General features: G+C 72.9%; 43 protein-coding genes and 3 pseudogenes (1 of these 46 running past the window's edge). 35 read left to right on the top strand and 11 right to left on the bottom strand.

Going from position 1 to position 57,671, the window contains the following annotated elements:
* The 8 genes and pseudogenes from IE245_RS12785 to gatB all read left to right on the top strand — a co-directional run.
* Positions 1–422, top strand: the 3' portion of a protein-coding gene (locus tag IE245_RS12785) for an SDR family oxidoreductase (RefSeq protein ID WP_189946943.1). The gene continues 268 nt to the left of window position 1, outside the view; only the last 422 of its 690 coding nucleotides appear in the window; its start codon lies beyond the left edge, outside the window; the stop codon is at positions 420–422.
* A gap of 7 nt (positions 423–429) precedes the next feature.
* Complete coding sequence (locus IE245_RS12780; RefSeq protein WP_189946942.1) at positions 430–1,428, top strand: methionine synthase; 999 nt, start codon at positions 430–432, stop codon at positions 1,426–1,428.
* A gap of 33 nt (positions 1,429–1,461) precedes the next feature.
* On the top strand, positions 1,462–3,663 hold the full coding sequence (gene ligA / locus IE245_RS12775; protein WP_189946941.1) for an NAD-dependent DNA ligase LigA: 2,202 nt from the start codon (positions 1,462–1,464) through the stop codon (positions 3,661–3,663).
* A 322-nt stretch (positions 3,664–3,985) separates the two neighbouring features.
* Positions 3,986–6,097 carry a putative bifunctional diguanylate cyclase/phosphodiesterase gene (locus tag IE245_RS12770; protein ID WP_189946940.1) on the top strand — a complete coding sequence of 704 codons (2,112 nt, stop codon included), beginning with the start codon at positions 3,986–3,988 and terminating at the stop codon, positions 6,095–6,097.
* Positions 6,098–6,207: 110 nt separating this feature from the next.
* Positions 6,208–6,504 carry an Asp-tRNA(Asn)/Glu-tRNA(Gln) amidotransferase subunit GatC gene (gene gatC, locus IE245_RS12765; RefSeq protein WP_030750846.1) on the top strand — a complete coding sequence of 99 codons (297 nt, stop codon included), beginning with the start codon at positions 6,208–6,210 and terminating at the stop codon, positions 6,502–6,504.
* Between the two features lie 2 nt (positions 6,505–6,506).
* Positions 6,507–8,000 carry an Asp-tRNA(Asn)/Glu-tRNA(Gln) amidotransferase subunit GatA gene (gene gatA / locus IE245_RS12760; protein ID WP_189946939.1) on the top strand — a complete coding sequence of 498 codons (1,494 nt, stop codon included), beginning with the start codon at positions 6,507–6,509 and terminating at the stop codon, positions 7,998–8,000.
* A 5-nt stretch (positions 8,001–8,005) separates the two neighbouring features.
* Entirely contained in the window at positions 8,006–8,239 is a 234-nt protein-coding gene (locus IE245_RS12755; RefSeq protein WP_189800629.1) for a hypothetical protein, read from the top strand.
* 73 nt (positions 8,240–8,312) lie between these two features.
* A pseudogene (gene gatB, locus IE245_RS12750) lies at positions 8,313–9,742 on the top strand (Asp-tRNA(Asn)/Glu-tRNA(Gln) amidotransferase subunit GatB).
* Between the two features lie 78 nt (positions 9,743–9,820).
* Here gatB and IE245_RS12745 read toward each other — a convergent pair.
* A complete protein-coding gene (locus IE245_RS12745; protein WP_189946938.1) occupies positions 9,821–11,872 on the bottom strand; it encodes a protein kinase domain-containing protein in 2,052 nt (683 codons plus the stop codon).
* Between the two features lie 258 nt (positions 11,873–12,130).
* Between IE245_RS12745 and IE245_RS12740 the strand changes: the two genes are divergently transcribed.
* From IE245_RS12740 to IE245_RS12710, 7 genes are all read left to right on the top strand, one after another.
* Complete coding sequence (locus IE245_RS12740; RefSeq protein ID WP_189946937.1) at positions 12,131–12,562, top strand: hypothetical protein; 432 nt, start codon at positions 12,131–12,133, stop codon at positions 12,560–12,562.
* Positions 12,563–12,581: 19 nt separating this feature from the next.
* Complete coding sequence (locus IE245_RS12735; RefSeq protein WP_189946936.1) at positions 12,582–14,858, top strand: hypothetical protein; 2,277 nt, start codon at positions 12,582–12,584, stop codon at positions 14,856–14,858.
* A 2-nt stretch (positions 14,859–14,860) separates the two neighbouring features.
* Complete coding sequence (locus tag IE245_RS12730; protein ID WP_189946935.1) at positions 14,861–15,442, top strand: hypothetical protein; 582 nt, start codon at positions 14,861–14,863, stop codon at positions 15,440–15,442.
* Positions 15,439–15,999, top strand: coding sequence for a hypothetical protein (locus IE245_RS12725; protein WP_189946934.1), 561 nt, complete (start codon positions 15,439–15,441; stop codon positions 15,997–15,999). Before IE245_RS12730 ends, IE245_RS12725 begins: the two co-directional genes overlap by 4 nt.
* Positions 16,000–16,108: 109 nt before the next feature.
* The gene (locus tag IE245_RS12720; RefSeq protein WP_189946933.1) at positions 16,109–18,349 is read left to right on the top strand and encodes an MMPL family transporter; all 2,241 of its coding nucleotides are present in this window, start codon (positions 16,109–16,111) and stop codon (positions 18,347–18,349) included.
* 146 nt (positions 18,350–18,495) lie between these two features.
* Complete coding sequence (locus IE245_RS12715) at positions 18,496–18,675, top strand: hypothetical protein (protein WP_189946932.1); 180 nt, start codon at positions 18,496–18,498, stop codon at positions 18,673–18,675.
* A gap of 34 nt (positions 18,676–18,709) precedes the next feature.
* Positions 18,710–21,742 carry a helix-turn-helix transcriptional regulator gene (locus IE245_RS12710; protein WP_189947100.1) on the top strand — a complete coding sequence of 1,011 codons (3,033 nt, stop codon included), beginning with the start codon at positions 18,710–18,712 and terminating at the stop codon, positions 21,740–21,742.
* On the opposite strand, the gene IE245_RS36890 is transcribed toward IE245_RS12710, so the two are convergent.
* From IE245_RS36890 to IE245_RS12700, 3 genes are all read right to left on the bottom strand, one after another.
* Positions 21,626–21,994, bottom strand: a complete 369-nt coding sequence (locus IE245_RS36890) for a DUF6191 domain-containing protein (protein ID WP_229851251.1) — start codon at positions 21,992–21,994, stop codon at positions 21,626–21,628. The two genes, IE245_RS12710 and IE245_RS36890, sit on opposite strands and share 117 nt — an antisense overlap.
* Before the next feature lie 3 nt (positions 21,995–21,997).
* The gene (locus IE245_RS12705; protein ID WP_189946931.1) at positions 21,998–23,134 is read right to left on the bottom strand and encodes a PQQ-dependent sugar dehydrogenase; all 1,137 of its coding nucleotides are present in this window, start codon (positions 23,132–23,134) and stop codon (positions 21,998–22,000) included.
* A gap of 97 nt (positions 23,135–23,231) precedes the next feature.
* The gene (locus IE245_RS12700) at positions 23,232–24,233 is read right to left on the bottom strand and encodes an aldo/keto reductase (RefSeq protein WP_189946930.1); all 1,002 of its coding nucleotides are present in this window, start codon (positions 24,231–24,233) and stop codon (positions 23,232–23,234) included.
* A 75-nt stretch (positions 24,234–24,308) separates the two neighbouring features.
* Between IE245_RS12700 and IE245_RS12695 the strand changes: the two genes are divergently transcribed.
* The 6 genes and pseudogenes from IE245_RS12695 to serA all read left to right on the top strand — a co-directional run bounded on the left by IE245_RS12695 (position 24,309) and on the right by serA (position 34,303).
* Complete coding sequence (locus IE245_RS12695) at positions 24,309–25,271, top strand: 2-hydroxyacid dehydrogenase (RefSeq protein ID WP_189946929.1); 963 nt, start codon at positions 24,309–24,311, stop codon at positions 25,269–25,271.
* A 609-nt stretch (positions 25,272–25,880) separates the two neighbouring features.
* Positions 25,881–28,761, top strand: a pseudogene (locus IE245_RS12690) (putative bifunctional diguanylate cyclase/phosphodiesterase).
* Between the two features lie 226 nt (positions 28,762–28,987).
* A complete protein-coding gene (locus IE245_RS12685) occupies positions 28,988–30,841 on the top strand; it encodes an acetolactate synthase large subunit (RefSeq protein WP_189946928.1) in 1,854 nt (617 codons plus the stop codon).
* A 32-nt stretch (positions 30,842–30,873) separates the two neighbouring features.
* The gene (gene ilvN, locus IE245_RS12680; RefSeq protein WP_189946927.1) at positions 30,874–31,401 is read left to right on the top strand and encodes an acetolactate synthase small subunit; all 528 of its coding nucleotides are present in this window, start codon (positions 30,874–30,876) and stop codon (positions 31,399–31,401) included.
* Positions 31,402–31,475: 74 nt separating this feature from the next.
* On the top strand, positions 31,476–32,477 hold the full coding sequence (ilvC, locus tag IE245_RS12675; protein WP_043219930.1) for a ketol-acid reductoisomerase: 1,002 nt from the start codon (positions 31,476–31,478) through the stop codon (positions 32,475–32,477).
* Between the two features lie 236 nt (positions 32,478–32,713).
* The gene (gene serA, locus IE245_RS12670; RefSeq protein WP_189946926.1) at positions 32,714–34,303 is read left to right on the top strand and encodes a phosphoglycerate dehydrogenase; all 1,590 of its coding nucleotides are present in this window, start codon (positions 32,714–32,716) and stop codon (positions 34,301–34,303) included.
* A 57-nt stretch (positions 34,304–34,360) separates the two neighbouring features.
* On the opposite strand, the gene IE245_RS12665 is transcribed toward serA, so the two are convergent.
* The 3 genes from IE245_RS12665 to IE245_RS12655 all read right to left on the bottom strand — a co-directional run bounded on the left by IE245_RS12665 (position 34,361) and on the right by IE245_RS12655 (position 37,622).
* A complete protein-coding gene (locus tag IE245_RS12665; RefSeq protein WP_189946925.1) occupies positions 34,361–35,731 on the bottom strand; it encodes a carotenoid oxygenase family protein in 1,371 nt (456 codons plus the stop codon).
* Positions 35,728–36,357, bottom strand: a complete 630-nt coding sequence (locus IE245_RS12660; protein WP_189946924.1) for a TetR/AcrR family transcriptional regulator — start codon at positions 36,355–36,357, stop codon at positions 35,728–35,730. Before IE245_RS12660 ends, IE245_RS12665 begins: the two co-directional genes overlap by 4 nt.
* A gap of 71 nt (positions 36,358–36,428) precedes the next feature.
* Positions 36,429–37,622, bottom strand: coding sequence for a PucR family transcriptional regulator (locus IE245_RS12655; protein WP_189946923.1), 1,194 nt, complete (start codon positions 37,620–37,622; stop codon positions 36,429–36,431).
* A 194-nt stretch (positions 37,623–37,816) separates the two neighbouring features.
* Here IE245_RS12655 and IE245_RS12650 point away from each other — a divergent pair, with 194 nt between their 5' ends.
* Together IE245_RS12650 and pruA are read left to right on the top strand one after the other, a co-directional pair.
* On the top strand, positions 37,817–38,743 hold the full coding sequence (locus tag IE245_RS12650) for a proline dehydrogenase family protein (RefSeq protein ID WP_189946922.1): 927 nt from the start codon (positions 37,817–37,819) through the stop codon (positions 38,741–38,743).
* Between the two features lie 36 nt (positions 38,744–38,779).
* Complete coding sequence (pruA, locus tag IE245_RS12645; RefSeq protein ID WP_189946921.1) at positions 38,780–40,411, top strand: L-glutamate gamma-semialdehyde dehydrogenase; 1,632 nt, start codon at positions 38,780–38,782, stop codon at positions 40,409–40,411.
* A gap of 89 nt (positions 40,412–40,500) precedes the next feature.
* On the opposite strand, the gene IE245_RS12640 is transcribed toward pruA, so the two are convergent.
* On the bottom strand, positions 40,501–41,394 hold the full coding sequence (locus tag IE245_RS12640; protein WP_189946920.1) for an alpha/beta fold hydrolase: 894 nt from the start codon (positions 41,392–41,394) through the stop codon (positions 40,501–40,503).
* A 106-nt stretch (positions 41,395–41,500) separates the two neighbouring features.
* On the opposite strand from IE245_RS12640, the gene IE245_RS12635 reads away from it, so the two are divergent.
* The 4 genes from IE245_RS12635 (at position 41,501) to IE245_RS12625 (ending at position 44,958) form a co-directional block, all read left to right on the top strand.
* Positions 41,501–42,037, top strand: coding sequence for a GNAT family N-acetyltransferase (locus tag IE245_RS12635; RefSeq protein WP_189946919.1), 537 nt, complete (start codon positions 41,501–41,503; stop codon positions 42,035–42,037).
* A 335-nt stretch (positions 42,038–42,372) separates the two neighbouring features.
* Entirely contained in the window at positions 42,373–42,504 is a 132-nt protein-coding gene (locus IE245_RS37695; RefSeq protein ID WP_268256548.1) for a hypothetical protein, read from the top strand.
* Positions 42,505–42,593: 89 nt separating this feature from the next.
* Complete coding sequence (locus tag IE245_RS12630) at positions 42,594–43,634, top strand: 3-isopropylmalate dehydrogenase (protein ID WP_189946918.1); 1,041 nt, start codon at positions 42,594–42,596, stop codon at positions 43,632–43,634.
* A 238-nt stretch (positions 43,635–43,872) separates the two neighbouring features.
* The gene (locus tag IE245_RS12625) at positions 43,873–44,958 is read left to right on the top strand and encodes a branched-chain amino acid aminotransferase (protein WP_189946917.1); all 1,086 of its coding nucleotides are present in this window, start codon (positions 43,873–43,875) and stop codon (positions 44,956–44,958) included.
* Here the strand turns inward: IE245_RS12625 and IE245_RS12620 are convergent, their stop codons facing one another.
* A complete protein-coding gene (locus IE245_RS12620) occupies positions 44,959–46,386 on the bottom strand; it encodes a cytosine permease (RefSeq protein WP_189946916.1) in 1,428 nt (475 codons plus the stop codon). It abuts the gene before it with no gap.
* Positions 46,387–46,516: 130 nt separating this feature from the next.
* On the opposite strand from IE245_RS12620, the gene ureA reads away from it, so the two are divergent.
* From ureA to IE245_RS12585, 7 genes are all read left to right on the top strand, one after another.
* On the top strand, positions 46,517–47,215 hold the full coding sequence (gene ureA, locus IE245_RS12615; protein ID WP_189946915.1) for an urease subunit gamma: 699 nt from the start codon (positions 46,517–46,519) through the stop codon (positions 47,213–47,215).
* Positions 47,215–48,897: an urease subunit alpha gene (locus IE245_RS12610; protein WP_189946914.1), complete on the top strand. Its 1,683-nt coding sequence runs from the start codon at positions 47,215–47,217 to the stop codon at positions 48,895–48,897. The genes ureA and IE245_RS12610 overlap by 1 nt, the downstream gene beginning before the upstream one ends.
* Positions 48,898–48,907: 10 nt before the next feature.
* The gene (locus IE245_RS12605) at positions 48,908–49,927 is read left to right on the top strand and encodes an agmatine deiminase family protein (RefSeq protein WP_189946913.1); all 1,020 of its coding nucleotides are present in this window, start codon (positions 48,908–48,910) and stop codon (positions 49,925–49,927) included.
* Positions 49,928–50,020: 93 nt separating this feature from the next.
* Positions 50,021–50,566 carry a TetR/AcrR family transcriptional regulator gene (locus tag IE245_RS12600; protein WP_189947098.1) on the top strand — a complete coding sequence of 182 codons (546 nt, stop codon included), beginning with the start codon at positions 50,021–50,023 and terminating at the stop codon, positions 50,564–50,566.
* Positions 50,567–50,641: 75 nt separating this feature from the next.
* Positions 50,642–51,961 carry an MFS transporter gene (locus tag IE245_RS12595; protein ID WP_189946912.1) on the top strand — a complete coding sequence of 440 codons (1,320 nt, stop codon included), beginning with the start codon at positions 50,642–50,644 and terminating at the stop codon, positions 51,959–51,961.
* A gap of 283 nt (positions 51,962–52,244) precedes the next feature.
* The gene (gene cimA / locus IE245_RS12590; protein WP_189946911.1) at positions 52,245–53,861 is read left to right on the top strand and encodes a citramalate synthase; all 1,617 of its coding nucleotides are present in this window, start codon (positions 52,245–52,247) and stop codon (positions 53,859–53,861) included.
* Positions 53,862–53,912: 51 nt separating this feature from the next.
* On the top strand, positions 53,913–55,259 hold the full coding sequence (locus IE245_RS12585; RefSeq protein ID WP_189946910.1) for a hypothetical protein: 1,347 nt from the start codon (positions 53,913–53,915) through the stop codon (positions 55,257–55,259).
* A gap of 56 nt (positions 55,260–55,315) precedes the next feature.
* On the opposite strand, the gene dnaN is transcribed toward IE245_RS12585, so the two are convergent.
* Both dnaN and IE245_RS12575 read right to left on the bottom strand, forming a co-directional pair.
* Positions 55,316–56,419 (bottom strand): DNA polymerase III subunit beta, encoded by a 1,104-nt coding sequence (dnaN, locus tag IE245_RS12580; protein ID WP_189946909.1) that lies wholly within the window; start codon positions 56,417–56,419, stop codon positions 55,316–55,318.
* Between the two features lie 131 nt (positions 56,420–56,550).
* Entirely contained in the window at positions 56,551–57,162 is a 612-nt protein-coding gene (locus IE245_RS12575) for a YceI family protein (protein WP_189946908.1), read from the bottom strand.
* A gap of 225 nt (positions 57,163–57,387) precedes the next feature.
* Here IE245_RS12575 and IE245_RS12570 point away from each other — a divergent pair.
* A pseudogene (locus tag IE245_RS12570) lies at positions 57,388–57,671 on the top strand (hypothetical protein); the annotation flags it as partial.

Raw genomic sequence — 57,671 nt, 5'->3', positions numbered from 1 at the left:
GGGAGCTGACCCCCAAGGCCTGGCACCACCAGCTGAACGTCAACCTGGTCGCCCCCGCCGAGCTGACCCGGCACTTCCTGCCCCAGCTCCGCCTCTCCCAGGGGCACGTCCTCTTCGTGAACTCCGGCGCCGGGCTGAACGCGCACGCCGAGTGGAGCGCGTACGCCGCCTCCAAGCACGGCCTGAAGGCGCTCGCCGACTCGCTGCGCCACGAGGAGCACGGCAACGGCGTCCGCGTCACCTCCGTCTACCCCGGCCGCACCGCCAGCCCCATGCAGGCCAAGGTGCACCAGCAGGAGGGCAAGGAGTACGACCCGGGGAAGTGGATCGACCCCGAGTCCGTGGCGACCACCATCGTGATGGCCCTCGACCTCCCGCGGGACGCCGAGGTCAACGACCTGACGGTCCGTCCGGGACGGTAGCGACACCATGAACGACATCGCACAGTGGGGCCCCGCCACCGGCGTCGGGTCCCTGCCCGGTGGTGACGCCCGCGAGGCCGCCAAGACCGTCACCGGCACCTTCGAGGACTTCCCCTTCCTCGCCGAACTGCCCGCCCGCGGCCCCGGCGCCGACATGATCGGCCGCACCCTCGGCATGCTCGTCGACCTGTACGCGCACGTGGAGCCCAGCGGCTGGCGGATCAGCGACCGGCCGGGCCGCGACACCCGCCGCGCCCGCTCCTGGCTCGGCGAGGACCTCGACGCCCTGGAGGAGTTCACCCAGGGGTACGAGGGCCCCCTCAAGGTCCAGGCCGTCGGGCCGTGGACGCTCGCCGCCGCCCTGGAGCTCCGCGGCGGAGAGGCGGCCCTGGGCGACGCCGGCGCCTGCCGCGACCTCGCCGCCTCCCTCGCCGAGGGCCTGCGCGAGCACCTCGCCGACGTCGCCAAGCGGATCCCCGGCGCCAGGATCGTGCTCCAGCTCGACGAGCCCTCGCTGACCGCCGTCCTCCTCGGGCAGGTCCGCACGGCCAGCGGCTACCGCACCCACCGGGCCGTCGACCGGCAGGTCGTCGAGTCCGCCCTGCGGGACGTCATCGCCGCCCACGACGGGCCCGTCACCGTCCACTCCTGCGCCCCCGGAGTGCCCTTCGGGCTGCTCCGCCGGGCCGGGGCCGCCGGCGTCTCGTTCGACTTCGGCCTGCTCACCGAACGTGACGAGGAGCCGATCGGCGAGGCCGTGGAGGCGGGCACGACGCTCTTCGCCGGTGTGGTGCCGTCCACCGACACGGCATTGTCCGACCCGGGAGGTAGCGTCATGGGTGTCAGGACGCTGTGGCGCAGGCTGGGGCTGAACCCGGGGACTCTCGCCGAGTCCGTGGTCGTCACCCCCGCCTGCGGGCTCGCGGGCGCCTCGCCCGCGTACGCCCGGGCGGCGCTCGCCCACTGCGCCCGGGCGGCGAGATCGCTCGCGGACAACCCAGAGTGACCGGGTGCTGAAGGCACGGGAGGACGGACGAAGGTGGCAGTCGAACAGGGGGCCCTGCCCGACGGAGGGTCGGTCGTGCCCGCCGAGGCGCGCGAGAAGCACGCCGAGCTGGCCGAGCAGGTCGAGGAGCACCGCTTCCGGTACTACGTGAAGGACCAGCCGGTCGTCAGCGACGCGGAGTTCGACCGGCTCCTGCGCACCCTGGAGGCGCTGGAGGAGGAGTATCCGGAGCTGCGCACGCCCGACTCGCCGACCCAGAAGGTGGCGGGGCAGTACGAGACCGACTTCGCCTCCGTCGAGCACCGCGAGCGCATGCTCTCGCTGGACAACGCCTTCGACGACGAGGAGCTGGCGACCTGGGCCGAGCGCGTCGCCCGGGACGTCGGCACCCCCGACTTCCACTTCCTGTGCGAGCTCAAGGTCGACGGACTCGCCGTCAACCTCACCTACGAGCACGGTCGGCTCACCCGTGCCGCCACCCGCGGCGACGGCCGCGCCGGCGAGGACATCACGCCCAACGTCCGGACGATCGCCGACATCCCCGAGCGGCTCAAGGGCGACCGGATCCCGGAGCTGGTCGAGATCCGGGGCGAGGTCTACTTCCCGATGGAGGCCTTCCAGGCGCTCAACGCCCGCCTGGTGGAGGCCGGCGACAAGCCCTTCGCCAACCCGCGCAACGCGGCCGCGGGATCGCTGCGCCAGAAGGACCCCAAGGTCACCGCCACCCGCCCGCTCCACATGGTCGTGCACGGCATCGGCGCCCGCGAGGGCTTCGAGATCACCCGGCTCTCGGAGACGTACGAGCTGCTGCGCGAGTGGGGCCTGCCCACCTCCGCGCACAACAAGGTCGTCGCCGGCCTCCCCGAGGTGCGCGAGTTCATCGCGTACTACGGGGAGAACCGCCACTCCGTCGCCCACGAGATCGACGGCGTCGTCGTCAAGCTCGACGAGATCGCCCTCCAGGGCCGGCTCGGCTCCACCGCGCGCGCCCCGCGCTGGGCCATCGCCTGGAAGTACGCCCCGGAGGAGGTCAACACCAAGCTCGTCGACATCAAGGTCGGCGTCGGCCGCACCGGCCGCGTCACCCCCTACGCCCAGGTCGAGCCGGTCACCGTGGCCGGCTCCGAGGTCGAGTTCGCCACCCTCCACAACCAGGAGGTGGTGAAGGCCAAGGGCGTCCTCATCGGCGACACCGTGGTGCTCCGCAAGGCCGGCGACGTCATCCCGGAGATCCTCGGCCCGGTCGTCGACCTGCGGGACGGCACCGAGCGGGAGTTCGTGATGCCGGCCGACTGCCCCGAGTGCGGCACCGCGCTGAAGCCGATGAAGGAGGGCGACATCGACCTCCGCTGTCCGAACGCCCGGACCTGCCCGGCCCAGCTGCGCGAGCGGGTCGAGTTCCTCGCCGGCCGCCAGTGCCTGGACATCGAGAACTTCGGCGCGGTGGCCGCCGCCGCCCTCACCCGGCCCCTGGAGCCCGCCGAGCCGCCGCTCACCGACGAGGGCGACCTCTTCGACCTCACCATCGAGCAGCTCCTGCCGGTCAAGGCGTACGTCCTCGACGCCGACTCCGGACTGCCCAAGCGGGACCCGAAGACCGGCGAGGAGAAGATCGTCACCGTCTTCGCCAACCAGAAGGGCGAGCCGAAGAAGAACGCCCTCGCCATGCTGGCGAACATCGAGGCCGCCAAGACCCGCCCGCTCGCCCGCTTCATCAACGGCCTCTCCATCCGCCACGTCGGCCCCGTCGCCGCCGAGGCGCTCGCCCGCGAGTTCCGCTCCCTGGAGCGGATCGAGCAGGCCACCGAGGAGGAGCTGGCCGCCGTCGACGGCGTCGGCGGCATCATCGCCGCCGCCGTGAAGCAGTGGTTCTCCGAGGAGTGGCACCGCGAGATCGTGCGGAAGTGGCGCGCCGCGGGCGTCACCCTGGAGGACGAGGGCGCCGGGGAGGACGAGGGGCCCCGTCCGCTGGAGGGCCTGACGGTCGTCGTGACCGGCACCCTGGAGCAGTTCACCCGGGATGGCGCAAAAGAATCGCTCCAGAGCCGCGGAGCCAAGGTCACCGGTTCCGTTTCCAAGAAGACGAGCTTCGTCGTGGTGGGGGAGAACCCGGGCTCCAAGTACGACAAGGCGATGCAGCTGAAGGTTCCGGTTCTGGACGAGGAAGGCTTCAAGATCCTGCTCGAACAGGGTCCCGAGGCCGCTCGCGAGGTCGCACAGAAGGTCGAGGAGTAACCCCCGGAGGCCCCCTCCCGCCCCCTGCGGCTCACCCGTTCGGCGCATACCAGATCGTTACGGGTGGCCAGGCCGCATTCGGGCAAGAGAGGGAGAGCGCTGCCCCTCGGCGCCCTCGGCGGCCTAGTGTGGTGACCGTGCGTCTCGTCCCGCACGGCCGCGCGAGGGCTCTGCGCGGCCGTGCGCCAGGACGAACGGCCCCGCGCCACGCGCCCCGCCCCGAAGCCGGCGGGGCGTACGAGCGGCGGTCGGACGCCACCACGGCCGCCTCGCCGCGGCCCATCGGACAGCGACGGCACCGCCGCCTGTGAGAGGGACGGGAATGGAACCGACCGAGAGTGCCGCACCGGTGTCACGACCGCGTGGCCGGGTGCTCCCCGCGGGCTTCACCGGCCTGCCCGCCGCCGTGCTGAGCACGGCGGCCGCCGTGCTCGTCACCGGCCTCCAGCAAGCCCTGACCTCCGGCCACCCGCTCTTCCCGGGCGGCGTCGCCGGCTGGTCCCTCGCCCTCCTCACCGGGCTCATCGTCGGCCACCTCGTCGCCCTCGGCCGCGAGCGCTGGTGGGGCGGCACCGGCTCCGGCGCCGCCCTCACCCTCGCCGTCCTCCTCCTGTACGGCTGGGTCCCCGCCGGACTCGTCTCGCTCACCGTCGTCGTCCTCGTCAGCGCCGCCCGCCGGCACCGCTGGCGACAGGGCCTGCTGCACGGCGCCGCCGACATCCTCGGCGTCGGCGCCGCCGCCCTCGTCCTCGCCCTCTTCGGCGACGTCCCCAGCGTCGACCGCCCCTGGCAGCCGCTCGACTGGGGGATCGCCGACGCCCCGGAGATCGTCCTCGCGGCCGGCGCCTACCTCCTCGCGACCCGCCTGCTCCTGTGGTACACCCTCGCCCCGCCCGGCCGGGGGCTGCCCACCGTCGCCCGCACCGCGCTCCTGCGGCAGGGACTCGTCGCCGTCGCCCTGCTCGGCATCGCCCCGCTGATCTGCGTCGTCGCCGCCGCCTACCCGGTCCTCCTGCCGCTCTTCGCGATCCCGCTGATCGCCCTCGACTCCACCCTCTGGATCGCCCGGGCCCGCGCCGAGGAGCAGCTCAAGGACCCGCTCACCGGCCTCCCCAACCGCCAGTGGCTCCTGGAGCGCACCTGGACCGCCCTGGAGGACGCGGAGGAGGAGCAGGCCCGCGCCGCCCTCGTCCTCATCGACCTGGACCGCTTCCGCTCGGTCAACGACACCCTCGGCCACCTCGCCGGCGACCGGCTCCTCCTCCAGATCGCCGACCGGCTCCGCCTCGCCCTGCCCCGCGGCGCCGAGGCCGCCCGGCTCGGCGGCGACGAGTTCGCCGTCCTGCTGCCCGTCGCCGACTCCACCACCACCGCCCAGCGGGTCGCCCGCCACCTCGTCGCCGAGCTCTCCTCCCCGCTCGACCTCGACGGCCTCGTCCTCGTCCTGGAGGCCAGCGCCGGCGTCGCCGTCTACCCCGACCACGCCCGCGACGCCGAGGGCCTGCTGCGCCGCGCCGACGTCGCCATGTACCAGGCCAAGCGCGACCGCACCGGCGTCGAGGTGTACGAGTCCAAGCGCGACTCCAACACCCCCGACCGCCTCGGCCTCCTCGGCGACCTGCGCCGCGCCCTGGACGCCGGCGAGGTCGAGCTCCACTACCAGCCGAAGGTCCGCTTCGACGGCCAGGTCGCCGGTCTGGAGGCCCTCGTCCGCTGGGTCCACCCGGAGCGAGGAAAGGTTCCACCGGACGAGTTCATCGCCATCGCCGAGTCCTCCGGCCTGATGCCGCACCTCACCGAGTACGTCCTGGAGACCGCCCTCGCCCAGGTCGCCCGCTGGCGCGCCCAGGGCCTGGAGGTCCCCGTCGCCGTCAACGTCTCCCCCCGCGACGTCCACACCCCCGGCTTCGCCGGCGCCGTCGCCGCCCGCCTCGCCCGCCACGGCGTCCCGGCCGGCTCCCTCCAGCTGGAGATAACGGAACACGTCCTCCTGGAGGACCCCCAGCGCGCCGCCGACACCCTCAACGGCCTCACCGGCCACGGCGTCAAGATGTCCCTGGACGACTTCGGCACCGGCTATTCCTCCCTCGTCCACCTGCGCCGGCTCCCGGTCAGCGAGCTGAAGATCGACCGCTCCTTCGTCGCCCGGCTCGCCGTCGACACCGAGGACGCCGAGATCGTCCGCTGCACCGTCGACCTCGCGCACTCCCTCGGCCTGCTCGTCGTCGCCGAGGGCGTCGAGGACGACGAGACCTGGGAGCGGCTGCGCGACCTGGGCTGCGACGCCGTCCAGGGCTGGCTGGTCTCCGCCGCCATGCCGCCCGCCGAGACCACCGCCTGGCTGCGCGCCCGCGGCGAGCACGGCTGGCGCCGGGCGGTGGACACCGCCCCCGTGACCGAGCCGTCCCCGGTCCCCGGGCACGTCGTGCAGTGACCCGTAGGGGACGGGTCGGGGGACCGTCCGGGCCGACCGTTTCACGGGGAGGGGCGCGCGCCCCCTAGGATTGGCCCCACACCATCAGACTCACCCCAGAGGATCGCTGCATGCCTGGCATCACGCGCGAGGAGGTCGCCCACCTCGCTCGGCTGGCGCGTCTGGAACTCGCCGAAGAGGAACTCGACCACTTCGCCGGTCAGCTCGACGACATCATCGGCGCGGTCGCCCGCGTCTCCGAGGTCGCCGAGCAGGACGTACCGCCGACCTCCCATCCGCTGCCGCTGACGAACGTCATGCGCGCGGACGAGGTTCGCCCTTCGCTCACCCCCGCGCAGGCGCTCTCCGGCGCCCCCGCCCAGGAACAGCAGCGTTTCAAGGTGCCGCAGATCCTGGGGGAGGACTGATCATGACGGACATCATCAAGCTCACCGCCGCCGAGACCGCCGCGAAGATCGCTTCCGGCGAGCTGACCGCGGTCGAGGTCACCGAGGCCCACCTGGCCCGCATCGACGCCGTCGACGAGAAGGTCCACGCCTTCCTGCACGTCGACCGCGAGGGCGCCCTCGCGCAGGCCCGCGCCGTCGACGAGAAGCGCGCCCGCGGCGAGAAGCTCGGCCCGCTGGCCGGCGTCCCGCTCGCCCTCAAGGACATCTTCACGACCCGGGGCGTGCCCACCACGGTCGGCTCGAAGATGCTGGAGGGCTGGATCCCGCCGTACGACGCCACGCTGGTCAAGCGCCTCAAGGCCGCCGACGTCGTCATCCTCGGCAAGACCAACATGGACGAGTTCGCGATGGGCTCCTCCACCGAGAACAGCGCCTACGGCCCGACCGGCAACCCCTGGGACCTCACCCGGATCCCCGGCGGCTCCGGCGGCGGCTCCTCGGCCGCGCTCGCCGCCTTCCAGGCCCCGCTGGCCATCGGCACGGACACCGGCGGCTCGATCCGCCAGCCCGCCGCCGTCACCGGCACCGTCGGCGTCAAGCCGACCTACGGCTCGGTCTCCCGCTACGGCATGGTGGCCTTCTCCTCCTCCCTCGACCAGGGCGGCCCCTGCGCCCGCACGGTCCTGGACGCGGCCCTGCTGCACGAGGCGATCGCCGGCCACGACCCGCTGGACTCCACCTCCATCGACCTGCCGGTCCCGCCGGTGGTCGAGGCCGCCCGCAACGGCTCGGTGGCCGGGATGCGCGTCGGCGTCGTCAAGCAGTTCCGCGGCGAGGGCTACCAGGCCGGCGTCATGCAGCGCTTCGACGAGTCCGTCGAGCTGCTGAAGGAGCTGGGCGCCGAGGTCGTCGAGCTGGACTGCCCGAGCTTCGACCTGGCCCTCTCGGCGTACTACCTGATCGCGCCGTCCGAGTGCTCGTCCAACCTGGCCCGCTTCGACGGCCTGCGCTACGGCCTGCGCACCGGCGACGACGGCACCCGCTCCGCCGAGGACGTCACCGCCCTGACCCGCGAGGCCGGCTTCGGCCCCGAGGTGAAGCGCCGCATCATCCTCGGCACGTACGCGCTCAGCTCCGGCTACTACGACGCGTGGTTCGGCTCGGCCCAGAAGGTCCGCACCCTCATCACCCGCGAGTTCGAGAAGGCCTTCGAGCAGGTCGACGTGATCGTCTCCCCGACGACCCCGACCACCGCCTTCCCGATCGGCGAGCGCGCCGACGACCCGATGGCGATGTACCTCGCGGACCTGTGCACCATCCCGACCAACCTGGCCGGCAACGCCGCCATGTCGCTGCCCTGCGGCCTGGCACCGGAGGACGGCCTCCCGGTCGGGCTGCAGATCATCGCCCCCGCCCTGCAGGACGACCGGCTCTACAAGGTCGGTGCCGCCGTCGAGGCCGCCTTCGTGGAAAAGTGGGGACACCCGCTGATCGAGGAGGCTCCGTCGCTGTGAGTGCCATGGCAAAGAAGGCCAAGAACTTCAAGAAGTCGAAGACCGGCATCTACGTCTCGCTCGCGACCACCGCTTTCGGTGCCGTCAGCGTCGCCAAGCAGGCCAAGCTGGCCCGCAACGACCACGACGTGCTGCGCCTGATCGACTCCGCCGTGTCCGCCGCCGCCATCGTCACCGGCCTCGCGATCCTGTACCGCGAGCTGAAGCGCCTCGGCGACGACGACGTCCTGCTGGGCTGAGAGGGAAAGTTCCACCGTGACTGTCACTGAACTGCTGTCGTACGAGGCGGCACTGGCCTCGTTCGACCCCGTCATGGGCCTGGAGGTCCATGTCGAGCTCGGCACGAAGACCAAGATGTTCTGCGGTTGCTCGACCGAGCTGGGCGCCGAGCCCAACGCGCAGACCTGCCCGACCTGCCTCGGTCTGCCCGGTGCGCTGCCGGTCGTGAACGAGATCGGCGTCGAGTCCGCCATCAAGATCGGCCTCGCGCTGCACTGCGAGATCGCCGAGTGGTGCCGCTTCGCCCGGAAGAACTACTTCTATCCGGACATGCCGAAGAACTTCCAGACCTCCCAGTACGACGAGCCGATCGCCTTCAACGGCTACCTGGACGTCCAGCTGGAGGACGGCGAGGTCTTCCGCGTGGAGATCGAGCGTGCCCACATGGAGGAGGACACCGGCAAGTCCACCCACATCGGTGGCGCGACCGGCCGCATCCACGGCGCCTCGCACTCGCTGCTCGACTACAACCGGGCCGGCATCCCGCTGATCGAGATCGTCACCAAGCCGATCGTCGGCGCCGGCGACCGCGCCCCCGAGGTCGCCAAGGCGTACGTGGCCGAGCTGCGCGAGGTCATCCGCTCCCTGGGCGTCTCCGAGGCGCGCATGGACAAGGGCCAGATGCGCTGCGACGTCAACCTGTCGCTGATGCCGAAGGGTTCCGAGACCTTCGGCACCCGCTCGGAGACGAAGAACGTGAACTCGCTCCGCTCCGTCGAGCGGGCGGCGCGCTTCGAGATCCAGCGCCACGCGGCGGTCCTGGAGTCCGGCGGCACGATCGTGCAGGAGACCCGTCACTTCCACGAGGACGACGGCTCCACCACCTCCGGCCGCATCAAGGACAACGCCGAGGACTACCGCTACTTCCCCGAGCCGGACCTGGTCCCGGTCGCCCCGGCCCGCGAGTGGGTCGAGGAGCTGCGCAAGGGCCTGCCGGAGCTGCCGCGCGTGCGCCGCAACCGGCTGCGCGAGGAGTGGGGCGTCTCCGAGCAGGAGATGCAGTCCATCCTCAACGCGGGCGCGGTCGACCCGATCGTCGCCACGATCGAGGCGGGCGCGGACGCGGCCTCGGCCCGCAAGTGGTGGATGGGCGAGCTGGCCCGCAACGCCAACGAGAAGGCCGTCTCCCTGGAGGAGCTGCCCATCACGCCGGCGGACGTGGCCCGGGTCTCAACGACAAGCTGGCCCGCCAGGTCATCGAGGGCGTCCTCGCCGGCGAGGGCACCCCGGACGAGGTCGTCGAGAAGCGCGGTCTGAAGGTCGTCTCCGACGACGGCGCGCTCGGCGCGGCCGTCGACGAGGCCATCGCGGGCAACGCGGCCATCGCCGACAAGATCCGCGGCGGCAAGGTCGCGGCGGTCGGCGCGCTGGTCGGCGCGGTCATGAAGGCCACCCGCGGCCAGGCCGACGCGGCGAAGGTCAAGGACCTGATCCTGGAGAAGCTGGGCGTCAGCGAGGGCTGAGCCCTCCTGCCCGTACGCGTACGAGAGCGGCCCCGCACCGGATTCCCGGTGCGGGGCCGCTCCCTTGCCGCGCGGGGGCTACCGCTTGAGCACCGGGGCGGCGATGACCACGAGCGCCTCCTGCGAGAAGGAGCAGGTGTCCTCGACGCGGATCCGCAGGCGCAGGGCGCCCTTGACCGAGATGCTCTTGGCGACCGGCTTGCCGAGCGACACCGCCTGGGCGAAGGGGGCGGGCTGGTCGTCCACGGAGATGGAGATCCGCGCCTCCTCGGTCGGCGAGTCGTCGTCGATGCCGGCGGTGAACTCCAGCGTCTCCCAGGCCCGGCCGAGGTTGAACTCCATGTACGACTCGTCGGAGCAGCCGGCGACGAAGGCGGAGCCGTAGTCCTTCGCGTTGAGCGTGGCGGAGGAGGTCACGGTGAACCCGTCGAGGCCGTCGACCGGCGTCAGGCTGGTCAGGTCGGCCTGCTTGCTGTCCGGCACGGAGCCGGGGTCGACCGACGGGCTCGCGCTGTCGGCGGGCTCGTCCGTGCCCGGCTCCGCGGTCGGTTCCCCGCTGGTCGGCTCCTCCGTCGGCGTCTCGGCGGTGGGCTCGTCGGTGGGCTCGTCGGTGGGCGTCCCGCCCGTCGCCTCCGCCTGCGCCGGGGCCGAGGTGGTGGCCCCTTCGGCCCGGTCGTTCTTGGCGTCCTCCGCGTCCTTGTCGGCGAGCAGCCGGACCCCGGCCACCGCGAGGACGGCGACCAGGAGGACACCGGCGACGGCGCCGATCAGCGGCCCCTTGCGCCGCTTGCGCGGCTCGGGCTGCCGGGTCTGCTGGGGTCCGGCCGGTCCGCCGGGCCCGCCGACGGTGGGCATCCCGGCGGTCGGAGGCCCGAACCCCTGCCCGCCGTAGCCCGGCCCGCCGTACGCGGGGACGCCGGCGGTCGGCGGACCGTACGCGCCCTGCCCGGCGTCGTAGCCGACAGGAGCGGCGGGAGCGGGAGCGGCGGGCACGGGGGCCGCGGCAGCGGGGGCGGAGACCGGCGGCTGGGCGGGCGGGGGAGCGGGCGCGGCGTCCTGGACCGGCGGGGCCGACGCGGCGGGCCGGGCCGGCGGCTCGGCCGGCGGGGGGCCCACGGGCGGGGCGGCCGGGAGCGGGGGCACGGCGGGCGCGCCGGCCGGGCGCGGCGGGACGGCGTCCTGCGGCGCCGCGTCCCTCGGGGGCGCGTCCTGCGGGGTCGCCGGGCGGGAGGTCGTCGTGGTGGAGACGACCCCGTGCCGGACCTCCTTGACCCACGCCGACAGCGACAGCGGGCGCTTGTCCGCGTCGGCCGCCGCGATGGCCAGCACCTTCCGGCGCTGCTCCTCGGGCAGCCCGGCGATCTGCGGCACCGCGGCGAAGGCGGCCGCCAGCTGCTCGGGAGCGGCCGGCGGGGACTGGCCGCTCAGCAGGAAGTAGGCGATGGCCCCGAAGGCGTACCGGTCGGTGGCCGGGGTCCGCTTGCCCTCGAAGATCTCCGGCGCCGCGTAGCCGGGGGTGAACCACACCTCGGCGGTCTGGTGGTCGGCGGTCAGCTTGCTGAGGCCGAAGTCGACGAGGGTGGCCTGGCCGTGCTCGTCGACCATCACGTTGCCCGGCGAGAGGTCGCCGTGGACGACGGTCCGGCCGGACGGCGTGGCCTTCCCGGAGTGCAGCCAGTCGAGGACGTCGGCGAGCTGTTCGAGCGTCCGCATGACCTCGCGCCGCTCGGCCGGGGTGGCCAGGGTCCGCTCGGCGCGCCAGTCGCGCAGGTCGAGGCCGTCGACGTGGTTCATGACGAGGACGAGGGCCCGGCCGGTGAGGGTGCCGGACTCGCCGGGCGCGTGGATGGGCGCCCCCTGGAAGTGCTCGCGCACACCGACGACCCCGGGCCGGCTGACGAACCGCAGCAGCTCCGCCTGCTCGTTCCACTTGCGGCTGACCCGCTCGAAGATCTCGGGCGTGATCGTCGTCTTCGAGTCGAGGACCTTGACGACGACCGGCTCGGTGCCGCCCGCGAGCTCGATCTCCGCGAGATAGAGCACGGCCTCGCCGCCGCGCCCGATGGAGCGGAGCAACCGGTAGCGGTCCGGCGCGGAATCAGGTCCGATGTGGTGTGCCGACTTGCTCAACGTTCCCCCAGGGCACAGTGAATGACAGGAGGTCAGCTTGCCGTTCGGGGGAGTCGGGGGTCAACCGAGCTGCGCGACGGCGTCCGGGCCGGCGGAGGCGGTGCGCGGGCCGGCGCGACCATGATCCCTTCGCACGCGCGCACGCGTCCGGCCGGTTCCCCGGGCGGGTGTGGCATGCCCATGTTGCTACTGTGAAGCGAGCGACGCGCGCGCGTCGGGTCCGCGGGCCGGTCACAGGGGCGAGCGAGGGGGAGCAGGATGTCCTGGGACGAGTGGGAACAGCTCAAGACCGACTCCGCGCAGCGGCGGTCGACAGGGATGGCGCTGAACGGACTTGACGGAAACGCGGCCGCGACGGCGGGGTCCGGAGACCTTGTGGTGAACCGCGACGACCTCGGGGCGATCGGCCACGAGGCCTACCTGCTCCACGGCAGACTCTCCCGGGACGGCGACCACGCGAGGCCCGCGACCTTCGACGCGTCGATCGCCCTCACGAACGGCAACTTCACCGGCGGATCGGAGCTGCTGAAGGTGCACGACCGGTGGAACAGCCAGCTGCGGACGCTCCTGGACGCCTGCGCCCGGATCTCCAACCACCTCGACTACACCAAGTCCACGCACGCCAAGGACGACGTGGACATCGCGGGCGACCTGCTCTCCACGTCCAAGATCGACGAGCACTTCAAGTAGAGGACCCGGGGGAACCGCCGTGCTGACATTCGATGACGTCGTCAACGCGCCCGTCGCCAAGCTGAAGGAGGCCGCGGACGACTGGTCGGAGATGGCGGCCAAGCTGAAGACGCTCGCCACCGACGCCCGCGACGGCATGAAGGCCAAGACCGACAAGGCCCAGTGGCAGGGCGTCAACTCCGACGTCACCCGGCCCTTCGTCGACAAGACGGTCAAGGAGTTCGCGGACGCCGAGGCGCAGGCCAAGGGCATCCAACTGCTGCTCGCCGACGCCCACACCTCCTTCCTGACGGCCCGGGACGCCCTCGTCAGGATCAGGGACGAGGAGGGCCCGGCGGCCGGCGTCCACGTCGACGCGAAGGGCAAGGTCACGCCGCGGCACGACCTGGAGAAGGACGTGGGGGCGCGCCACGACCCGGACCGGGCGGGCTATGCCGAGGCCGTGCGGAAGCAGAAGGCGGCCGTGGCCTCCTGGCAGGCGAAGATCGACCGCATCGTCGAGGACTGCGCCGACGCCGACGACTCGCTCAGGCGCGCGCTCGCGGCGAACGTGAAGGACGACCACGACTTCACCGCCCCCACCTACAAGAGCCTCGACGAGGAGCAGGTCGCCCGGGCCGCGGAGCTGCTGAAGAAGGTCACCGGCGACGGCGGCACGGCGCGGAACGTCGCCGAGCTGAAGGAGCTGGAAGACCTCCTCGACGACAACCGGAACGACCCCGAGTTCGCGACCGGCTTCTACCGCTGGGTGGGCCCCGAGGGCACGCTCGACGCGTACGCGAAGATGTCGCTGAACGCGACGTCCCTCGGCCCGGCCGGCCAGGACCGCGTCGACATGGTCCGCAACATCCAGGCCGACATGGGCGCCATGCTCGGCCTCGCCACCCAGCGGACGACCCCGAACCACCTCGACGTGGCGTGGACCGAAGGACTCCTGAAGTCCGGCCGCAAGGAGCTCGACGTCCCCGGCGTCGGCTTCTCGAAGATCTACGGCTACCAGGCCCTGAGCGGCCTCCTCCGGGAGGGCACGTACGACAAGGACTTCCTGGTGTCGGTCGGCCGGGACATGGTCGCCATGGACCGGGAGGACCCGGGCCGCTGGTCCCATTCCCTGCCCACGAACATGGACGTGCGCATCAACCTCGACGAGAACGGCGGCAAGGGCTTCAACCCCCTCACCGGCCTCATGGAGGCCATGGCCAACAACCCGGCGGCCTCGGCGGCCTTCTTCGACGAGCAGCTGCGCGGCGACACGAACAAGGACGGCATCGTCACCCTCGCCGACGAGGAGCTCACGGGCAAGGACGCGAAGAGCGTCGTCGACCACATGCTCGACAAGAAGCCCACGGACGACTACTACGACACGGTCTCCGGCGGCGAGCCGAACCCCGGCCAGGCGGCCACCGGCAACGCCCTGGAGGCCGCCGTCACCGGCCGCGTCCCCGGCGACGAGAACGCGAAGCCCGTGGAGCACACCAAGACCATGGCGAGCGTCATGGAGAAGGTGGTCGAGAAGATCGGCACGTCACCGGGGCTCGCCGTGGACGACGGCCCGCTCGCCGGCATCGCCCCGAACCTCGGCAACATGGCCGCCGAGTACATGCCGGACCTCCAGGCCACCGCCGAGAACGGCGCGGACCGGATCAAGCCCTTCGGGGAGAGGGCGGAGTTCGAGAAGGCGAAGATGGCCCAGTTCCTCGGCGCGGTCGGCCAGGACCCCGACGCGTACGGTGCGATCACCAACGCCCAGCAGGCGTTCACCACGGCCCTCGTGTCCGACGTCTTCCAGAACCCGGAGAAGTACGCCGACACGGGCGAGGCCGTGCGGAACGCCGTCCACCCGGGCGGTGAGATCGCGGGCATGATGAGCGAGGCGAGGGCCCAGGCCGTCGTCGACGCCGCGGCGCGCGAGGACAAGGAGTACAACGAGGGCGTCGCGGAGAACGCCAAGTGGGCGAACCGCTGGATCGACCTCGTGGGAGCCAAGTACGTCGAGATGCTGCCCGTGGGCGGCGACATCATCGGCTGGATCAAGGAAGACATCACCGAGTCCATCGTGAAGGATGCGGAGGAGGACAAGTCGACCGAGGCCCGCCATGAAGCCGCGTCGGGCTATGGGAAAGCCGAGGGTTTTGCCAAAGCATCCGCCGAGGCTGCTGTGGAGCGGGCTGGGAAGGCAGCCGGGCTCACGCAAGCCCAGATTCAGGACTATGCGGGTTCCGCCTCGACCGAGACGGCATCGGCGCATGCCATCGGTCGCGATTTCGCCGTCGTCCGGATTTCCGGGGAGAAATGATCATGAGTCGATTCACCCGCACTGCCGCAGCGGTGTCGACAGCCGTGGTCACGGCAGGCCTTCTGGCGGGTTGCGCAGCCGGCGAGGAGAAAGCCGTCCCCGAACTGCCCAAGCGCATCTGCTGGGGCGGAGCGTTCGCCGGGAGTGACGTGACCCCCCTCCTGCCGCCCGGGGACAAGGCGGAATTCTCCCCTTTGGCCGGTCGATCCTTCGTGCTGAACGGGGACGTCGACTCGGCGATCTGCACCCTCTACGTCGACGGCAACACCAAGTTCCAGGCCAGCGCCGACCTTGAGAAGTTCGAGGAATCCATCGAATGGTCGTCGTGGGATTCGGCCGATCCCAAGCCGCTTGACGTGGGGGAGAAGGGCATCATCTTCGACAGGGGTGCTCTCGCCTACTTCACCTGCGAACCCGCCAAGAATCCCAACTCGCCGGGGAAGTACATCGAGCTGGAAATCACCGCGGACGACGCCCCCGACAAGTCCAAGCTCCAGGCCGCCCTGCCGGCGCTGATGAAGGAGTTCATGGCCTTCGCCCAGCGCGAGCTGAAGTGCCCCGGAAGTGCGGCGGGTGGTGCGTGAGCGGCGGGCGCGTGGCGCGGGCGTGCGCGGCGGTCCTGGGGATCGGCACCCTGCTGGCGGGGTGTGGCGAGGCGCCGCCGGACATCCCGGAGGCCGCTTGCTGGGGCGTGTTCAACCAGGGCGACCTGAGGGTTCTGCTCGGCTCGGGCCCGGAGGTACAGTACGGCGGCCTCCGGACGATCCGGCGGGTGTACCCGGAGGGCATCGGAAGCGACTCCGGCTGTTTTCTCCGTACCCGTGACGGATCCAACGTCTACGTGATGGTCGAGCGAAAGCACGACCGCTGGTCCCTGGACGGCAGGACGTGGGAGGGCCCTGGTCCCGACGCGGCGAAGGTGACCGGCGTGCCCGTGTTCTCGAAGGGGAGGATCGAGAAGTACGTCTCCTGCGACCGGTCCGCGTTCCACACGGATCGCGAGCGGGATCCGAACAAGGAGAAGACGGTCCTCCTCGGAATCAGTTCCCACACTCCCGAGACGGACGAGAGCCGGGCGGCCCTCACCTCGATGATGCGCGATCTGGAGGCGTACTTCCGCAGCGAGCTCTCCTGCGCGTGACGCTTCCGGCGTCCCGCACCCCCTGTGAGGATCGACACGAAACGGGCAAACGATCACGTTTGGCTGCGACAGTGGGCGCGAGCACCGATCCAGGCAGGGAGCACGTCCTTTGGCAGCCATCGCACGGTGGTTCATCCGGCACCGCCTCGTCGCCGTCCTCCTGTGGGTCCTCGCCCTCGTCGGGATCGGCGGCGCCGCCGCCTTCGCCGGCAGCGCGTACTCCAACGACTACGAGGTGCCCGGCACCGAGTCCGGGCGGGCGACCGCCCTCCTCGACCGGGGCTTCCAGGGGCTCGGCGGCGACGTCGACACCATCGTCTGGCACACCGGGCACGGCAGCGTCCGCGCCGACGCCGTGCAGGAGCGGGTCCGGCCGATGCTGGCGGAGGTCGCCGCCCTGCCCGGCGTCGCCGCCGTCACCTCCCCGTACGGGACCGGGGCCGCGCCCGGGCAGGTCAGCGAGGACGGGCGCACCGCCTACGCCACCGTGACCTTCCGCGAGCAGGCCGACGACATCCCCGTCGAGCAGGCGCGGGCGCTCGTCGACACCGCGAAGGCCGCCGGCACCGAAGGGCTCCGGGTGGAGCTCGGCGGCAGCGCCGTCGCCCTCACCGAGGCGCCCGGCGGGCACATCGCCGAGGCCGTCGGCGTGGCCGTCGCCGCCGTCGTCCTCTTCCTCGCCTTCGGCTCCCTCGCCGCCTCCCTGCTGCCCATCGCCACCGCCCTCGTCAGCGTCGGCATCGCCTACTCGGGGATCGTGCTCCTCGGGCACGTGATGACGGTCGCCGACTTCGCCCCGATGCTCGGCATGCTCATCGGCCTCGGCGTCGGCATCGACTACGCCCTCTTCATCGTCACCCGGCACCGCAAGGGCCTGAAACGCGGCCTGGGCGTCGCCGAGGCCGCCGAGACCGCCGTCGCCACCACCGGCAGGGCCGTCGTCTTCGCCGGCGCCACCGTCTGCATCGCCCTCCTCGGCATGCTCATCCTCCGGCTGAGCTTCCTCAACGGCGTCGCGATCGCCGCCTCTCTCACCGTCGTCCTCACCGTCGCCGCCTCCGTCACCCTGCTGCCCGCGCTGCTCTCCCTCATCGGCATGCGCGCCCTCTCCCGGCGCGAACGGCGCGCGCTCGCCGAGCACGGGCCGCGGCCCGAGCTGCCCACCGGCTTCGCCGCCCGCTGGTCCGCCTTCGTCGAGCGCCACCCGAAGCTCCTCGGGGCCGTCGCCGTCGTCGTCATGGCCGTCCTCGCGCTGCCGACGCTCTCGCTCCACCTCGGCACCTCCGACCAGGGCAACAATCCGGCCACCGCCACCACCCGGCAGGCGTACGACCTCCTCGCCGAGGGCTTCGGGCCGGGCGTCAACGGCCCGCTCACCCTCGTCGCGAGCCTCGACGGCGCCGACGACCGTGTCGCCCTCGACCGGCTCCCGGAGGCGCTCGCCGCCACCAAGGGCGTCGCCTCGGTCTCCCCGGTCACCTACAACGGCTCCGGCGACACCGCCGTCCTCACCGTCGTCCCGGACTCCTCGCCGCAGTCCAAGGCCACCAGCGAGCTCGTCGACCGGCTCCGCCAGGACGTCGTCCCGGCCGCCAAGACCGGCACCTCCCTCGACGTCCACGTCGGCGGCGTCACCGCCTCGTACGACGACTTCGCCGAGATCATCGTCGGGAAGCTGCCGCTCTTCGTCGGCGCCGTCGTGGCCCTCGGCTGCCTGCTCCTGCTGCTCGCCTTCCGGTCCATCGGCATCCCGCTGAAGGCCGCCGCCATGAACGTCGCCGCCGTCGCCGCCGCCTTCGGCATCGTCGTCGCGATCTTCCAGTGGGGCTGGGGCGGCGAACTCCTCGGCCTCGGCAGCTCCGGCCCGATCGAACCCTTCCTCCCCGTGATCATGGTCTCGGTCCTCTTCGGCCTGTCCATGGACTACCAGGTCTTCCTGGTCAGCCGGATGTACGAGGAGTGGCTGGAAACCGGCGACAACCGGCGGGCGGTCCGGGTCGGCCTCGCCGAGACCAGCCGGGTGATCAACTCCGCCGCGGTCATCATGATCTCGGTCTTCCTCGCCTTCGTCCTCTCCGGCGACCGGGTCATCGCGATGTTCGGCATCGCCCTCGCCGCCGCCGTCGCCCTCGACGCCTTCGTGCTGCGCACCCTCCTCGTCCCCGCCCTCATGCACCTGCTCGGCGGCGCCAACTGGTGGCTGCCCCGGAGCCTCGACCGGATCCTGCCCCGGATCAGCATCGAGCCCCCGGAATCCCGGGCCGCCGCGGAGACCCGCGCCGCCGTACCCGCCCAGCGCGGGACCGGCAGCGACAGCGGGACCGTACGGATCACCGAGGACACCGTCTGAGGCCGTCTAAGGCATCCCCGGGACCTCCCTAAGGACCCCCGCACCGCGAACATGCGGCACTCGCCCGATGCCCCGCCACCGGCCGGGCGAGGAAGGTGGAGGCATCGCGAGGAGCGATACCGACACCACGGCCCAGGGAGCACCCCATGTTCGCGTACGAACTCCACCGCACCGCCCACGCCGAGCTGGTCCGCGAGGCCGCCGCCCAGCGCCTCGGCCGCGAGGCCGCCCGCGCCGCCAAGGCCGCCCGCGCCGCGAAGGCCGGCCACCGGGAACCCGAAGGGCGGGTGAGTACGGACCGCGACCGCTACGCCCGGATCGCGTGACCCCCGTATGAGCGACCGGCGGGGCGCCTGTGCGATGCTCGGCGCCGTGGAGACCAGGTCCGTCAGCCCCGTCTTCGTCGGCCGCGCCGGCGAACTCACCGCCCTCACCGAGGCGCTCTCCCGCGCGACCGCGGGAGAGCCCCAGGCGCTGCTCGTCGCCGGCGAGGCCGGCGTCGGCAAGACCCGGCTCGTCGAGGAGTTCCGCGACGCGGCCCGCGACGCCGGCGCCGTCGTCGCCCTCGGCGGCTGCGTGGAGCTCGGCGCCGACGGACTGCCCTTCGCCCCCTTCTCCACCGCCCTGCGCACCCTGCGCCGCCTCCTTCCCGAGGAGCTCACCGCCGCCGCCGACGGCCACGAGGGCGAACTGGCCCGCCTGCTGCCCGAGCTCGGCGACCCCGGCGGCGCCGACGCCGGCGACGAGGACGCCACCGCCCGCCTCTTCGAGCTCACCGTCCGCCTGCTGGAGCGGCTCGCCGCCGACCGCACCCTCGTCCTCGTCCTCGAAGACCTCCACTGGGCCGACACCTCCACCCGCCACCTCCTCACCTATCTGCTGCGCACCCTGCGCCGCGGCCGGATCGTGGTCGTCGCCACCTACCGCGCCGACGACATCCACCGCCGCCACCCGCTGCGCCCGCTGCTCGCCGAACTCGACCGGATGCGCACCATCCGCCGCATCGAGCTCTCCCGCTTCACCCGTGCCGAGGTGCACCGCCAGCTCACCGGCATCCTCGCCGCCGAACCCGCCCCCGGCCTCGTCGACGAGATCTTCGACCGCTCCGACGGCAACGCCTTCTTCGTCGAGGAACTCGTCGCCTCCCGCTCCTGCGGCGACGGCGCCCACCCGCTCAGCGACTCCCTCCGCGACCTCCTCCTGGTCCGCGTCGAGGCCCTTCCCGAGCCCGCCCAGCGGGTCGCCCGGATCATCGCCGAGGGCGGCTCCACCGTGGAGCACGGCCTCCTCGCCGCCGTCTCCCGCCTCACCGAGGACGAACTCATCGAGGCCCTGCGCGCCGCCGTCGGCGCCAACCTCCTCCTCGCCGTCCCCGACGGCGACGGCTACCGCTTCCGCCACTCCCTGGTCCGCGAGGCCGTCAGCGACGACCTGCTCCCCGGCGAACGCTCCCGCCTCAACCGGCGCTACGCCGAGGCCCTGGAGGCCGACCCCGGCCTCGTCCGCCCCGACGAGCGGGCCACCCGCCTCGCCACGTACTGGTACCACGCCCACGACCCGGCCAAGGCGCTCCCGGCCGTCCTCGACGCCTCCGTCGCCACCCGCAAGCGCCACGCCTACGCCGAACAGCTCCGCCTCCTCGAACGGGCCATGGAACTCTGGGACGAGGCCCCCGCCGAGATCCGCGCCGGCCTGCGCCCCATCGACTACGCCGAGTCCTACCCCGCCTGCGGCTGCGACCCCGAGACCACCCCGCTGCGCCACCTCGACCTGCTCGCCGAGGCCGCCGTCGCCGCCCGCCTCTGCGGCGAACGCGAACGCGCCCTCAAGATCGGCAAGATGGCGCTGCGCCTCCTCGACGGCGACGACGAGCACGACCCCCTGCGCGCCGCCTGGTTCTGGGCCGAGCAGGCCCGGCTCCAGTCCAACCTCGGCCGCGGCGACGGCTGGGCCGAGATCTCCCGCGCCCAGGAACTCGTCAAGGGCCTGCCGCCGTCCGCCGTCCACGCCACCGTCCTGGCCGGCGCCGCCGGCTGGGGCATGCTGCGCAAGCCGGGTCCGGAGGCCCTCGCCGCCGCCGAACGCGCCGTCGAGTACGCCCGCCTGGTCAAGGCCGAGGCCACCGAACTCAACGCCCGCCTCACCCTCGGCACCATCATGGTCGCCGCCGGGGACCGCGAGGCGGGCCTCGCCGAGATGCACGCCGTACGCGAACGGACCACCGCGCTCGGCCAGTTCCACGAGGCGGCCCGCGCGCACATCAACATCGCCTCCGCCCTGGAGTCCCTCGGCCGCTCCGCCGAGGCCGTCGCACTCGCCGACGCCGGAGTCGAACTGACCCGCACCCGCGGCCTGGTCGAGTCCGCCGGCTGGATCCGCGGCAACCGGGCCGAGTCCCTCTTCTCGCTCGGCCGCTGGGACGAGGCCCGCGCCGAGGCCGAAGGCCTCCTCGCCTCCGTCACCAGCACCAAGCCCCGGGTCTCCGCCCACGTCCGGCTCGCCCAGATCGCCGTCGCCCGCGGCGAGAGCGCCACCGCCGCCCGTCACCTCGACGAGGCCCGCGCCGTCTACGGCGGCCGCGACCCGATTCCGCAGTACACCCTCCCGCTGGCCTGCGTCGACATCGCCGCGGCCGCCGCCGAAGGCCGGCTCGCCGACGTCCGCGCCCGCCTCGCCGCCGTCGCCGAGGCCGGTTTCCCGCTCGGGACCCACCGCTACGCCTGGCCCCTCGTCCTCGTCGCCGTCACCGCCGAGGCCGACAGCCGGGGCCTGCCCGCCGCAGAGGAGGGCCGCGCCGAGGCGCTGGCCGCCGTCCGCCGCTGCGTCCGGTCCCTCGCCGCCCCCGCCCCCGTCTGGACCGCCCACTCGGCGCAGGTCGGCGAGGAGCTGGCCCGCGCCGAGGACCGTGAGACGGCGGCCCGCTGGGCCGAGGTCGTCGAGGCGTGGACCCCGCTCGGCCTGCCCCATCCGCTGGCCCGCGCCCGCCACCGGCTCGCCGACGCCCTCCTCGCCGAGGGCGGCCGGCGCGACGAGGCCGCCGCCCTGCTCCGGCAGGCCCGCGCCGTCGCCGTCGCCCTCGGCGCCCGCCCGCTGCGCGAGGACGTCGAACTGCTCGCCGCCCGCGCCCGGATCTCCCTGACGGACGACCTCGGCCCCGCGGCCCCGGACACGGAGCCCGAGGCCGACGCCTTCGGCCTGACCCCCCGCGAACAGGACGTCCTGGCCCTGGTCGCGGCCGGCCGCACCAACCGGCAGATCGCCGAGGAGCTGTTCATCTCACCCAAGACGGCGAGCGTCCACGTCTCCCACATCCTCGCCAAGCTGGGCGTCTCCGGCCGGGGCGAGGCCGCCGCCCTCGCCCACCGGCTCCACCTCCTCGCCGCCCCCCGCTGAGGCCGCGTCCGGCCCGGGAACCCGTATCGTCACCCGACCCGACCCGACCCGACCCGACCCGACCCGACCCGACCCGACCCGACCCGACCCGACCCGACCCGACCCGACCCGACCCGAGGCCGGGTCCACCGGCCCCCGGGCCGGATCGGCGGCGCCTGGGTCCTCCCGGGCCAGGGCGAGGCGCCGCCGTTCCTCCGCCGCGTGCCGCCGCCCCGGGGCGAAGAACGCGTCGAGGCCGCCGAACGCGCCCACCGCTCACCCCACCTCCAGCCGCAGGATCCGGTCGTCCCCCGCCCCGGGCGTGCCCCGGCCGTCCGTCTCGCTCGTCACCAGCCACAGGCGGCCGGAGCCGTCCGCGAGGACCGTGCGCAGGCGGCCGTACTCGCCGGTCAGGAAGGCCTCCGGCTCCCCGGCGAGCTCCGTGCCCGACAGCCCGATCCGCCACAGGCGCTCGCCCCGCAGGCCCGCCATCCACACCGCGCCCCGGGCGTACGCGATGCCGCTCGGCGAGGCCTCCGAGGTCGGCCACTGCGCCACCGGGTCCACGAACCCGTCCTTCCCCGCCTTCCCCTCGACCACCGGCCAGCCGTAGTTCCGGCCCGGCTCGACGAGGTTCAGCTCGTCCCAGGTGTTCTGCCCGAACTCGGCCGCCCACAGCCGCCCTTCGGCGTCCCAGGCGAGCCCCTGGACGTTCCGGTGGCCGTACGAGTACACCACCGAGCCCGGGAAGGGGTTGCCCGGCGCGGGCTTCCCCTCCGGGGTCATCCGCAGGATCTTCCCGCCCAGTGATTCCCGGTCCTGGGCGAGCCCCGTCTCTCCCGTCTCGCCGGTCCCCGCGTACAGCATCCCGTCCGGCCCGAAGGCGATCCGCCCGCCGTTGTGGACCGTGCCCTCGGGGATGCCGGTGAGCACCGGCTCCGGGGCCCCCAGGCGGTCGCCGGCCCCGCCGCCGTACCGCATCCGCACGATCCTGTTGTCCGACTCGGCGGTCAGGTACGCGTACACCCACCCCTCGCGCACCGCGAGGCCCATCAGACCGCCCTCGCCGCCCGGCACCACGCCGGGCACCTCGCCGAGCGGGGTCTTCGCCCCGCTCCGGCCGTCCACCCGGGTGACCGTCCGCTCGTCCCGCGAGGAGACCAGCAGATCGCCGCCGGGCAGCGCGGCCAGCCCCCAGGGCGAGCGCAGCCCCTCGGTGAGCGTCCCCGCCACCGTGACCCGCCCCTCCCCGGCCGGCGCACCGGGCGGCGCCGCGGCGGAGGAGGACACCGCGGGCGGCGGCGAGGTGCTCCGGGCGCCGGAGTCACCGGGCTCGCCGGCCGAGGAGCAGCCGGCCACGAGCGCCAGCGCGGAGGCGCCCCACAGGGCCTTCGGAACGGCGGGACGTCTCATGATCCGATCCCCTTCGGCAGAACGGGCGTGCGAGCGGCATCCGTCCCTCCTTGATACACCGCCCGGCCCGTCCGCGGGCCCGTCCCCGTGCGGTGTCTCAGTCCCAGGACTCCCGCGCGCCGGGCAGCGCGGCGAGCTCCGCCAGGTCGCCGGCCGTGAGCCGCAGCCCGGCCGCCCCGGCGTTCTCCACCGCCCACCGCGCCCGCTTCGTCCCCGGCACCGGCACCACGTGCCGCCCCTGCGCGAGCACCCACGCCAGCGCCACCTGGGCGGGGGTCACCCCGTCGCCGTGCCGCTCCGCCACCCGGCGCAGTCCGGCCACCAGCGGCTGGTTCGCCGCCATCATCTCGGAGGTGAAGCGGGGGTGCCTGGCGCGCGGGTCGTCCGGCTCGAAGCCGCCGCCCGGCGTCAGCGTCCCGGTCAGGAACCCGCTGCCCAGCGGCATCGCCGCGAGCAGCCCGACGCCGCGCGCCGCGCACCAGGGCAGCAGCCGCGCCAGCGCCTCCGGCGCCCACAGCGACAGCTCGGCCTGGACCGCCGCGACGGGGAAGACCTGCTGCACCCGGGCCAGTTGGCGGATCGTTCCCTCGTACAGATCGCCGGTACGCGAACGCCGGGGCCGCCGCACCCCGACCGCGCTCAGCCCGAGCGCCCGCACCTTGCCCGCCGCCACCAGGCCCGCCATCGCGCCCCAGGTCTCCTCCACCGGGACCTCGGGGTCCGCGCGGTGCAGGAGGTAGAGGTCGAGGACGTCCGTCTGGAGCCGCCGCAGCGAGGCGTCGCAGGCCCGGCGCACGTACTCCGGCCGCCCGTTGGCCACCACGTGCCCGTCGCCGACGAGGAGTCCGCACTTCGTCGACACGAAGACGTCCGACCGGCGCTCCTTCAACACCCGGCCGAGCAGCAGCTCGTTGGTGAACGGCCCGTACATGTCGGCCGTGTCGAGCAGGCTCACGCCGGCGTCCAGGGCCGCGTGCACGGCCCGCAGCGAGCGGTCGCCCCGCTGCTGCGAGCGGCTGTAGGCCCAGTTCATCGGCATGCAGCCGAGGCCGACGGCCCCCACGCCGAGCGCCGTCGCCCCGATAGTCCTGCGCTCCACGTGCCGCTACCCCTCCCTGTGCCGCCCCCCAAAGTAACCAATGGCGCACGGGATTCTTCGCATAGCCTCCCGGACATGACACTCGCACCCACCACCGCTGACGTGTGGCTTCCGATCCCCGCCGACGAGATCGACGGGCTGCCCGACCCGGGCGCGTCGGGACTGAACTACCGTTTCTGGGACGGCGGAGCCGACTTCCCGGCCGATCCGGCCGACTGCGGCTTCTACGTCGTCCCGTACATGAAGGGCTCCGCGGTCGCGGTCCGGCCGCTCGCCGCGATGACCTCGCTGCGCGTCCTCCAGACCCTCTCGGCCGGCATCGACCACGTCGTCCCCGGGCTCGGCGCGCTCGGCCCCGGCGTCTCCGTCTGCAACGCCAAGGGCGTCCACGAGGCCAGCACCGCCGAGCTCACCCTCGCCCTGATCCTCGCCTCCCTGCGCGGCATCCCGCGCTTCGTGCGCGGCCAGGACGCCGAGGAGTGGCGGGACGGCTTCTACCCGGCGCTCGCCGACAGGTCCGTGCTGATCGTCGGGTACGGATCGATCGGCGCGGCGATCGAGGACCGGCTCGCGCCCTTCGAGTGCGCGCGGGTGGCGCGCGTCGCACGCTCGGCGCGCACCACGGCCCGCGGCCGGGTGCACGCCCTGGCCGACCTCCCGGCGCTGCTCCCCGAGGCGGACGTGGTGGTGCTGTCCACTCCGCTCACGCCGGAGACCCGGCACCTGGCCGACGCCGGGTTCCTCGCCCGGATGAAGGACGGGGCGCTCCTCGTCAATGTCGCGCGCGGCCCGGTGGTGGACACGAACGCTCTGCTCAAGGAGGTGGAGAGCGGGCGGATCACGGCGGCGCTCGACGTCACGGACCCCGAACCGCTGCCGGCCGGGCATCCGCTGTGGCACGCGCCCGGGGTGCTGGTGACGCCGCACGTGGGCGGCTCCACCTCGGCGTTCATGCCGCGGGCGAAGCGGCTGATCGCGGCGCAGGTCGGACGGTACGCGGCCGGGGAGGAGCTCGCGAACGTCCTCCGCACCACCTGAGGACCACCTTTCCGGGGGTTCCGGGGGCCCGCGCGCCCGAGTGCGCCCGTGGCGCGCCGGCCGTGAGCCCCCTGTCCGTCACGGAGAGTACTGCGACCCTGTCCCTGAGTGACGGTCCTGGTGTATCGTCCCGGATCGGGGGACATGCGTCTGTACGGGCTGACGCTGGGGAGCGAAGTGACGGGCCATCAGATTCCGAGGGGGGTGACGGGTGAAGCACGGCCGACGGACCGACGGTCCGGCGCGGCGACGCCGCCGGGACATCTCCCGCCCCTCCCTGCCGACCTCGCGCGTTCGGTGCCGGACCAGGCCGCGCCGCACCGCGCGGAGCGCATGGACGGCGCGGCGCGCGCCGACGCCGCGGGCCTGCCGCGGATCCCGGCGCCCGGGACCGAACCGACCGCCCCGGGGCCGTACGCCCACGGCCCCGGCGCACCCGGCCCGGCCCCCGCGCGCCCAGGGCGCGGCGCGCCCGCCCCGCGCGGCGGCGGCGCCCCTGCCGGAGTCCGGAGCACGCACGCCTTCGGCGCGGCGGACGGCGAGGCCGGCGGCCTCGGACACGACGCGGGGCGGGGGAGCGGGGTGAGCGGCACCGGCGCCACCGCGCTGATGCGGCGCGGACCCGCCCCCGCGGGGCCGCCCGGGCCCGAGCGGCCCGCCCCCGGCCGCGAGCACCGGGCGGCCTGGGCCGGGTCGCTGCTCGCGCAGATCGGGCTCGGGCTCGTCTGCGCCGGCTACACCACCGGCGCCGCCCTCGGCTGGGGCTCGCCCCGACTCGCCCTCTTCATGGGCGACTTCGGGCTGAGCGCCGCCGCGTTCACCGCCGCCGTCTCCTGCTTCCTCTACGCCAGGACCGAGCGCGGCGGCGCCCGCCCCGCCTGGCTGCTCTTCGCCTTCTCGTCCTTCATGGCCGGCGCCGGGAACGCCGTCTGGGGCTGGTACGAGGTCGTGCTCGGCCAGGACGTCCCCGAGTCCTCCGTCGCCGACCTGTTCTTCTTACTCTTCGCCCCGCCCGCCATCGTCGGCCTCCTCGTCCTCGCCAAGAAGCCCATGACCCGGGCCGGCTGGGTCTGCCTGGGGCTCGACGCCTGGCTCATCGCCGGGTCCCTGCTGACCCTCTCCTGGAGCCTCGCCCTCGCCCACACCGCCCACTTCCAGGGCGAGTCCGTGGCCCAGGCCGCGCTGTCGCTGGCGTACCCGCTGCTCGACATCGTGCTCGTCAGCATGGTCCTCGCCCTCCACTTCCGGCGTTCCCCGGGCAACCGCTCGGCGGTCAACACCGCCATCGCCGCGCTCGCCCTCACCGTGCTCTGCGACGCCCTCTTCACCTCGCCGCTGCTGCGCGCCAACTACGTCTCGGGCCAGCTGCTCGACGCCGGCTGGTTCGCCGGCTCCCTGCTGCTCGCCTACGCCCCCTGGGGCGTCCACCGGCCGCCGGAGACGACGGCCGCCCGCGCCCCGGGGCCCGCCAGCCGCCCCATCGCCGGCTCGCTCGCCGCCCTCACCCCGTACCTCGCCGCCGCCGTCTGCACCCTCGGCATCCTGTACAACGTCGTCGAGGGACGCCGGGTCGACCGCGTCGTCGTCCTCACCGGCTGCGCCGTCGTCCTCGCCCTCGTCGTCCGCCAGGGCATCATGCTGATCGACAACATCGCCCTCACCCACGAGCTGGCCCAGAAGGAGAACCACTTCAGGTCGCTCGTGCAGAGCTCCAGCGACGTCATCATGATCGCCGCGCCCAGCGGTGTCCTGCGGTACGTCAGTCCCGCCGCCACCGGGGTGTACGGCCGGGACGCCGAGGAGCTCGTCGGCTCCGAACTGGCCGCGCTCATCCATCCCGAGGACCTCGGCGCCGTCGTCCACGAGATCCGCCGCTTCCTCGCCGCCTCGCCCGCCGAGGAGCCCACCACCCGCATCGAGTGCCGGTTCCGCTCCGGCCACGCGGGCCGCCCGGGCGAGGCCGACGGCGAGGGGGAGTGGCTCCACGTCGAGTCCACCGTCAACCGCCACCAGGGCGGCCTGATCTTCAACAGCCGCGACGTCACCGAACGGGTCCGGCTCCAGGCCCAGCTGCAGCACAACGCCGAGCACGACCCGCTCACCGAGCTGCCCAACCGCGCGCTCTTCACCCGCCGGGTCGGACAGGCCCTCGGCGGCCGCCGCTCCTCCGACCCCGGCACCGCCGTGCTCTTCATCGACCTCGACGGCTTCAAGGCGGTCAACGACCGGCTCGGCCACCAGGCCGGGGACGACCTCCTGGTCCAGGCCGCCCGCCGCCTCCAGGAGGCCGTGCGCGCCGGGGACACCGCCGCCCGGCTCGGCGGCGACGAGTTCGCCGCCCTCATCCTCGGCGACGGGCTGCGCGACCGCGCCGCCCGCGAGACCCAGGTCCAGGAGATCGCCGACCGGCTCCGGCTCACCCTCTCCCGCCCCTACCGCGTCGACGGCGGCACCGAGGTCCGGGTCGCCGCCTCCATCGGCGTCGCCTTCGCCGAGCCCGGCATCGGCGCCGCCGACCTGCTGCGCAACGCCGACCTCGCCATGTACCGCGCCAAGGCCGGCGGCAAGGACCGGGTCGAGCTGTACGTCCCCCAGATGCAGGCCGAGGTCGCCCGGCGCACCGAGCTCGCCGCCCGGCTGCGCAGCGCGCTCCACGACGGCGAGTTCGCCCTCCTCCACCAGCCCGTGGTGGACCTCGCCACCGGCCGGGTCTCCGCCGTCAGCGCGCAGGCCCGCTGGCGCTCCGCCCAGGGCATCCTCTTCACCCCCGCCGAGTACCTCCGGGTCACCGACGACGGCGAGCGCACCGCCGAGCTCGGCCGCTGGCTCCTGGAGGAGGCCGTCGAGCAGGCCGCCGACCGGGCCGCGGCCGGCCACCGCACCCCGGTCTCCGTCCGGGTCTCCGCGCGCCGGCTGCTCGACCGCTCCCTGCCCCTCGGCTCGGTCGAGGCCCTGCTCGCCCGGCACGGGCTGCCGTCCGGCTCCCTCGTCGTCGAGCTGGCCGACACCGGCGAGCGGACCCCCCTCGACGAGCTGGAGCAGCGCCTGGTCGCCCTGCGCCGGCTCGGCGTCCGCATCGCCCTCGACGGATTCGGCAGCGGGCACGTCGCCGTCCACGCCCTCAGACGCCTCCCGGTCGACATGCTGAAACTGGACAGGACACTCGTCGAAGGAGTGGTCGAATCCGCCCGGCTCCGCAAGATCACCAGCGGGGTGCTCCGCATCGCCGGCGAGCTGGGCCTGCAGACCGTCGCCGAGGGCGTCGACGTCCCCGAGCAGGTGCTCGCCCTGCGGTCCATGGGCTGCCGGCACGCCCAGGGCATGGCCTTCTCGGGCCCGCTCGACGAGTACCGGCTGCGGCGCGCCCTCGTCCGGGGCGACTATCCGCTGCCCGGGGCCGCCTCCGTACCGGTCGGCAAGGGGGCCGAGGAGCGGCGGAATCCCTCCCCCGAACAGCTCACATGATGAGACGCGCGTCCCACCCACTTGACAGTGGTGTGGCCCGAGAGGGAGGGTCATTGCCATGCGCACCCGAATTCTCGTACTTGGAAAGCGCGTCGGCTGAAGCCGGGCCCCTGAAGGCCGGCTGAGAACCACCCGACGCGCTCCCCTCGCTTGCCTTCCGGCACGAGGGGTTTTTTGTTGCACCGGTTCTCCCGGAAGTCGACGACGAACCCCGTAAAACCCCCGCAAAAAACCCTCTGCCTCGAGAAGAGATGCTGATGACCGAGCAGGCCACCGGGCACCATCCGCAGCCGCGGCCCCGCAGCGGCGCGACGCCCGCCCCCACCGTCGAGCACGTCACGGGCGCGCAGTCCCTCATCCGCTCTCTCGAAGAGGTGGGCGCGGACACCGTCTTCGGCATTCCGGGCGGCTGCATCCTCCCGGCGTACGACCCGATGATGGACAGCGAGAAGGTCCGTCACATCCTGGTCCGCCACGAGCAGGGGGCCGGCCACGCCGCCACCGGGTACGCGCAGGCCACCGGCAAGGTCGGCGTCTGCATGGCCACCTCGGGACCGGGCGCCACCAACCTGGTCACCCCGATCGCCGACGCGCACATGGACTCGGTCCCGCTGGTCGCGATCACCGGCCAGGTCGCCTCCAAGGCGATCGGCACCGACGCCTTCCAGGAGGCGGACATCGTCGGCATCACCATGCCGATCACCAAGCACAACTTCCTGGTCACCAAGGCCGACGACATCGCGAAGACCATCGCCGAGGCCTTCCACATCGCCTCCACCGGCCGCCCCGGCCCGGTCCTGGTCGACATCGCCAAGGACGCCCTCCAGGCCAAGACCACCTTCTCCTGGCCGCCGCAGACCGGCCTGCCCGGCTACCGCCCGGTGACCAAGCCGCACGCCAAGCAGATCCGCGAGGCGGCCAAGCTGATCACCGCCGCCAAGCGCCCGGTCCTCTACGTCGGCGGCGGTGTGATCAAGTCCGGCGCCACGGCCGAGCTGAAGGTCCTGGCCGAGCTGACCGGCGCCCCCGTCACCACCACCCTGATGGCCCTGGGCGCCTTCCCCGACAGCCACCCGCAGCACGTCGGCATGCCCGGCATGCACGGCGCCGTCACCGCCGTCACCGCGCTCCAGAAGGCCGACCTGATCGTCGCCCTCGGCGCCCGCTTCGACGACCGCGTCACCGGCAAGCTGGACAGCTTCGCCCCCTACGCCAAGATCGTCCACGCGGACATCGACCCGGCGGAGATCGGCAAGAACCGCGCCGCGGACGTCCCGATCGTCGGTGACGCCCGCGAGGTCATCGCCGACCTGGTCCAGGCCGTCCAGGCCGAGCACACCGAGGGCAACAAGGGCGACTACTCCGCCTGGTGGTCCGACCTGAACCGCTGGCGCGAGACCTACCCGCTCGGCTACGACCTGCCGGAGGACGGCAGCCTCTCCCCGCAGCAGGTCATCCAGCGCATCGGCCGGCTCGCCCCCGAGGGCACGGTGTTCACGGCCGGCGTCGGCCAGCACCAGATGTGGGCCGCCCACTTCATCGACTACGAGAAGCCCGCCACCTGGCTGAACTCCGGCGGCGCCGGAACCATGGGCTACGCCGTCCCGGCCGCCATGGGAGCCAAGGCGGGCCTGCCCGACCGCACGGTCTGGGCGATCGACGGCGACGGCTGCTTCCAGATGACCAACCAGGAGCTCACCACCTGCGCCCTGAACAACATCCCGATCAAGGTCGCCATCATCAACAACGGCGCCCTCGGGATGGTCCGCCAGTGGCAGACCCTCTTCTACAACCAGCGCTACTCCAACACCGTCCTGCACTCCGGCCCGGACGACGTCAACCCGGACGCCAGGGGCACCCGCGTCCCGGACTTCGTCAAGCTGTCCGAGGCCATGGGCTGCGTCGCCCTGCGCTGCGAGGACCCGGCCGACCTCGACAAGGTCATCGCCGAGGCCAACGCGATCAACGACCGGCCCGTCGTCGTCGACTTCATCGTCCACGAGGACGCCCAGGTCTGGCCGATGGTCGCCGCCGGCACCTCCAACGACGAGGTCATGGCCGCCCGGGGCGTCCGCCCCGACTTCGGCGACGGCGAAGACGACTGAGCACGCAGAGCGAAGAAGGAAGAGACCCAGACATGTCCACCAAGCACACGCTCTCCGTCCTCGTCGAGAACACGCCCGGCATCCTCGCCCGGATCGCGGCCCTGTTCTCCCGCCGCGGCTTCAACATCGACTCCCTCGCCGTGGGCGTCACCGAACACCCCGACATCAGCCGCATCACCATCGTGGTCGGCGTCGAGGACCTGCCCCTGGAGCAGGTGACCAAGCAGCTCAACAAGCTGGTCAACGTCCTGAAGATCGTCGAGCTCGAGCCCAGCGCCGCGATCCAGCGCGAGCTCGTCCTGGTGAAGGTCCGCGCCGACAACGAGACCCGCTCCCAGATCGTCGAGATCGTCAAGCTCTTCCGCGCCAAGACCGTCGACGTCTCGCCCGAGGCCGTCACCATCGAGGCCACCGGTTCGAGCGACAAGCTGGACGCCATGCTGAAGATGCTGGAGCAGTTCGGCATCAAGGAGCTCGTCCAGTCCGGCACCATCGCCATAGGGCGCGGCGCCCGGTCCATCACGGACCGGTCCCTGCGGGCGCTCGACCGTTCCGCCTGACGAGACCAGAAGACTTCCCGTCCACCTCCCGCCGTACGGTGGGACGCAACACCAGCACACCAAGGAGAATCCCAGTGGCCGAGCTGTTCTACGACGCCGACGCCGACCTCTCGATCATCCAGGGCCGCAAGGTCGCGGTGATCGGTTACGGCAGCCAGGGTCACGCCCACGCGCTGTCGCTCCGCGACTCGGGTGTCGACGTCCGCGTCGGTCTGCACGAGGGCTCGAAGTCCAAGGCGAAGGCCGAGGAGCAGGGCCTGCGCGTGGTCACCCCCGCCGAGGCGGCGGCCGAGGCCGACCTCATCATGATCCTGATCCCGGACCCGATCCAGGCCAAGGTCTACGAGGAGTCCATCGCCCCGAACCTGAAGGACGGCGACGCGCTGTTCTTCGCCCACGGCTTCAACGTCCGCTTCGGCTTCATCAAGCCCCCGGCCGGCGTCGACGTCGCCCTGGTCGCCCCGAAGGGCCCGGGCCACCTGGTCCGCCGCCAGTACGAGGAGGGCCGCGGCGTCCCCGCGATCGCCGCCGTCGAGCAGGACGCCACCGGCAACGCGTTCGCCCTGGCCCTGTCGTACGCGAAGGCGATCGGCGGCACCCGCGCCGGCGTCATCAAGACCACCTTCACCGAGGAGACCGAGACCGACCTCTTCGGCGAGCAGGCCGTCCTCTGCGGTGGCGCCTCCGCGCTCGTCAAGGCGGGCTTCGAGACCCTGGTCGAGGCCGGCTACCAGCCGGAGATCGCCTACTTCGAGTGCCTCCACGAGCTGAAGCTCATCGTCGACCTGATGTACGAGGGCGGCCTGGAGAAGATGCGCTGGTCCGTCTCCGAGACCGCCGAGTGGGGCGACTACATCACCGGCCCGCGCGTCATCACCGCCGACACCAAGGCCGAGATGAAGAAGGTCCTCACCGAGATCCAGGACGGCACCTTCGCCAAGAACTGGATGGACGAGTACCACGGCGGCCTGAAGAAGTACAACGAGTACAAGACCCAGGACGAGAAGCACCTCCTGGAGACCACCGGCAAGGAGCTGCGCAAGCTCATGAGCTGGGTGAACGACGAGGAGGCGTAAGCCTCTCGGCGCGGGGCCGGACACGTCGTCCGGCCCCGCGCCGCATCCTTGGACACCCCGTCCAACCACGGACGGGTGATCCTTCCAACGAGGCGTACGACGTGCGCCGATGCGGCACTACACTGCTCAACAACATCGCGTCTGGCCCACAGCGTCGTGCGCTTCCACGCGGCAAGCCCCCTCCACCGCCTGCGGCCGTCGGGACGGCCGTCCGCACTGCCTCTGTGAGGACTCACGTGAGCTCGAAACCTGTCGTACTCATCGCTGAAGAGCTGTCGCCCGCCACCGTCGACGCCCTGGGACCGGACTTCGAGATCCGGCACTGCAACGGCGCCGACCGCGCCGAGCTGATCCCCGCGATCGCCGACGTCGACGCCATCCTCATCCGCTCCGCGACCAAGGTCGACGCGGAGGCCATCGCCGCCGCCAGGAAGCTGCGGGTCGTCGCCCGCGCCGGCGTCGGCCTGGACAACGTGGACGTGTCCGCCGCCACCAAGGCCGGCGTGATGGTCGTGAACGCGCCGACCTCCAACATCGTCACCGCCGCCGAGCTCGCCTGCGGCCTCCTCGTCGCCACCGCGCGCAACATCCCGCAGGCCAACACCGCGCTGAAGAACGGCGAGTGGAAGCGGAACAAGTACACGGGCGTCGAGCTCAGCGAGAAGACCCTCGGCGTCGTCGGCCTCGGCCGCATCGGCGTCCTGGTCGCCCAGCGGATGTCCGCCTTCGGCATGAAGATCGTCGCGTACGACCCCTACGTGCAGCCGGCCCGCGCCGCCCAGATGGGGGTGAAGCTGCTGACCCTGGACGAGCTCCTGGAGGTCGCCGACTTCATCACCGTCCACCTGCCGAAGACCCCCGAGACCCTCGGCCTCATCGGCGACGAGGCGCTGCACAAGGTCAAGCCGAGCGTCCGCATCGTCAACGCCGCCCGCGGCGGGATCGTCGACGAGGCCGCGCTGTACTCGGCCATCAAGGAGGGCCGGGTCGCCGGCGCCGGCCTCGACGTGTACGCCAAGGAGCCCTGCACGGACTCCCCGCTCTTCGAGCTCGACCAGGTCGTCTGCACCCCGCACCTCGGCGCCTCCACCGACGAGGCCCAGGAGAAGGCCGGCATCGCCGTCGCCCGCTCGGTGCGCCTCGCGCTCGCCGGCGAGCTGGTCCCGGACGCGGTCAACGTCCAGGGCGGCGTCATCGCCGAGGACGTCAAGCCGGGCCTGCCGCTCGCCGAGAAGCTCGGCCGGATCTTCACCGCCCTCGCGGGCGAGGTCGCGGCCCGTCTCGACGTCGAGGTGTACGGCGAGATCACCCAGCATGACGTCAAGGTGCTGGAACTCTCCGCGCTCAAGGGCGTGTTCGAGGACGTCGTCGACGAGACCGTGTCCTATGTGAACGCCCCGCTCTTCGCGCAGGAGCGCGGTGTCGAGGTCCGCCTCACCACCAGCTCCGAGTCGCCCGACCACCGCAACATGGTCACCGTGCGCGGCACCCTCTCCAGCGGTGAGGAGGTGTCGGTCTCCGGCACCCTGGCCGGCCCCAAGCACCTCCAGAAGATCGTCGCCGTCGGCGACTACGACGTGGACCTGGCGCTCGCCGACCACATGGTCGTGCTGCGGTACGAGGACCGTCCCGGTGTCGTCGGCACCGTCGGCCGGATCCTCGGCGAGGCCGGTCTGAACATCGCGGGCATGCAGGTCTCCCGTACGGAGGAGGGCGGCGAGGCGCTCGTCGTGCTCACCGTCGACGACACCGTCCCCGCGGCCGTGATCGCCGAGATCTCCACGGAGATCGGCGCCACCTCGGCCCGCTCGGTCAACCTGGTCTGACGCGACCCGCCCGGCCCGACACCCGCCCCGGTACGTACGGGGGCGGGTGTCCGGCCGTCAGGGGGCGCCCGGGACCCAGTTGCCGTGGAGTCCCAGCGGCACGCGCACCGGGAGGTGGACGCGGGCGACGGGCTCGCCCGTGAAGTCCTGCGCCGAGAGGATCACCAGGTCGGCGGCGCCGCGCTCGGGGTCGTGCACATAGGCCATGACGTATCCGTCGTCCTCGGCGGCGGGCGACTCGGCGGCGACGAACACGCCTTCGCCCACGGCCCCGAACCGGCCGAACTCGTGCGCCTCGGTCGTCCCCCGCAGGAGGTCGTGCTTGAGCAGGGCGTTGCTGAACCCCGCGTCGGGCCGGGGGTCGTCGGGGCCGACGGGCGGTGCGTAGAGCTCGACCGCGGCGGTGTAGCCGTAGCGGTGCGGCCGGCCGGTGCGGCGGGGGTCGATCCGGGGGAATTCCTGGACGCGGTCGTCGAGTCGTTCCTCGCGCACCCGCCCCCGGACCGGGTCGATCCTCCAGCGGTCCAGGGTGGGGCGACTGGCGCCGACGTTCCTGATGTCGAAGCCCTCGGGATGCCGGACGAGGTCGACGACGACGTCCGTGCCGTCCTCGTAGGCGTTGAGCGTGTGGCCCACCAGGCTCGGCGCGACCTCGAACCAGCGCACCCCGCCGCCCGTCCGGGGCACGAGGCCCACCCGCGCCGGGCGGTCGCGGTCCCACGCGAAGGGGATCCCGGTCGCCAGGTGGGCGGGACTGAACACGACGGGCCCGTCGAACAGGACCACGTGGTTCTCGGTCAGCGCGAAGTCGTGCATGTACGGGTTGCCGGGCGCGTGGATCAGAGCGCTGCGCACCACCGCCCCCGTGCCGTCCATCACGATGTGCTGGACGTGGTCCGAGCCGTAGAGGAAGCCGAGCGCGTGCAGCTCGCGGGTGTGCGGGTCGAAGACGGCGTGGGCGTTCGCGCTGAACCCCTCGGGCGTCGCGCCGAGGTCGCAGGGCCCGACCGTGTCGAGTTCGTAGGTGAGTTCGTACGGGCGGATGCCGCCCTCCAGGAGTGCGAAGGTCCGGCCGTCGAGCCCGGCGACCTGGACGTTCGGCGACACGTCCGTGCGCGGGTCGACCGGGGTGCCGCGCCGGGGCTCGCCGAGCCGGTCGGCGACCGAGGAGGAGCGGACCCACCGGTTGCGGTACCACTCGGCGCGGCCGTCCCGGATGCGCACGCCGTGCACCATGCCCGCGCCGAGCGTCCAGAGGTGGGCCGCGGGGTCCTCGACACCCAGCGGGTTGGGGCCGATGCGCAGATAGCGGCCGTCGAGGTGCTCCGGGATGCGGCCGGTGACCGGCAGGTGTAACGCCGTGACCTCCTCGGTGACCGGGGCGAACCGCCCCGACAGGTAGCGGTTGACCGTCGTGGTGCCCGTCATGGCGTTCCTCCTGTGGTGGTGGCAGTGGTGGAGAACGCCTGTCCCAGCGCCTCCATCAGCGATGCGTAGCGTCGGGCCGCGACGTCCGGCGGGAAGTGCCCGGCGATCTCCAGGCTCACCGCCCCGTGCGCCGCGGCCCAGAGGAGCTTGGAGATCTCGCCCGCGTCGCCCGGGCGGAAGACCCCGGCCGCGATGCAGTCCTCGACGGCGGCGACCGAGGCGTCGAAGGCGGTCTCGGCCGCGGCGAGCGCCTCGGCGCCGGGCCGGTGTCCGGGGACCGCCTGCCCGAACATCAGGGAGTAGTAGCCGGGTTCGGCGAGGGCGTGGTCCCGGTAGGCGGTGCCGAGGTCCCTGAGGCGGGTCAGGGGGTCGTCCGACCGGGGCACGCGCTGCTGGGCCGCGCGCAGCCGGGCGAAGCCTTCCCGGTGGAGCGCGTCCACCAGACCTTCCTTGCCGCCGAACAGGGTGTAGAGGACCTTGGTCGACGCGCCGATCTCGGTGGCGATCCGGCGCATGGTGAGGGCCGTCGGCCCCTCCGCGACCAGCAGGCCGACGGCGTGATCGAGGATCGTGGTGCGCGCGGCCGCCTGGCCGGCGCGCTGGGCGTCCTGGTAGGGCTGGGTCACGGTAACAACGTATTCGACGGGTAACGTTGTTACCAGACCTTTCCGCGAGATCCCTTCGAGGGCGACGCTTCCTAGAGTCGGGCCGCCTTCAGCGCCATGTGCAGCAGGAGGCGGTCCTCGCCGGAGTCCAGTTCGAGTCCGGTGAGTTGTTCGACCCGGGAGAGGCGGTAGTAGAGCGTCTGCCGGTGGATGCCCAGGGCCGCCGCCGTGCGGCCCGCCTGGCCCGCGTGGTCGAGGAAAACCTCGGCCGTGCGGGCCAGTTCCGTGTGCGCGGGGGCGAGCAGCGCCCGTACCGCCGGATCGGGCCCGGCCTGCGGGAGGGCGGTGAGCAGCCGGTACGCGCCGAGCTCCGACCAGTGGGCGAGCGGGCCGAGCCGGGGCTGGGCGTGCGCGGCACGGGCGGCGGCCGAGGCCTCGCGCCAGCACAGGTCCAGCTCCCCGAGTCCCCGCCGGGGCGCGGCGATCCCGGCCACGGCCGCCGGTCCGGCCGTCCCGCGCAGCCGCCCGGCGGCGGTGTCCGCGGGGGAGGGGTTGTCGGCCGAGCGCAGCCGCACCAGCACGGCGAGCGACCGCTGCGGCCCGGGCCCGGGGGCCGCTTCGTCCGCGCCCGGGGCGCCGAGGTGGGGGCCGCCCGGGCCCCGCCACGGGAGGGTGCAGAGGGCGGCGGCGCCGGGGACCGTGCGGGGGGAGGGGGAGTCCTCGCCGGTCCAGGGGGCCACGCAGACCAGGGCGTGGAGGCCGTCCGCGTCCGGGCCCAGGGCCGTGCGGAGGGCGGCGACGGCCATGTCGTACTGCCAGCCGCGCTCGGCCGTCAGGACGGCCCGCAGTTCGCGGGAGAGGTCCGCGCCGGCCCGCTCCTCGTCGGCGAGGAGCTCGCCGATCCTGGCGGCGACCTCCATCGCGGCGGTGAGCCGCTCGTGCGAGGGGCCGGGGTCGGCGTCCAGGAGCCAGACGTAGCCGAGGACGACGCCCCGATGGCGCACCGGGAGGCAGATCCTGTCCCGGTAGACGCCCGCGTCCGGGGCGGCCGGGATGCGGACGGGGCCGGTGGCCCGGGTGATGCCGAAGCCCTCGAACCAGGCGCGGACCGCCGGGGTGGACTTGCGGGTGAGGATCGAGCGGGTGCGGACCGGGTCCATCGCGCTGTCGTCGTCGCTGTCGTGGGCCCCGAAGGCGATCAGCCCGAAATCGCGGTTCTCCAGGGTCGCCGGGGTGCCGAGCAGCGCCGAGATCTCGTCCACCAGCTCCTGGTAATCGCCCTTCACGGGCCCATTCTCGCACCGCCGGCCAGTTGCTTCAGACAGATGTCTGAGGGCGTGTTCGCGGATGCGTGACAGCTGTAGATGGCGCAGGATCGGAGCGATCCTTAGGTTTCACGGTGGTTACCCGTGCTGTTCCCGGTTCGTACCCCCGCGACCGGTAATGGCCCCGTTCTTCCTTGCCCCTCTGGAGGTGCCCCGTGCTGGGTCCCGTGATCCTCGCCGCGTCGCGCAGCGACAAGATGCGCCGTCTCGTGTCGGCAGCGCCCGGGACCAAGCAGGTCGTGGCGCGCTTCATCGCCGGCGAGATCGTGGACGACGTCGTCCCGATCGTCCGGGACCTGACCGACCGCGGCCTGGAGGTCACCCTCGACGTCGTCGGCGAGGACATCACCACCGTCGAGCAGTCCTACGCCGCCCGGGACGCCTACCTGGAGCTGATCGGCCGCCTCAAGGAGCTGGGCCTCGGCGAGCGCGCCGAGATGTCCGTCAAGCTGTCGATGTTCGGGCAGTCCCTGGAGGACGGGCACGAGCTGGCCCTCTCCAACGTGCGCCCGGTCGTCGTCGCCGCCGCCGAGATCGGCACCACGGTCACCCTGGACGCCGAGGACCACACCACCCTCGACTCGATGTTCGCCATCCACGAGGAGCTGCGGAAGGACTTCCCGCAGACCGGCTGCGTCATCCAGGCCTACCTCTTCCGCACCGAGGAGGACGCCCGCCGCCTCGCCGCGAACGGCTCCCGCGTGCGCATCGTGAAGGGCGCCTACAAGGAGCCCGCCGAGGTCGCCCTCCAGGACAAGGCCGAGATCGACAAGGCGTACGTCCGGATCATGAAGATCCTGATGGACGGCGAGGGCTACCCGATGATCGGCTCGCACGACCCGCGCCTGATCGCCATCGGCCAGGAGCTGGCCCGCCGCGCGGGACGCAAGCTGGACGAGTACGAGTTCCAGATGCTGTACGGCATCCGCTCCGAGGAGCAGAACCGCCTCGCCGCCGAGGGCCACCGCATGCGCGTCTACACGGCCTACGGCACCGACTGGTACGGCTACTTCATGCGCCGCCTCGCGGAGAAGCCGGCCAACCTGCTCTTCTTCGTCCGCTCCATCCTGACCAAGGGCTGAGCCCACCTCCCCCTCTTTGAAGGAGTTCCGAGACTCATGGACGCTGTGACCCAGGTCCCCGCTCCCGTCAACGAGCCGGTGCACGGCTACGCCCCCGGCTCGCCCGAGCGCGCCCGCCTGGAGGCCAAGCTCAAGGAGCTGGCCGACAACCCGCGCGAGCTGCCGATGACCATCGGCGGCGTGAAGCGCATGGGCGGCGGCGACGAGTTCAAGGTCGTGCAGCCGCACAACCACAAGTCGGTCATCGGCACCTTCCGCGGCGCCACGGAGCAGGACGCCCAGGACGCGATCGACGCGGCCCTGGCCGCCGCCCCGGCCTGGCGCGCGATGTCCTTCGACGACCGCGCCGCGATCATCCTGCGCGCCGCCGAGCTGCTCGCCGGCCCCTGGCGCGAGACGCTGGCCGCCTCCACCATGCTCGGCCAGTCGAAGACCGCCCAGCAGGCCGAGATCGACACCCCGTGCGAGCTCGTCGACTTCTGGCGCTTCAACGTGGCGTACGCCCGCCAGATCCTCGCCGAGCAGCCGCCGGCGAACTCCCCGGGCGTGTGGAACCGGCTGGACCACCGCCCGCTGGAGGGCTTCGTCTACGCGATCACGCCGTTCAACTTCACGGCCATCGCCGGCAACCTGCCCACCGCTCCCGCCCTCATGGGCAACGTGGTGGTCTGGAAGCCGTCCCCGACGCAGACCCACTCCGCCGTGCTCCTCATGGAGCTCCTGGAGGAGGCCGGCCTGCCGAAGGGCGTCATCAACCTGGTGACCGGCGACGGCATCGCCGTCTCCGAGGTGGCGCTGAACCACCGCGACCTGGCCGGCATCCACTTCACCGGCTCGACCAAGACCTTCCAGCACCTGTGGAAGACGGTCGGCACCAACATCGAGAAGTACCGCTCGTACCCGCGGATCGTCGGCGAGACCGGCGGCAAGGACTTCGTCGTCGCCCACCCCAGCGCCGACCGTGCCGTCCTGAAGACCGCGCTGACCCGTGGCTCCTTCGAGTTCCAGGGCCAGAAGTGCTCCGCGTCCTCGCGGGCGTACATCCCGGCCTCCATCTGGAACGACGGCTTCAAGGAGGAGTTCGCGGCCGAGGTCGACGGCATCAAGATGGGTGACGTCACCGACCTGTCGAACTTCATCGGTGCCGTCATCGACGAGCGCTCGTTCGCCAAGAACAAGGCGGCGATCGACCGTGCCTCCTCCGACCCGAGCTGCACGATCGTCGCCGGCGGCACCTACGACGACTCGGAGGGGTACTTCGTCCGCCCGACCGTCATCGAGTGCACCGACCCGGAGAACGAGGTCTTCAAGGCCGAGTACTTCGGCCCGATCCTCGCGATCCACGTGTACGAGGACGAGAAGTACGACGAGATGCTGACCCAGATGGAGTCGGTGTCGGACTACGCGCTGACCGGTGCGGTCATCTCCAACGACCGCGCCGCCGCCGCGTACACGATGGAGAAGCTCCGCTTCGCCGCGGGCAACTTCTACATCAACGACAAGTCGACCGGCGCCGTCGTCGGCCAGCAGCCCTTCGGCGGCGGCCGCGCCTCCGGCACCAACGACAAGGCCGGCGCCCCGCAGAACCTGATGCGCTGGACGCTGACCCGCGCCATCAAGGAGACGCTGGTCCCGCCGACCGAGTACGGCTACCCGCACATGGGCTGAGGCCCGCCCGCCGCGTGAGCGGCCCCTGATCACCGCCCCCCTCCCCGGTCCCCCCAGGCCGGGGTCGGGGGCGGTACTCATGTGCCCGTTCACTTCCCGACGCGGCGCTCCAGGAAGTCGCCGACCAGTTCGGCGATCCGCGGCGCGTGGGTCTCCAGGGCGAAGTGGCCGGTCGGCAGGAGGTGGATCTCGGCGTCCGGCAGGTCGCGGCGGAAGGCCTCGGCGCCGGCCGGGACGAAGACCTCGTCGCCCTCGCCCCAGACGGCGAGGAGCGGCACCCGGGAGGTGCGGAACCACTCCTGGAAGGCCGGGTAGAGGGCGAGGTTGGAGCCGTAGTCGGCGATCAGGTCGAGCTGGATGCCGTCCTGGCCCTCCCGGGCCATGAGGGCGGCGTCGTGGTGCCAGGCGTCCGGGCTGAGGAGGTCCCGGTACGCGGCGGGGACGCCCGTCTCGTACTGCCACCGGATGCCGTCGAGGGAGCGGATGGCCCGGACCGGGGCCTCGGTCCCGGGGGTCCGGTCGGCGATCAGGGCGAGGACGGGGGCCCAGGCCTCGGCGCCCAGGCCCTCCTCGTACGCGTTGCCGTTCTGGGTGACGACCGCGGTGATCCGCTCGGGGTGGGCGAGGGCGAGGCGCAGGCCGATGGGGGCGCCGTAGTCCTGGACGTAGATCGAGAAGCGGTCGAGACCGAGCGCCTCGGTGAACTCGCCGGTGAGCGCGGCCAGCTCCGCGAAGGAGTAGGGGAAGGCGTCGGCCGGCGGCGCGGCGCTGAGGCCGAAGCCCAGGTGGTCGGGGGCGATCAGCCGGTACGTGTCCGCGAGGCGGGGCATGAGGTCGCGGAACATGTGCGAGCTGGTCGGGAAGCCGTGCAGCAGGAGCAGCACGGGGGCGTCGGCCGGCCCGGCCTCCCGGTAGAAGATCTCGTGGCCGCGGACGGTGACGGTGCGGTGGTGGATGGGCAGCACGGATGCGGCGGACGTCATTTCTAACCCCTCAACTCTTCGTCTTCGGTTGTCGGGGATTCGATCAGGACGTGCCTAACCTGTCAAGGGTCGTAAAGGGGTTAGGTGTGCGTGGGAGAGTGAGGGGATGACCGTCAGGACCGCACCCACCCACGAACTCGGCGCGGAGCGGCTGGCGGCCGCCCGCGCGCTGCTCGACGCCGCCTTCGGCGGCGACTTCACCGCGGACGACTGGGACCATGCCCTGGGCGGGATCCACGCCTGGATCGAGGACGCGGCCGGGCTCGTCGCCCACGGGGCCGTCGTCCAGCGCCGGGTGCTGCACCGCGGCGTTTCGTACCGGATCGGATACGTGGAGGGCGTCGCCGTCCGGGCCGACGCGCGGCGCCGGGGCCTCGGCGGGGCGGTCGTGGAAGCCCTGGAGCGGGTCATCGACGGCACCCACCGCTTCGGTGCGCTCTCCGCCTCCGACGAGGGCGCGGCGCTCTACCGGGCGCGCGGCTGGCGGGTGTGGGGAGGGCGGATCGAGGCGCTCGGACCGGACGGCACCGTGCCGCTCCCCGAGGAGGAGGGCGGACTCCTCGTCCGCCCGGCCGGCGGGCTCGCGCTGCCCGACCCGGGCGCCCCGCTGATCTTCGACTGGCGCGACGGCGACGTGGTCTGAGCCGCCGCCCCGCCGCCCCGCCGCCCCGCCGCCCCGCTCCGCCCCGCCGCCCCGCTCCGCCTCGCCCCGCGGGGCGGCCGTGGCGAGAAGGCGACCGTGCGAAACCGGGCGTCTCAGATAGTAGGAAGTCCGAGTAACTGTGGAGACAGATGCGGTTCCCTGTCCTAGCTTTGTAGGAGCCGAACGTCTCGCTTCATCAGCGAACGGCGGACGAGAGCGCGACGCCCCTGTGCAGGCAACCCCTGCGGCGGCGCTCCCCGCCCCTTCCGGCGCCTTCGATCACCACTGATCTCCGCACGCCCGGATCACCACTGATCTCAAGGAGTCGATCCCCCATGGCCGTTCAGACCGCCCCCCGCGTCCGTCACTCCGCCGCCCGCCCCAGCGACGAGGCCCGGCAGAACGCCGCCGCCGCCCTCCAGCGCGCCCTCGACCGGCGCGACAACGGCGGCTCCACCGGCCACTGACCGTCCGCGCGTCCCTCCGCACGCCTGTCCGTTCGTCCACATGGTGGACGTGCCGTGTCAGACGATGGGACGAAGAGTAGGGTGCCGCCATGTCTCACAGCATCAATCTCGCAGTCATTCCCGGCGACGGCATCGGCCAGGAGGTCGTGGCCCAGGGCCTCAAGGTCCTCACGGCCGTGCTTCCCCAGGACGTGAAGCTGGAGACCGAGGAGTACGACTTCGGCGCCCGGCGCTACCACGCCACCGGTGAGACCCTCACCGACGCCGACCTGGACTCCCTCAAGAAGCACGACGCCATCCTGCTCGGCGCGATCGGCGACCCCTCGGTCCCGTCCGGCGTCCTGGAGCGCGGCTTCCTCCTGAAGCTGCGCTTCGCCTTCGACCACCACGTCAACCTGCGCCCCTCCAAGCTGCTCCCCGGCGTCGCGACCCCGCTCGCCGGCCAGCCCGCGATCGACTTCGTCGTCGTCCGCGAGGGCACCGAGGGTCCGTACACCGGCAACGGCGGCACCATCCGCAAGGGCACCGAGCACGAGGTCGCCACCGAGGTCTCGGTCAACACCGCCTTCGGCGTCGAGCGCGTGGTCCGGGACGCCTTCGCCCGCGCCCAGGCCCGCCCGCGCAAGAAGCTGACGCTGGTCCACAAGAACAACGTGCTGACCTTCGCCGGCCACCTCTGGACCGACACCTTCCACCGGGTCGCCCAGGAGTTCCCCGAGGTCACCACCGACTACCTGCACGTCGACGCGGCGACGATCTTCCTCGTCACCGACCCGGCCCGCTTCGACGTCATCGTCACCGACAACCTCTTCGGCGACATCATCACCGACCTCGCCGCGGCCGTCTCCGGCGGCATCGGCGTCGCCGCCTCGGGCAACATCAACCCGAGCCGCGACTTCCCGTCCATGTTCGAGCCGGTCCACGGCTCCGCGCCGGACATCGCGGGCCAGGGCAAGGCCGACCCCACGGCCACCGTCCTCTCCGTCGCCCTCCTCCTGCGCCACCTCGGCTACGAGGCCGAGGCCGCCCGCGTCGAGGCGGCCGTCGAGGCCGACCTGACCGAGCGGGGAACCGCCGTCCGCACGACGGACGAGATCGGCGACGCGCTCGCCGCGCGAGTAGCGAGCTGACCCGCGCGTCACTGACACCACTCAGCAGCCGCCGGGTCTCCCACGCACCCGGCGGCTGCTTTCGTACGGTCGCGGGGTGCCGTCAACGACCCCGGACCGCCTCACCCGCCTTTCGTACCCGGGTTCCCACGCGCGATAATCGGACGTGGGCCGCCACATGCGGGAAAGCTCGGACGTCCTAGCAGTCATGCCGGGCGGGCGCGGTCCGACACACACGACCGGTGAAGGACAAGCACCCATGACGACGATCGAGCTCAAGCCCTCCTCCAGCCCGCTGTCCGACGCGGAGCGCGCGGCGATCCTGGCCGACCCGGGATTCGGCCGCCACTTCACCGACCACATGGTCACCGTGCGCTGGACCGAGGGCCGCGGCTGGCACGACGGCCAGCTCGTGCCGTACGGCCCGCTCTCCCTCGACCCGGCGACCAACGTGCTCCACTACGCCCAGGAGATCTTCGAGGGCCTGAAGGCGTACCGCCGGCCCGACGGCTCGGTCGCCTCCTTCCGCCCGGACGCCAACGCCCGCCGCTTCCAGCGCTCCGCGCACCGGCTCGGCATGCCCGAACTGCCGGTCGAGACCTTCATCGAGGCCTGTGACGCGCTGGTCCGCCAGGACGAGGCCTGGGTCCCGGAGCACGGCGGCGAGGCCTCCCTCTACCTGCGCCCGTTCATGATCGCGACCGAGGTCGGCCTGGGCGTCCGCCCGGCCAACGAGTACCTCTTCGTCGTCATCGCCTCCCCGGCGGGCCCGTACTTCCCCGGCGGCGTCAAGCCGGTCTCCATCTGGGCCTCCGAGGACCGCGTCCGCGCCGTCCCCGGCGGCATGGGCGACGCCAAGACCGGCGGCAACTACGCGGCCTCCCTGCTCGCGCAGGCCGAGGCGGCCGCCAAGGGCTGCGACCAGGTCTGCTACCTCGACGCGGTCGAGCACAAGTGGGTCGAGGAGCTCGGCGGCATGAACCTGTACTTCGTGTACGGGAACAAGATCGTCACCCCGTCGCTCAGCGGCTCGATCCTGGAGGGCATCACCCGTGACTCCCTCCTCAAGCTCGCCGCCGACCTCGGCCACGAGGTGGAGGAGGCCCGCGTCTCCATCGACCAGTGGCAGGCCGACACGGAGAACGGCACCCTCACCGAGGTCTTCGCCTGCGGCACCGCCGCCGTCATCACCCCGGTCGGCACGGTCAAGTCCGCCCGGGGCGAGTGGCGGCAGTCGGGCGGCGAGCCCGGCGAGGTCACGATGAAGCTGCGCGAGGCGCTGCTCGCCATCCAGACCGGCAAGGCCGAGGACACCCGCGGCTGGATGCACGAGCTCGGCAAGTAGTCACTCCGTCGCCGCCAGGGCCTCCGGGGCCGTCGTCACGGCCCCGGAGGCCCCGCGCGGCGTCAGGGCGGCGTACAGCGCGCCGCCCACCACGCCCGACAGCACGAAGCTGCAGTCGATCCCACCGGTCAGGGCCAGCAGCGGACCCTCGTACAGCGGGGTGGAGACGGCCGCCAGGCCGACCCCGGCACCGAGCGCCCAGGAGGCGGTGGCGCGCGGGTGCCAGCCGGCCGCGTACCAGTAGATCCCGCCGCGCGAGCGCCGGTTGTAGACCTGGAGCGCCTCGGGGTCGTACTCCCCGCGGCAGCGCGCGTGCCCGATGAGGGTGATGACCGCCCACGGCGTGCCGATCGCCGTCAGGAGCAGGACGAACGAGGTCATCGCCGACTGGGCGTCCGAGGCGAAGTGGCCGAGGAAGACGAAGCCGGTGGCGACCGCCGCCACCACGACGGTGGCCCGCGCCCGGGTGGCCCGGGGCAGGATCGCGTCCAGGTCCAGGCCCATCGAGTAGAGCATCAGACCGGCGTTGCCGACCGAGCCGGCGGTGGCGGCGAGCAGCAGCGGGACCAGGTACCAGCCGGGCGAGACGGCGACCAGCGGCCCCGCGTAGTCGAGGCCCGCGCGGGCGGCCAGCGCCGTGTACGTACCGAAGAGCTGCGGGACGAGCAGGCCGACGAGGAGGCCGAGCCAGGTGGCCCGGTGGACCCTCCGGGCGCTGTGCCGGGCGGGGGAGACGTAACGGGTGTAGTCGCCGAGCAGGGTGATGAAGGCGACCGGGCCGCTGAGGCCGGCGGCGACCGCCGAGAGCAGCCAGGTCGGCCAGAAGGAGCCGAGCAGGTACGGGGTGTCCGGCGCGGGCGCGGCGGTGAGGTCGCCGGCGTACGCGACGAGCCCGAGGGCCAGCAGCACGGTCATGCCCACGGCGAGCGCCTTGCTGAGCCGCAGCAGCAGCCGGTAGCCGTACACGGCGCCCACCGCCGTACAGGCCGCGAGCAGCGCGTAGACGACGGCGTGCGCGCCGTCCCCGGTGGACGCCCCGGCGAGCCGGGCGAGCACGCCCACGATGACGTCGCCGCCGATCCAGAGGGTCAGGGCGGTGTAGCCGAGCGAGAGCAGCAGCCCCACCACCGAGCCGACGAGCCGGCCGCGGACGCCGAAGAAGGCGCCGGAGGAGGTGGAGAGGTTGGTGGCGGTCCGCAGCGAGACCAGCGCCAGCGGGGCGGTGACGGCCACGCCGGCCAGGGTGCCGGCGACCACGGAGGTCACCGAGCCCCACAGGCCGAGGCCGAAGGAGACCGGCAGCCAGCCGAAGACGATCACGCCCAGGCAGAGGTTGGAGCCGAGCAGGATCGCGACGAGGTCGCGGGGGCCGCTGGTGCGTTCGGCCTCGGGGATGGTGTCGACTCCGTGCTGTTCGATCGTCGCCATGAGACCTCCGGGGGAGCGGAAGGGGGATTTTTGAGTGGCGCTCAATGTGACCTGCGCCTGACCGGCACGTCAATACTTGGAAGCATTCCTTCCAGCATTTAGAGTGTCGCTCAAACAGGAGGTGCATGACGTGCGACTGACCCCCACGGAGCGCGACCGGCTGCTGCTCTTCGGCGCCGCCGAACTCGCCCGGGCCCGCCGGGCCCGCGGCCTGCGGCTCAACGTCCCCGAGGCGACCGCCCTCGTCGCGGACACCGTCTGCGAGGCGGCCCGCGACGGCCGGCGGCTCGCCGAGGCCATCGAGGCGGCCCGCTCCGTCCTCGGCCCCGACGACGTCCTGCCCGGCGTCGCCGACGTGGTGACCGAGGTCCACGTCGAGGCCGTCTTCGACGACGGCTCCCGGCTCGCCGTCGTCACCGACCCGATCGGCGGGGGCACGCTCGGCGCCGGCGCGCCCGGCGCGCTGCTGCCCGGCCCCGGCCACCCCGAGCAGGAGCCCGCGCTCACCCTCGCCGTACGGAACACGGCGACGGTCCCGGTCAGCGTCACCTCCCACTTCCACTTCTTCGAGGCCAACCCGCGCCTCGACTTCGACCGCGCCGCCGCCTACGGCATGCGCCTCGCCATCCCCGCCGGCGCCTCCTTCCGCTTCGACCCGGGGGGCGCCGCCGAGATCGGGCTCGTGCCCATCGGCGGCGCCCGCGTCGCCATCGGCTTCGCCGGTCTCGTCGACGGGCCGCTCGACGCGCCCGGCGCGAAGGAGGAGGCCCTGCGGCGCGCCGCGGCCTGCGGCTACCTGGGCGTCACGGCCCCGAAGGAGGACGACTGATGGACCCGTACGAGTACGCCTCCGTGCACGGCCCCCGGGCCGGCGACCGGGTGGTCCTCGGCGACTCCGGACTCGTCGTCCGGGTCGAGGCCGACTCCCAGAAGCCCGGCGACGAGTTCCTCGCCGGCTTCGGCAAGACCGCCCGCGACGGCCTCCACCTCAAGGCCGCGGCCGTCCGCGAGACCTGCGACGTCGTCATCAGCAACGTCCTGCTGATCGACGCCGTCCAGGGCATCCGCAAGGTCTCCATCGGCATCCGCGAGGGCCGGATCTCCGGCATCGGCCGGGCCGGCAACCCCGACACCCTCGACGGGGTCGACGTCGTCGTCGGCACCGGCACCTCGATCGTCTCCGGCGAGGGCCTCATCGCCACCGCCGGAGCCGTCGACACCCACGTCCACCTGCTCTCGCCCCGGATCATGGAGGCCTCGCTCGCCAGCGGCGTCACCACGATCATCGGCCAGGAGTTCGGCCCCGTCTGGGGCGTCGGCGTCAACTCGCCCTGGGCCCTGAAGCACGCCTTCAGCGCCTTCGACGCCTGGCCCGTCAACATCGGCTTCCTCGGCCGGGGCTCCTCCTCGGACCCGGCGCCGCTCGTCGAGGCGCTCGCCGAGGGCGGGGCCTCCGGCTTCAAGGTCCACGAGGACATGGGTGCCCACACCCGCGCCCTGGACACCGCCCTGAGGGTCGCCGAGGAGCACGACGTGCAGGTCGCCCTGCACAGCGACGGCCTCAACGAGTGCCTCTCCGTCGAGGACACCCTCGCCGTCCTGGAGGGCCGGACGATCCACGCCTTCCACATCGAGGGCTGCGGCGGCGGACACGTCCCCAACGTCCTGAAGATGGCGGGCGTGCCGAACGTCATCGGCTCCTCCACCAACCCCACCCTGCCCTTCGGCCGCGACGCGGTGGCCGAGCACTACGGGATGATCGTCTCCGTCCACGACCTGAAGACCGACCTCCCCGGTGACGCCGCCATGGCGCGCGACCGGATCCGGGCCGGGACGATGGGCGCGGAGGACGTCCTGCACGACCTCGGCGCGATCGGGATCACCTCCTCCGACGCGCAGGGGATGGGAAGGGCCGGCGAGACCGTACGCCGGACCTTCGCCATGGCCGGGAAGATGAAGGCCGAGCTGGGCCCGCTGGACGGCGACGGCGCGCACGACGACAACGCGCGCGTGCTGCGCTACCTGGCCAAGCTCACCATCAACCCGGCGATCGCCCACGGCCTCGCCCACGAGATCGGCTCCGTCGAGGTCGGCAAGATGGCCGACATCGTGCTGTGGCGGCCCGAGTACTTCGGCGCCAAGCCTCAGATGGTGCTGAAGGCCGGCTTCCCCGCCTGGGGCGTCACGGGCGATCCCAACGCCGCCACCGACACCTGCGAACCGCTCGTCCTCGGCCCGCTGTTCGGTGCCCACGGCGCCGCCGCCGCCGACCTCTCCGTCGCCTTCGTCGCGCGGGCCGCCGTCGACCTCGGCGGCGACCGGCTGCCGACCCGGCGCCGCCGCGTCGCCGTGCGCGGCACCCGGGGGATCGGCCCCGCCGACCTCCTCCTCAACTCCCGCGTCGGCGACGTCCAGGTGGACGACCGCACCGGCCTCGTCTCGCTCGACGGCTCCCCGATCCGCTCCGAGCCGGCCGACTCCGTCTCCCTGAACCGCCTCTACTTCCTCTAGGACCCGCCCCATGACCTCGTACCGCATGCCCGCCGAGTGGACCCCGCACGAGCGGACCTGGATGGCCTGGCCGAGCCCCAACCCCACCTTCACGAGCGACGAGGAGCTCGCCGAGGCCCGCGCGGCCTGGGCCTCCGTCGCCCGCGCCGTCCGCCGCTTCGAGCCGGTGACGATGGTCGTCGCCCCCGGCGACGCCGAGGGCGCCCGCGCCCTCCTCGGCGAGGACGTCGAGCTGGTCGAGCGGGAGCTCGACGACGCCTGGATGCGCGACATCGGCCCCACCTTCGTCACCGACGGCACCTCCCTGGCCGCCGTGGACTGGGTGTTCAACGGCTGGGGCGCCCAGGACTGGGCCCGCTGGGAGCACGACTCCAAGATCGCCCGCCATGTCGCGGACGCGGCGGACGTCCCCGTGCTGAGCAGCGCGCTGGTCAACGAGGGCGGCGGCATCCACGTCGACGGCGAAGGCACCGTCCTGCTCACCGACACCGTCCAGCTCGGCTCCGGCCGCAACCCCGAGTGGACCCGCGAGCAGGTCGAGCGGGAGATCCACGCCAAGCTCGGCACCACCAAGGCGATCTGGCTCCCGCACGGCCTCGCCGGCGACTACGGCCTCTACGGCACCCAGGGGCACATCGACATCGTCGCCGCCTTCGCCCGCCCCGGCACCGTCCTCGTCCACAGCCAGCAGGACCCCCGCCACCCCGACTACGGCCGCTCCCGGCTGTACGCGGACATCCTCCGCGCCCAGACCGACGCCCAGGGCCGCCCCCTGGAGGTCATCGAGGTCCCCGCCCCCACCGTCCTCACCGACGAGGAGGGCGACTGGGTCGACTACTCGTACATCAACCACTACCTCTGCAACGGCGCCGTGATCCTCTGCGCCTTCGACGACCCCCACGACGAGCTCGCCGCCGAGATCTTCCGCCGGCTCTTCCCGGACCGCGAGGTCGTCCTCGTCGACGCCCGGACGATCTTCGCGGCCGGCGGGGGCATCCATTGCATCACCCAGCAGCAGCCCTCGGTGTAGAACGTACGAGTGAGTCAGCAGAGCAACCAGGCCCCCGCACCCCGCCGCCGCAACCAGGCGGCACCGCCCCGGGAGGACGTCTTCGCGGCGGCCATGGACACCGTGGCCGAGCGGGGGCTCGACGGGCTGACCATGGCCGGGCTCGGCCGGCAGGTGGGGATGAGCAGCGGCCACCTCCTCTACTACTTCCGCACCAAGGACGAACTGCTGCTCCAGACCCTGGAGTGGAGCGAGGGCCGGCTCGGGGCCGAGCGGGGCGCGCTGCTCTCCCGGCCCGGCAGCGCCCGCGAGCGGCTCGACGGATACGTCGGGGTGTACGTGCCCGACGGGCCGCGCGACCCCCACTGGACCCTCTGGCTGGAGGTCTGGAACCGCTCGCAGAACGCCGACGACGAGGCCCGGGCCCGGCAGGCCGCCATCGAGCGCGCCTGGCACCGGGACCTCGTCGCGATCCTCGCCGAGGGCGTCTCGCGCGGCGAGTTCCGGGCCGTGGACCCCGACCGCTTCGCGAGCCGGATGCGCGCCCTCCTCGACGGCTACAGCGTGCACGTGGCGGTCGGCCTCCCCGGTACGGGACGGAGCGAAGTCCTCGCCCAGGTCAGGGAGTTCATCGACGAAACCCTGATTCCGCGAACGTAACGCACGCAAGTACTCCCGATCGTTGCCCCCTGCACCCTTGCCCGCCGCGGGCGGGGTCCGGCACGGTTCCGGGCCATGGGAAGAGATCACTGGAAGAAGATCTGGGTCGGCTCCGCGGGGAACATGGTCGAGTGGTTCGACTGGTTCGTGTACGCGAGCTTCGCCACCTACTTCGCGGGCGCCTTCTTCCCCGAGGGGAACGACACCGCCAAGCTCATGAACACCGCCGGCATCTTCGCCGTCGGCTTCTTCATGCGGCCCGTCGGCGGCTGGCTCCTCGGCCGGGTCGGCGACCGCAAGGGCCGCAAGGCGGCGCTCACCCTCACCGTCACCCTGATGTCCGCCTCGGCGCTGCTCATCGCCGTCGCCCCCACCTACGCGGTCGCCGGCTACGGCGGCGCCGCCGTCCTCCTCGTCGCCCGCCTCCTCCAGGGACTCTCCGTCGGCGGCGAGTACGCGGCCAGCGCCACCTACCTCACCGAGGCCTCCGCCCCGCGGCACCGCGGCTTCGCCTCCAGCTTCCAGTACGTCTCCATGACCGCCGGACAGATCCTCGGCCTCGGCCTCCAGATCGTCCTCCAGCGGACCATGTCCACCGAGGCCCTGCACAGCTGGGGCTGGCGCATCCCCTTCATCGTGGGCGCCCTCGGCGCCGCCGTCGTCTTCTACCTGCGGCGGAACATGCTGGAGACCGAGGTGTACGAGGAGACCGCCGACGAGGGCGTCGGGCACGGCGAGAAGGGCACCCTCAAGGCCCTGTGGGCACACAGGCGCGAGGCCTTCCTCGTCGTCGCCCTCACCATGGGCGGCACGGTGGCCTACTACACGTACACCACCTACCTCACCAAGTACCTCTCCAACTCCGCCGGGCTCCCCAAGCAGACCGCCACCCTCGTCTCCTTCTGCGCGCTGATCGTCTTCGCCTGCCTCCAGCCGCTCGCCGGCCGGCTCTCCGACCGGATCGGCCGCCGTCCGCTGCTCATCACCTTCGCGGTCGGCTCGACGCTCCTCACCGTGCCGATCATGACGATGCTGAAGCACGCGGGCTCCTTCTGGCCGGCGCTCGGCCTCTCGCTGCTCGCCCTGCTCGTCATCACCGGATACACGTCGATCAACGCCTGCGTGAAGGCCGAGCTGTTCCCGACCGGCATCCGCGCCCTCGGCGTCGCGCTGCCCTACGCCGTCGCCAACGCCCTCTTCGGCGGCACCGCCGAGTACGTGGCCCTCTGGTTCAAGGACTCCGGCATCGAGTCCGGCTACTACTGGTACGTCGCCGGCTGCGCCGCCGTCTCCCTGGTCGTCTACCTCACCATGCGGGAGACCCGCGACATCGACCTCGGCCGGGTCGGCAAGGACGTGCCGGAGCAGCGGCGGGACCGGCTGCCCGTATCGTGAGACCGGCGTCCGGCCGGACCCCCGCCTGTGGCAGACTTCCGGCGTGCTTGCTTCCACGATGATTATCGGCAGCAGCGCGCCGGTCCGCAGTGACCGCTGAACCGCGGAACGACCCCCCGCGGCAGTGGACACCGTGCCCCAGACCCGCGCGCAGACCTCTCGCACCCGCGAGGGGTTTTTTCGTTTTCCGGCCCCACCCGCGCCGGAGACGGACGGCGCGTGAGAATGGGGGCAAGTGGATCCATACCTTCCGGAGCCACATCCGACAGGAGCCATCAGAGCCATGACCACGGAGAACGCCGAGGGCTCGCGCCTCGACGACAGTTTCCATGTCTTCGACACCACGCTGCGCGACGGGGCGCAGCGCGAGGGCATCAACCTCACCGTCGCGGACAAGCTGACCATCGCCCGGCACCTCGACGAGTTCGGCGTGGGCTTCATCGAAGGCGGCTGGCCCGGCGCCAACCCGCGCGACACCGAGTTCTTCGCCCGCGCCCGCCAGGAGATCACCTTCCGGCACGCGCAGCTCGTCGCCTTCGGCGCCACCCGCCGGGCCGGCGGCAGCGCAGCCGAGGACCCCCAGGTCAAGGCGCTCCTGGACTCCGGCGCCCCGGTGATCACCCTGGTCGCCAAGTCCCACGACCGGCACGTCGAGCTGGCCCTGCGCACCACCCTCGACGAGAACCTGGAGATGGTCCGCGACACCGTCTCCCACCTGGTAGCCCAGGGCCGCCGCGTCTTCGTCGACTGCGAGCACTTCTTCGACGGCTACAAGGCCAACCCCGACTACGCCAAGGCCGTGGTCGGCGCCGCGCACGAGGCCGGCGCCGACGTCGTCATCCTCTGCGACACCAACGGCGGCATGCTCCCCGCCCAGGTCCAGGCCGTGGTCTCCACCGTCCTCGCCGACACCGGCGCCCGCCTCGGAATCCACGCCCAGGACGACACCGGCTGCGCCGTCGCCAACACCCTCGCCGCCGTCGACGCGGGCGCCACCCACGTCCAGTGCACCGCCAACGGCTACGGCGAGCGGGTCGGCAACGCCAACCTCTTCCCCGTCGTCGCGGCCCTGGAGCTCAAGTACGACAGGCGGGTGCTGCCCGAGGGCGCCCTCGCCGAGATGACCCGCATCTCGCACGCCATCGCCGAGGTCGTCAACCTCACCCCCTCCACCCACCAGCCGTACGTCGGCGTCTCCGCCTTCGCCCACAAGGCCGGCCTGCACGCCTCCGCCATCAAGGTCGACCCCGACCTCTACCAGCACATCGACCCCGAGCGGGTCGGCAACACCATGCGGATGCTCGTCTCCGACATGGCGGGCCGCGCCTCCATCGAGCTCAAGGGCAAGGAGCTGGGCGTCGACCTCGGCGGCGACCGCGCGCTCGTCGCCCGGGTCGTCGAGCGGGTCAAGGAGCGCGAGCTCCAGGGCTACACGTACGAGGCCGCCGACGCCTCCTTCGAGCTGCTGCTGCGCTCCGAGGCCGAGGGCCGGGCCCGCCGCTACTTCCGCACCGAGTCCTGGCGGGCGATCACCGAGAACCGCCCCGACGGCACCCACGCCAACGAGGCCACGGTCAAGCTCTGGGCCAAGGGCGAGCGGATGCTCGCCACCGCCGAGGGCAACGGCCCGGTCAACGCCCTCGACCGGGCCCTGCGGGTCGCCCTGGAGCGGATCTACCCGCAGCTCGCCAAGTTCGAGCTGGTCGACTACAAGGTCCGCATCCTCGAAGGCCGGCACGGCACCGAGTCCACCACCCGCGTCCTCGTCACCACCAGTGACGGCAACGCCGAGTGGTCCACGGTCGGCGTCGGCGAGAACGTCATCGCCGCCTCCTGGCAGGCCATCGAGGACGCCTTCACCTACGGACTGCTGCGCGCCGGGGTCGACCCCGCCGAATAACCGACCCCGCCCCCTATGTCTAGTTCGAATGCATTCGGGTAATTTCGAACCATGAGGACCAGGGAGATTTCGGTGTGGTCGGCCCTCCCCGGGCTGATCCTCCTGCTGCTCCTGGCCCTGGCCCCCGCGTCGGCGGGCGCCAGGGCCACGGGCGTCCCGGACGCGGCGGCCGCCCTCAGGCAGGGCCCGGTCTACGTCGACCCGGGCGCCGCCGGACAGCTCTCGGCGGCCGAAGCCGCCGCCCTCGCGGAGAAGATCGAGGACGCGGACAAGCCCCTCTTCGTCGCCGTCCTCCCGGAGGGCGCGGAGTACCCGCCGAACGGGCTCATCGAGAACCTGCGCGAGCAGACCGGCCACGCGGGCGTGTACGCCGTCCGGCTCGGCGACGAGTTCGCCGCCAAGGCCGACGCCCGGGTCCTCTCGGCCGCCGCCGTGGACAACATGGTCACCGTCGCCGACCGACCCGGCACCGACGCCGCCGCCGAACTGAACGCCTTCGCCGACCAGGCCCTGCCCGCGATGCGCGGCTCCGCGCCCGCCGCCTGGTCCGGCGGCGCCGGGGAGGGCTCCGGCGTCCCGGTCGGCGGCCTCGTCACCCTGGGCGCGGTCGCCGCCGCCGGCGGCACCGCCGCCTACGCGGTGGTGCGCGGCCGGCGGAAGCGGAAGGAGGCCGAGGAGCGGGCCGCCCTGGAGCGGCTCCGGGTCGTCGTCGACGAGGACATCACCGCCTTCGGCGAGGAGCTGGAACGGCTCGACTTCCACCCCGCCGAGGCAGGCGCCACCGAGGCGATGCGCGCCGACTACGAACAGGCCCTGGACGCCTACGACCGGGCGAAGTCCCTGATGGGCGGGGTGCGGCACCCGCACGAGGTGCGCGGGGTCACCCAGGCCCTGGAGGACGGACGCCACTCCCTGGCCGTGCTCGACGCCCGCCGCTCCTCCCGGCCGCTGCCCGAGCGCCGGCCCCCGTGCTTCTTCGACCCCCGCCACGGCCCGTCCGCCGAGGACCGCACCTGGACCCCGGCCGGCGGCGCCTCCCGCGAGGTCCCCGTCTGCTCCGCCGACGCGGCCCGTCTGGACGACGGCCGGGACCCCCGCGTCCGTACCGTCGAGACCGACGCCGGCCGGCGCCCCTACTGGGAGGCGGGCCCGGCCTACGGCCCCTGGGCGGGCGGCTACTTCGGCGGCGGCCTCCTCCCCGGCCTCCTCGTCGGCACCCTGCTCGGCACGTCCCTCGCCACCCCCGCCTACGCGGCGGAGTACGGCGGCGGCGACTTCGGCGACCCCGGCGGGGACATCTCCTCCGGGGACTTCGGCGGCAGCGACTTCGGCGGCGGAGGCGGCGGCTTCGGCGACTTCGGCGGTGGCGGCGGCGACTTCGGCGGCGGCGGATTCTGATCGGCTGATTCCGGGCGGCTGATTCCGGGCGCCGCCCGGCCCGGTGCCGGGAGCCGTCAGACCAGCGGCTTCACCGACATCAGCAGATGACGGTGGCTGCCGTCGGTGCCGTCGGCGAGGAGGGCGCGCTGACCGGGGCCCAGCAGGTGGAGCCGTACCTCCTCGGCGGTGAAGCGGGTCAGGGCGTCGAGCAGGTACCCGGGGTTGAAGGCGACCGTCATCGCCCCGGCGCCGTCGAGGGAGGCCGGGAGCAGCTGGGAGGCCACGTCGTCCTCGTACCCCGCGCGCAGCCGGAGCGCCGTCCCCTCGAAGGCGAGCTGGACCGGGCTGTCGCCCTCGGCGACCACCGCGACCCGCTTCACGGCCTCCACCAGGGCGGCCCGGCCGGTGACCGCGACGGCGTGGTCGCCGAGGGCGAAGAGCTTGTCGTGGCGGGGGAGCCGGCCGTCGAACAGCCGGGCGGTGGTGCGCCGGCCGGCGTGCTCGAAGCCGATGGAGTGCGCGTCGAGCCCGATCCTGGCCCGGCCGGCGCCGGCGAAGGAGCGGGCGGTCTCGGCGAGGCGGCGGGCCGGGACGACCACGTCGGCGGGGTCCGCGAGCGGGGCGTCCGGGTGCCACTCCAGGGTGCGGACCGCGTACCGGTAGCGGTCCGTGGCGGCCAGCGTCATCACGGCCCCGTCCAGGGCGAGCCGTATCCCGGTGAGGACCGGCAGCGAGTCGTCCCGGCCGGCCGCCGCCGTGACCTGGCCGACCGCCTCGGCGAAGGCGCCGCCGTCGACCTCGCCGAGGACCGGCGGCAGCGCCGGGGCGGCCGGATAGGAGTCCAGCGGCAGCAGCGAGAGGCCGAAGCGGACGTCGCCCGCGCCGACCGAGAGCCGGGCCTCCTCCACGGCGAGCGCGATCCGCCCCGGCGGCAGGACCTTGCAGATGTCGAGCAGCCGCCGGCCGAGCACCAGGGCGCGCCCCGCCACCACGGTCTCGGCCTCGACCGCCACGCGCGCGGAGGCCTCGTGGTCGAGCCCGGAGACGCTCAGCGTCCCGTCCCCGCCGGCCTCCAGGAGGAGCCCGCCGAGCACGGGCATCGGGGAGCGGGCGGGCAGCACGCGCGCGGCCCACGCGACGGCATCGGTCAACACGGCGCTGTCGATACGGATTTCCATGCGCCCGACGCTAACGGCCGCCACTGACAACACCCCCGCCCGACCGGTCCGGGAGACGCCGAGCGCCCGCCGTCCGCGTCGTCGCGGAGGGCGGGCGCGCTCGTGCCGCACGGGTCCCGGGAGGGCGGGGGTCAGGCGGCGTTCTTAATGGCGGAGATGTCGAAGTTCAGCTTGACCTTGTCGCTGACCATGACGCCGCCGGTCTCCAGGGCCGCGTTCCAGGTGAGGCCCCACGCGGAGCGGAGGATCTCGGCGGAGCCCTCGAAGCCGACGCGCTCGTTGCCGTACGGGTCGGTGGCGGTGCCGTTGAACTCCAGGTCGATGGAGAGCGGCTTGGTGACGTCCTTGATGGTCAGGTCGCCGGTGATCCGGTACGTGTCGCCGCCCAGGTGGGCCGCCTCGGTGGAGCGGAAGGTCATGAGCGGGAACCGCTCGGCGTCGAAGAAGTCCTCGCCGCGCAGGTGGTTGTCGCGGTCGCCGATGCCGGTGTCGATGGAGGCGATCCGGACGTCGATGGCGGCGCTGGAGGCGGACGGGTCGCTGCCGTTCAGCGTCAGGGTGCCCTCGTGCTCGCCGAAGGAGCCGCGCACGTTGGTCACCATGGCGTGGCGGACGGTGAAGCCGATGCTGCTGTGGGCGGCGTCGATGGTGTAGTCGCCGGTCAGGGCGGCGAGGGCCGGGTCCACCGGGCGGGGGGCGGTGGCGACGGCGGACGAGGTGTTCTTGCGGCCGAAGATGCCCATGACGTGCTCCTTGGTGAGGGGTTTGTTGAACCTTCAACGAGAACGACTGTAACCGCATTCCGTTCAATTTTCAACATCTCTCGGGAAGGTTCCCCCGGACGGCCGCACCGGATCCCGACGCCCTCTGGCGGACGCGCGTAGAACTGCGGCATCATCCCCGTGCGCGCAGAGCACCACCTGCACAGCCGACCCCGCCCGTCACGGTCACCAGCAGGAGGCATCCCCGTGAAGCTCCGCTCCGTCCTCACCGCCCTGGCTCTCGTCCTCGGCGCCCTCTTCGCCCCCGGCTTCGGCGCCCTCACCGCAGGCGGCGAAGCCCATGCCGTCACCAAGATCAGCCACGCCACCGCGACCTCGATGTTCCGCAACTCGGGCATCACCTGGTCGTCCTCCGGCGGCTGCTCCGACCGGTACAACTCCACCTGCACCTCGTTCGAGCAGCTCAACCTCGCCACCGCCCAGGGCGCCCAGACCCTCAAGAGCGCCAGCGGCTGCGCCCTCAACATCAC

Source organism: Streptomyces roseolus, from assembly GCF_014649855.1.
Lineage (GTDB): Bacteria > Actinomycetota > Actinomycetes > Streptomycetales > Streptomycetaceae > Streptomyces > Streptomyces roseolus.
This window is presented reverse-complemented; position numbering and strand designations above follow the sequence as displayed.

Excerpts from the sequence above, each read along its gene's own strand:
- IE245_RS12585 (WP_189946910.1), top strand. The coding sequence starts at position 53,913 with ATGAGGACCAGGGAGATTTCGGTGTGGTCGGCCCTCCCCGGGCTGATC.
- IE245_RS12620 (WP_189946916.1), bottom strand. The coding sequence starts at position 46,386 with ATGGCGACGATCGAACAGCACGGAGTCGACACCATCCCCGAGGCCGAA.
- IE245_RS12605 (WP_189946913.1), top strand. The coding sequence starts at position 48,908 with ATGACCTCGTACCGCATGCCCGCCGAGTGGACCCCGCACGAGCGGACC.
- IE245_RS37695 (WP_268256548.1), top strand. The coding sequence starts at position 42,373 with ATGGCCGTTCAGACCGCCCCCCGCGTCCGTCACTCCGCCGCCCGCCCC.
- gatC (WP_030750846.1), top strand. The coding sequence starts at position 6,208 with ATGCCTGGCATCACGCGCGAGGAGGTCGCCCACCTCGCTCGGCTGGCG.
- IE245_RS12710 (WP_189947100.1), top strand. The coding sequence starts at position 18,710 with ATGCTCGGCGCCGTGGAGACCAGGTCCGTCAGCCCCGTCTTCGTCGGC.
- pruA (WP_189946921.1), top strand. The coding sequence starts at position 38,780 with ATGGACGCTGTGACCCAGGTCCCCGCTCCCGTCAACGAGCCGGTGCAC.
- IE245_RS12715 (WP_189946932.1), top strand. The coding sequence starts at position 18,496 with ATGTTCGCGTACGAACTCCACCGCACCGCCCACGCCGAGCTGGTCCGC.
- IE245_RS12755 (WP_189800629.1), top strand. The coding sequence starts at position 8,006 with ATGGCAAAGAAGGCCAAGAACTTCAAGAAGTCGAAGACCGGCATCTAC.
- IE245_RS12665 (WP_189946925.1), bottom strand. The coding sequence starts at position 35,731 with ATGACGGGCACCACGACGGTCAACCGCTACCTGTCGGGGCGGTTCGCC.
- IE245_RS12630 (WP_189946918.1), top strand. The coding sequence starts at position 42,594 with ATGTCTCACAGCATCAATCTCGCAGTCATTCCCGGCGACGGCATCGGC.
- IE245_RS12595 (WP_189946912.1), top strand. The coding sequence starts at position 50,642 with ATGGGAAGAGATCACTGGAAGAAGATCTGGGTCGGCTCCGCGGGGAAC.
- IE245_RS12705 (WP_189946931.1), bottom strand. The coding sequence starts at position 23,134 with ATGAGACGTCCCGCCGTTCCGAAGGCCCTGTGGGGCGCCTCCGCGCTG.
- cimA (WP_189946911.1), top strand. The coding sequence starts at position 52,245 with ATGACCACGGAGAACGCCGAGGGCTCGCGCCTCGACGACAGTTTCCAT.
- IE245_RS12640 (WP_189946920.1), bottom strand. The coding sequence starts at position 41,394 with ATGACGTCCGCCGCATCCGTGCTGCCCATCCACCACCGCACCGTCACC.
- ilvN (WP_189946927.1), top strand. The coding sequence starts at position 30,874 with ATGTCCACCAAGCACACGCTCTCCGTCCTCGTCGAGAACACGCCCGGC.
- IE245_RS12695 (WP_189946929.1), top strand. The coding sequence starts at position 24,309 with ATGACACTCGCACCCACCACCGCTGACGTGTGGCTTCCGATCCCCGCC.
- IE245_RS12770 (WP_189946940.1), top strand. The coding sequence starts at position 3,986 with ATGGAACCGACCGAGAGTGCCGCACCGGTGTCACGACCGCGTGGCCGG.
- IE245_RS12780 (WP_189946942.1), top strand. The coding sequence starts at position 430 with ATGAACGACATCGCACAGTGGGGCCCCGCCACCGGCGTCGGGTCCCTG.
- IE245_RS12635 (WP_189946919.1), top strand. The coding sequence starts at position 41,501 with ATGACCGTCAGGACCGCACCCACCCACGAACTCGGCGCGGAGCGGCTG.
- IE245_RS12740 (WP_189946937.1), top strand. The coding sequence starts at position 12,131 with ATGTCCTGGGACGAGTGGGAACAGCTCAAGACCGACTCCGCGCAGCGG.
- gatA (WP_189946939.1), top strand. The coding sequence starts at position 6,507 with ATGACGGACATCATCAAGCTCACCGCCGCCGAGACCGCCGCGAAGATC.
- IE245_RS12625 (WP_189946917.1), top strand. The coding sequence starts at position 43,873 with ATGACGACGATCGAGCTCAAGCCCTCCTCCAGCCCGCTGTCCGACGCG.
- IE245_RS12575 (WP_189946908.1), bottom strand. The coding sequence starts at position 57,162 with ATGGGCATCTTCGGCCGCAAGAACACCTCGTCCGCCGTCGCCACCGCC.
- IE245_RS12600 (WP_189947098.1), top strand. The coding sequence starts at position 50,021 with ATGGACACCGTGGCCGAGCGGGGGCTCGACGGGCTGACCATGGCCGGG.
- IE245_RS12730 (WP_189946935.1), top strand. The coding sequence starts at position 14,861 with ATGAGTCGATTCACCCGCACTGCCGCAGCGGTGTCGACAGCCGTGGTC.
- IE245_RS12610 (WP_189946914.1), top strand. The coding sequence starts at position 47,215 with ATGGACCCGTACGAGTACGCCTCCGTGCACGGCCCCCGGGCCGGCGAC.
- IE245_RS12685 (WP_189946928.1), top strand. The coding sequence starts at position 28,988 with ATGCTGATGACCGAGCAGGCCACCGGGCACCATCCGCAGCCGCGGCCC.
- dnaN (WP_189946909.1), bottom strand. The coding sequence starts at position 56,419 with ATGGAAATCCGTATCGACAGCGCCGTGTTGACCGATGCCGTCGCGTGG.